The organism is Bythopirellula goksoeyrii (assembly GCF_008065115.1).
Lineage (GTDB): Bacteria > Planctomycetota > Planctomycetia > Pirellulales > Lacipirellulaceae > Bythopirellula > Bythopirellula goksoeyrii.
In genome coordinates this window covers 3,087,170-3,144,840 of the sequence record NZ_CP042913.1, presented here as the reverse complement: position 1 = coordinate 3,144,840, position 57,671 = coordinate 3,087,170, and the positions used below count along the sequence as shown (strand labels likewise).

General features: G+C 52.4%; 48 protein-coding genes and 1 tRNA gene (2 of these 49 running past the window's edge). 25 read left to right on the top strand and 24 right to left on the bottom strand.

The genetic code is table 11. The annotated features are described in order from the left end of the window. Positions 1–565 carry the final stretch of a glutamate-1-semialdehyde 2,1-aminomutase gene (hemL, locus tag Pr1d_RS12525; RefSeq protein ID WP_148073846.1) on the top strand. Its footprint begins 734 nt before the window's first position, so 565 of the gene's 1,299 nt are visible here — the last part of the coding sequence; its start codon lies off the left edge, out of view; its stop codon occupies positions 563–565. 53 nt (positions 566–618) lie between these two features. Here hemL and tsaB read toward each other — a convergent pair whose 3' ends face one another. After that, entirely contained in the window at positions 619–1,308 is a 690-nt protein-coding gene (gene tsaB / locus Pr1d_RS12520; RefSeq protein WP_168205205.1) for a tRNA (adenosine(37)-N6)-threonylcarbamoyltransferase complex dimerization subunit type 1 TsaB, read from the bottom strand. Positions 1,309–1,634: 326 nt separating this feature from the next. On the opposite strand from tsaB, the gene Pr1d_RS12515 reads away from it, so the two are divergent. The 4 genes from Pr1d_RS12515 to Pr1d_RS12500 all read left to right on the top strand — a co-directional run bounded on the left by Pr1d_RS12515 (position 1,635) and on the right by Pr1d_RS12500 (position 8,169). Next, complete coding sequence (locus Pr1d_RS12515; protein ID WP_148073844.1) at positions 1,635–2,387, top strand: metallophosphoesterase family protein; 753 nt, start codon at positions 1,635–1,637, stop codon at positions 2,385–2,387. 185 nt (positions 2,388–2,572) lie between these two features. Further along, a complete protein-coding gene (locus Pr1d_RS12510; RefSeq protein ID WP_148073843.1) occupies positions 2,573–4,897 on the top strand; it encodes a YidC/Oxa1 family insertase periplasmic-domain containing protein in 2,325 nt (774 codons plus the stop codon). 143 nt (positions 4,898–5,040) lie between these two features. Beyond that, positions 5,041–6,450: a tRNA modification GTPase gene (locus Pr1d_RS12505; protein ID WP_148073842.1), complete on the top strand. Its 1,410-nt coding sequence runs from the start codon at positions 5,041–5,043 to the stop codon at positions 6,448–6,450. A gap of 153 nt (positions 6,451–6,603) precedes the next feature. After that, positions 6,604–8,169, top strand: a complete 1,566-nt coding sequence (locus Pr1d_RS12500) for a M20/M25/M40 family metallo-hydrolase (RefSeq protein ID WP_148073841.1) — start codon at positions 6,604–6,606, stop codon at positions 8,167–8,169. A gap of 104 nt (positions 8,170–8,273) precedes the next feature. Here the strand turns inward: Pr1d_RS12500 and Pr1d_RS12495 are convergent, their stop codons facing one another. Then, positions 8,274–8,579, bottom strand: coding sequence for a DUF971 domain-containing protein (locus Pr1d_RS12495; protein ID WP_148073840.1), 306 nt, complete (start codon positions 8,577–8,579; stop codon positions 8,274–8,276). A gap of 103 nt (positions 8,580–8,682) precedes the next feature. Here Pr1d_RS12495 and Pr1d_RS12490 point away from each other — a divergent pair. Both Pr1d_RS12490 and Pr1d_RS12485 read left to right on the top strand, forming a co-directional pair. Next, positions 8,683–8,764: transfer RNA gene (locus tag Pr1d_RS12490), tRNA-Leu, on the top strand. A gap of 125 nt (positions 8,765–8,889) precedes the next feature. Continuing rightward, complete coding sequence (locus Pr1d_RS12485; protein WP_148073839.1) at positions 8,890–9,144, top strand: TfoX/Sxy family protein; 255 nt, start codon at positions 8,890–8,892, stop codon at positions 9,142–9,144. 90 nt (positions 9,145–9,234) lie between these two features. On the opposite strand, the gene lepA is transcribed toward Pr1d_RS12485, so the two are convergent. The 3 genes from lepA to Pr1d_RS26480 form a co-directional block, all read right to left on the bottom strand. Next, positions 9,235–11,052 carry a translation elongation factor 4 gene (gene lepA / locus Pr1d_RS12480; RefSeq protein WP_148073838.1) on the bottom strand — a complete coding sequence of 606 codons (1,818 nt, stop codon included), beginning with the start codon at positions 11,050–11,052 and terminating at the stop codon, positions 9,235–9,237. Positions 11,053–11,108: 56 nt separating this feature from the next. Then, positions 11,109–11,534: an ROK family protein gene (locus Pr1d_RS26485; protein ID WP_261343817.1), complete on the bottom strand. Its 426-nt coding sequence runs from the start codon at positions 11,532–11,534 to the stop codon at positions 11,109–11,111. An 80-nt stretch (positions 11,535–11,614) separates the two neighbouring features. Continuing rightward, complete coding sequence (locus tag Pr1d_RS26480) at positions 11,615–12,157, bottom strand: ROK family protein (protein ID WP_261343816.1); 543 nt, start codon at positions 12,155–12,157, stop codon at positions 11,615–11,617. Positions 12,158–12,797: 640 nt separating this feature from the next. Here Pr1d_RS26480 and Pr1d_RS12470 point away from each other — a divergent pair. After that, positions 12,798–13,550: a hypothetical protein gene (locus tag Pr1d_RS12470; RefSeq protein WP_148073837.1), complete on the top strand. Its 753-nt coding sequence runs from the start codon at positions 12,798–12,800 to the stop codon at positions 13,548–13,550. A gap of 85 nt (positions 13,551–13,635) precedes the next feature. On the opposite strand, the gene mgrA is transcribed toward Pr1d_RS12470, so the two are convergent. The 3 genes from mgrA to Pr1d_RS12455 all read right to left on the bottom strand — a co-directional run bounded on the left by mgrA (position 13,636) and on the right by Pr1d_RS12455 (position 16,035). Further along, on the bottom strand, positions 13,636–14,631 hold the full coding sequence (gene mgrA, locus Pr1d_RS12465) for an L-glyceraldehyde 3-phosphate reductase (RefSeq protein ID WP_148073836.1): 996 nt from the start codon (positions 14,629–14,631) through the stop codon (positions 13,636–13,638). 76 nt (positions 14,632–14,707) lie between these two features. After that, positions 14,708–15,475 carry a sulfite exporter TauE/SafE family protein gene (locus Pr1d_RS12460; RefSeq protein ID WP_148073835.1) on the bottom strand — a complete coding sequence of 256 codons (768 nt, stop codon included), beginning with the start codon at positions 15,473–15,475 and terminating at the stop codon, positions 14,708–14,710. A gap of 131 nt (positions 15,476–15,606) precedes the next feature. Further along, positions 15,607–16,035 (bottom strand): hypothetical protein, encoded by a 429-nt coding sequence (locus Pr1d_RS12455; protein ID WP_148073834.1) that lies wholly within the window; start codon positions 16,033–16,035, stop codon positions 15,607–15,609. Between the two features lie 130 nt (positions 16,036–16,165). Here Pr1d_RS12455 and hemB point away from each other — a divergent pair, with 130 nt between their 5' ends. Both hemB and Pr1d_RS12445 read left to right on the top strand, forming a co-directional pair. Continuing rightward, entirely contained in the window at positions 16,166–17,182 is a 1,017-nt protein-coding gene (hemB, locus tag Pr1d_RS12450; RefSeq protein WP_210417969.1) for a porphobilinogen synthase, read from the top strand. An 82-nt stretch (positions 17,183–17,264) separates the two neighbouring features. Then, a complete protein-coding gene (locus tag Pr1d_RS12445) occupies positions 17,265–17,828 on the top strand; it encodes a GNAT family N-acetyltransferase (RefSeq protein WP_148073833.1) in 564 nt (187 codons plus the stop codon). Positions 17,829–17,895: 67 nt separating this feature from the next. On the opposite strand, the gene Pr1d_RS12440 is transcribed toward Pr1d_RS12445, so the two are convergent. Then, positions 17,896–18,459 carry an RNA polymerase sigma factor gene (locus Pr1d_RS12440; RefSeq protein WP_148073832.1) on the bottom strand — a complete coding sequence of 188 codons (564 nt, stop codon included), beginning with the start codon at positions 18,457–18,459 and terminating at the stop codon, positions 17,896–17,898. Between the two features lie 536 nt (positions 18,460–18,995). On the opposite strand from Pr1d_RS12440, the gene Pr1d_RS12435 reads away from it, so the two are divergent. Then, entirely contained in the window at positions 18,996–19,274 is a 279-nt protein-coding gene (locus tag Pr1d_RS12435; RefSeq protein ID WP_146451665.1) for a ferredoxin family protein, read from the top strand. A 502-nt stretch (positions 19,275–19,776) separates the two neighbouring features. Continuing rightward, complete coding sequence (locus tag Pr1d_RS12430) at positions 19,777–21,228, top strand: hypothetical protein (RefSeq protein WP_148073831.1); 1,452 nt, start codon at positions 19,777–19,779, stop codon at positions 21,226–21,228. 339 nt (positions 21,229–21,567) lie between these two features. Here the strand turns inward: Pr1d_RS12430 and Pr1d_RS12425 are convergent, their stop codons facing one another. The 4 genes from Pr1d_RS12425 to Pr1d_RS12410 all read right to left on the bottom strand — a co-directional run bounded on the left by Pr1d_RS12425 (position 21,568) and on the right by Pr1d_RS12410 (position 26,241). After that, complete coding sequence (locus Pr1d_RS12425) at positions 21,568–22,392, bottom strand: carbohydrate ABC transporter permease (protein ID WP_148073830.1); 825 nt, start codon at positions 22,390–22,392, stop codon at positions 21,568–21,570. After that, positions 22,385–23,704, bottom strand: a complete 1,320-nt coding sequence (locus tag Pr1d_RS12420; protein WP_148073829.1) for an extracellular solute-binding protein — start codon at positions 23,702–23,704, stop codon at positions 22,385–22,387. The genes Pr1d_RS12425 and Pr1d_RS12420 overlap by 8 nt, the downstream gene beginning before the upstream one ends. Next, on the bottom strand, positions 23,705–24,658 hold the full coding sequence (locus Pr1d_RS12415; protein WP_238476696.1) for a carbohydrate ABC transporter permease: 954 nt from the start codon (positions 24,656–24,658) through the stop codon (positions 23,705–23,707). It abuts the gene before it with no gap. 800 nt (positions 24,659–25,458) lie between these two features. Then, entirely contained in the window at positions 25,459–26,241 is a 783-nt protein-coding gene (locus Pr1d_RS12410; protein ID WP_168205203.1) for a sugar phosphate isomerase/epimerase family protein, read from the bottom strand. A gap of 76 nt (positions 26,242–26,317) precedes the next feature. Here Pr1d_RS12410 and Pr1d_RS12405 point away from each other — a divergent pair, with 76 nt between their 5' ends. The 4 genes from Pr1d_RS12405 to Pr1d_RS12390 all read left to right on the top strand — a co-directional run bounded on the left by Pr1d_RS12405 (position 26,318) and on the right by Pr1d_RS12390 (position 32,525). After that, positions 26,318–28,951, top strand: a complete 2,634-nt coding sequence (locus Pr1d_RS12405) for a hypothetical protein (protein ID WP_148073827.1) — start codon at positions 26,318–26,320, stop codon at positions 28,949–28,951. A gap of 161 nt (positions 28,952–29,112) precedes the next feature. After that, on the top strand, positions 29,113–29,904 hold the full coding sequence (locus tag Pr1d_RS12400; RefSeq protein ID WP_148073826.1) for a Nif3-like dinuclear metal center hexameric protein: 792 nt from the start codon (positions 29,113–29,115) through the stop codon (positions 29,902–29,904). A gap of 231 nt (positions 29,905–30,135) precedes the next feature. Then, the gene (locus Pr1d_RS12395; protein ID WP_148073825.1) at positions 30,136–30,930 is read left to right on the top strand and encodes a glycosyltransferase family 2 protein; all 795 of its coding nucleotides are present in this window, start codon (positions 30,136–30,138) and stop codon (positions 30,928–30,930) included. Further along, positions 30,927–32,525, top strand: coding sequence for a hypothetical protein (locus tag Pr1d_RS12390; protein ID WP_148073824.1), 1,599 nt, complete (start codon positions 30,927–30,929; stop codon positions 32,523–32,525). The genes Pr1d_RS12395 and Pr1d_RS12390 overlap by 4 nt, the downstream gene beginning before the upstream one ends. Positions 32,526–32,537: 12 nt before the next feature. On the opposite strand, the gene Pr1d_RS12385 is transcribed toward Pr1d_RS12390, so the two are convergent. Further along, positions 32,538–33,170, bottom strand: coding sequence for an HNH endonuclease (locus Pr1d_RS12385; protein WP_148073823.1), 633 nt, complete (start codon positions 33,168–33,170; stop codon positions 32,538–32,540). Positions 33,171–33,743: 573 nt separating this feature from the next. Between Pr1d_RS12385 and Pr1d_RS12380 the strand changes: the two genes are divergently transcribed. Together Pr1d_RS12380 and Pr1d_RS12375 are read left to right on the top strand one after the other, a co-directional pair. Further along, positions 33,744–34,049: a hypothetical protein gene (locus Pr1d_RS12380; protein WP_148073822.1), complete on the top strand. Its 306-nt coding sequence runs from the start codon at positions 33,744–33,746 to the stop codon at positions 34,047–34,049. Between the two features lie 46 nt (positions 34,050–34,095). Beyond that, positions 34,096–34,629: a thermonuclease family protein gene (locus Pr1d_RS12375; protein WP_148073821.1), complete on the top strand. Its 534-nt coding sequence runs from the start codon at positions 34,096–34,098 to the stop codon at positions 34,627–34,629. An 11-nt stretch (positions 34,630–34,640) separates the two neighbouring features. On the opposite strand, the gene Pr1d_RS12370 is transcribed toward Pr1d_RS12375, so the two are convergent. Then, entirely contained in the window at positions 34,641–35,816 is a 1,176-nt protein-coding gene (locus Pr1d_RS12370; RefSeq protein WP_148073820.1) for a hypothetical protein, read from the bottom strand. Positions 35,817–35,828: 12 nt separating this feature from the next. After that, positions 35,829–36,359, bottom strand: coding sequence for a hypothetical protein (locus Pr1d_RS12365; protein WP_148073819.1), 531 nt, complete (start codon positions 36,357–36,359; stop codon positions 35,829–35,831). A 265-nt stretch (positions 36,360–36,624) separates the two neighbouring features. Here Pr1d_RS12365 and Pr1d_RS12360 point away from each other — a divergent pair, with 265 nt between their 5' ends. Further along, a complete protein-coding gene (locus tag Pr1d_RS12360) occupies positions 36,625–38,181 on the top strand; it encodes a YifB family Mg chelatase-like AAA ATPase (protein WP_148073818.1) in 1,557 nt (518 codons plus the stop codon). Between the two features lie 48 nt (positions 38,182–38,229). On the opposite strand, the gene Pr1d_RS12355 is transcribed toward Pr1d_RS12360, so the two are convergent. After that, positions 38,230–40,218 (bottom strand): ATP-dependent helicase, encoded by a 1,989-nt coding sequence (locus Pr1d_RS12355; protein ID WP_148073817.1) that lies wholly within the window; start codon positions 40,216–40,218, stop codon positions 38,230–38,232. A gap of 233 nt (positions 40,219–40,451) precedes the next feature. On the opposite strand from Pr1d_RS12355, the gene Pr1d_RS12350 reads away from it, so the two are divergent. The 3 genes from Pr1d_RS12350 (at position 40,452) to mscL (ending at position 42,902) form a co-directional block, all read left to right on the top strand. Further along, positions 40,452–41,336 carry a YfgM family protein gene (locus Pr1d_RS12350; protein WP_148073816.1) on the top strand — a complete coding sequence of 295 codons (885 nt, stop codon included), beginning with the start codon at positions 40,452–40,454 and terminating at the stop codon, positions 41,334–41,336. Continuing rightward, entirely contained in the window at positions 41,333–42,409 is a 1,077-nt protein-coding gene (locus tag Pr1d_RS12345) for an RluA family pseudouridine synthase (protein ID WP_148073815.1), read from the top strand. The genes Pr1d_RS12350 and Pr1d_RS12345 overlap by 4 nt, the downstream gene beginning before the upstream one ends. Positions 42,410–42,485: 76 nt before the next feature. After that, positions 42,486–42,902, top strand: coding sequence for a large conductance mechanosensitive channel protein MscL (gene mscL, locus Pr1d_RS12340; RefSeq protein WP_148073814.1), 417 nt, complete (start codon positions 42,486–42,488; stop codon positions 42,900–42,902). A gap of 8 nt (positions 42,903–42,910) precedes the next feature. On the opposite strand, the gene Pr1d_RS12335 is transcribed toward mscL, so the two are convergent. The 5 genes from Pr1d_RS12335 to Pr1d_RS12315 form a co-directional block, all read right to left on the bottom strand. Continuing rightward, entirely contained in the window at positions 42,911–43,642 is a 732-nt protein-coding gene (locus tag Pr1d_RS12335) for a PIG-L family deacetylase (RefSeq protein WP_148073813.1), read from the bottom strand. Then, on the bottom strand, positions 43,629–44,333 hold the full coding sequence (locus Pr1d_RS12330) for a class II aldolase/adducin family protein (protein ID WP_148073812.1): 705 nt from the start codon (positions 44,331–44,333) through the stop codon (positions 43,629–43,631). The genes Pr1d_RS12335 and Pr1d_RS12330 overlap by 14 nt, the downstream gene beginning before the upstream one ends. Before the next feature lie 7 nt (positions 44,334–44,340). After that, a complete protein-coding gene (gene purN / locus Pr1d_RS12325; RefSeq protein ID WP_210417968.1) occupies positions 44,341–44,982 on the bottom strand; it encodes a phosphoribosylglycinamide formyltransferase in 642 nt (213 codons plus the stop codon). After that, entirely contained in the window at positions 44,979–48,536 is a 3,558-nt protein-coding gene (gene ileS / locus Pr1d_RS12320) for an isoleucine--tRNA ligase (protein WP_148073810.1), read from the bottom strand. The genes purN and ileS overlap by 4 nt, the downstream gene beginning before the upstream one ends. A gap of 113 nt (positions 48,537–48,649) precedes the next feature. Then, positions 48,650–48,922, bottom strand: coding sequence for a hypothetical protein (locus tag Pr1d_RS12315; protein WP_148073809.1), 273 nt, complete (start codon positions 48,920–48,922; stop codon positions 48,650–48,652). A gap of 281 nt (positions 48,923–49,203) precedes the next feature. On the opposite strand from Pr1d_RS12315, the gene Pr1d_RS12310 reads away from it, so the two are divergent. Together Pr1d_RS12310 and Pr1d_RS12305 are read left to right on the top strand one after the other, a co-directional pair. Next, the gene (locus tag Pr1d_RS12310) at positions 49,204–50,496 is read left to right on the top strand and encodes a metallophosphoesterase family protein (protein ID WP_168205202.1); all 1,293 of its coding nucleotides are present in this window, start codon (positions 49,204–49,206) and stop codon (positions 50,494–50,496) included. Positions 50,497–50,553: 57 nt separating this feature from the next. Beyond that, entirely contained in the window at positions 50,554–54,009 is a 3,456-nt protein-coding gene (locus Pr1d_RS12305; protein WP_148073807.1) for an AAA family ATPase, read from the top strand. 7 nt (positions 54,010–54,016) lie between these two features. On the opposite strand, the gene glpK is transcribed toward Pr1d_RS12305, so the two are convergent. Together glpK and Pr1d_RS12295 are read right to left on the bottom strand one after the other, a co-directional pair. Further along, on the bottom strand, positions 54,017–55,519 hold the full coding sequence (gene glpK / locus Pr1d_RS12300; protein ID WP_148073806.1) for a glycerol kinase GlpK: 1,503 nt from the start codon (positions 55,517–55,519) through the stop codon (positions 54,017–54,019). A gap of 140 nt (positions 55,520–55,659) precedes the next feature. Next, entirely contained in the window at positions 55,660–56,562 is a 903-nt protein-coding gene (locus tag Pr1d_RS12295; protein WP_148073805.1) for a glycerophosphodiester phosphodiesterase, read from the bottom strand. Between the two features lie 161 nt (positions 56,563–56,723). On the opposite strand from Pr1d_RS12295, the gene Pr1d_RS12290 reads away from it, so the two are divergent. After that, positions 56,724–57,671, top strand: the 5' portion of a protein-coding gene (locus tag Pr1d_RS12290; protein ID WP_148073804.1) for a glycerol-3-phosphate dehydrogenase/oxidase. It continues 516 nt past the right edge of the window; the window shows 948 of its 1,464 coding nt (coding positions 1–948); the start codon lies at positions 56,724–56,726; its stop codon lies off the right edge, out of view.

Here is a 57,671-nt window from a genome sequence, read left to right as displayed (position 1 = left end):
AGTGATGAGCGGTTTTCGTGTAGCGTTTGGCGGGGCCCAGCAACTCCTGGGACTGGAGCCCGATCTCACGACATTAGGAAAAATAGTCGGAGGTGGACTGCCGGTTGGCGCTTACGGTGGCCGTGAGGAGGTAATGAAGCACATTCTTCCTGCTGGAAAGGTTTTTCAGGCCGGCACACTGAGCGGGAACCCACTGGCCACAGCAGCCGGGTGCGCAACGCTAAAGATTCTTAAGGAGCAGCCACTTTACGATCGCTTGGAACAGCTTGCTTCTCGTTTAGAATTGGGGCTTCACTGCGCCGCCGCAGAGGCCAATATACCACACACTATCGCTCGAGTGGGAAGTATGATGACCTTATTCTTCCATGGCAACGCGATCACCAGCTGGGAACAAGCAAGCCTCTGCGACACCGAGCGATATGCCCAGTTCTTCTGGGGCATGATGGATCGCGGAGTGTACCTCCCATGCAGCCAATACGAGGCGCTGTTCGTTTCATCCGCTCATACAGAAGATGATATAGATCGCACCATCGCTGCGTCAGAGGAAGTGCTGAATGTGGGGTAGCCATCTTGGCTGACATTTCTTCCCAGCCTTGAAGCCTGCTCTATGGGGGAACATCACTCATGTGTTGCCGCGTCCGCTTTTTCCTCCGCGGCACTCTTGCGAAAATAGCTGGGAATCAACTGCATCGGATCAACTGTACTTCCTGCCGAATACATTTCATACCCAAGTCTCCCCACAAGCGACGCTTGGGGGTGCCATAAACTCTTATCTACGAGAGTGACGTCAGACGGCAATCGATCCTTTAGAATACCAAGCGGAGGTCCCATTACTGAGTCGCCTGCTTTCAATTCCGCCAGCCACTCATCACTACTCAAAACTCGAGTATCCGGGTATTGCGGAATATCAGCTCCTTTGAAGCATGCCGCGAAAAGCTCGTGGCGCTGGGCGTCGAGGATTGCCCACAATTTTCCACCAGCATGTGGCACGCTCCCTGCCAATGAGGCAAGCGTATGGACACCAACGAGTTTCGCCCCCACTGCGAAGGCAAGTGCCTTGGCAGCGGTCACGCCAATTCGCAACCCGGTGAAAGACCCAGGACCGGTTGTCACACAAATCAACTCGATCTGGCTGGGTTGCCAGTCGCTCTCACTGCATAACTGGGAAAGTGTAGGAAGAAGGGATTGTGCAGACCGCTGGTCACTGGGAAGCAGCCTCTCGGCAACCAGAGTTACTGGGGAGTGGGAAGCATCCAGCGTCGCCAAAGAACCCTGTCTTAAACTGGTTTCAATAGCAAGAATTCGCAAGTTAATTTCACTTCCCAAAGCCAAATAAGGAGGTCCAAACCTTTGAAAGTAGCATCAAGGCTGCCCCCTTCCAAGGGTGGTACGCCGCATGACCCCACCTTCGGAGAAAAGCTTGGAACCCCCTAGGAAAGAGCGCCGATTCTGTGGGAACAGTGTATGGGATGCCTTGATTGCGTCCTTGACCCTCTTCCAAGGGGTCCTTAGACTGGCAGTTTGGCAATAGCACCGCGATGCTGGCTCTTAGGGGCCCGTGTCCGTGAGGGGGGTACTCTCTCGCTAGTCCAGCAATTTTTGTTCACGCTAGTTGATGTGAGGTCGTCTCTCCGGTGAAACGTGCGGTAATCAGCGATATTCACGGCAATCTCGAAGCACTCGAAGCAGTGCTCGCCCATATTGCCAGCCAGGGAATTGATGAGGTCTTCTGCCTCGGTGACATCATCGGTTACGGGCCCAATCCGTGCGAGTGCCTTGATAAAGTGATCGAGAAGACTGGCATCTGCCTTTTAGGCAATCATGACCAAGGAGCCATGTTTGACCCTGAAGGGTTTAACAGTGGGGCAGAGAGAGCGATCTTCTGGACGCGCAGCCAACTTGAGAACGCCACTGGGCCACGCGATCAAATTGACCGCCGCTGGGATTTCCTAGGTACCCTCCCTCGGGTCCATCGCGATGACCCTTGGCTCTATGTGCATGGTTCTCCTCGAAATCCGGTAAATGAGTATGTGTTCCCCGAAGATATCTACAATCAAAAAAAGATGGAAAAACTCTTCGGACTAATAAATAAGGCAAGTTTTCAGGGTCACACGCATGTTCCAGGCGTGTTTTTAGAGAGTTTGGAATTCATCACGCCCGAGCAAACCAACCATGTGTTTGAATACCGTGACGAGAAGTTCATGGTAAACGTGGGCTCAGTGGGGCAACCGCGCGACGGTGATCCTCGTTCCTGTTATATTGTGCAGGAAGATGACAAGTTGACTTTCCACCGTGTGGAATACGACAACGCCAAGACCGCCGAGAAAATCTATCAGACTCCCGATCTGGATAACTTTCTCGGCGACCGCATCAAGGAAGGCCGGTAATTAGTATTTCGCCTCGCAATTTTCGCAGGCTGGTCTTCCGGGTGAGTAAATATCGCGGCAATAGTGCCGTTTTGATAGGTTCTATCGCCCACACAGTGATTTTGAACATGGCAGGCTGGTTTTAGCGGTAGCCTTCACGACCGCGGCATGTATTAATCGTCTATCATACCTAAGGATCTTTGTTAGTGGATCAACGCCGCATAGTATTGTTTCTGGCTCTTTCGTTTGGCGTGCTGGTTCTCAACAGCATGTTTCTGGCTCCTGCCCGGAATGCGAAGAAACCAGATGAAAAACCGGGGGTTCCGGCAGCAGAGCTTGCTGGCGAGAACGACGTTGCTAATCCCTTGCCAGAGGAAGTGGTCGAAGATCCCGCCAAAGAGGACTCTGACGTTCCGGCAGACTTCCCCGTGGCAAAAGATTCTCCTCTGAGTTATTTGACACTCGGATCAATAGACTCGGATTCGCCCTTCCGTTTGCTCTGCACTTTTACGAATCATGGCGGCTCACTCCGACGAGTGGAATTGGCGAGTTCCCGCTTCCGAGATCTCCACGACCGTGGTGGCTATCTGGGGCAACTGGAACTAGTAGTCTCCCCTAAAGGAGGCCTACTCGTCCAAGTCGTAGGAACAGGCACACCCGCCGCAAAGGCAGGTATCGAAGTCGGGGATCGGCTCCTCTCGGTGGAAGACAAAAAAGGAATCGCCAATCTTGAAACGATCCAAGATTTGCACCAGGTTCTTTCTCGCCGTAGGCCCGAATCCAAGATTCAACTGAACTGTGCGAGAGGTGATGGACAGCCATTCAAGGCTGATGTGACCCTTAGGTGGAGGCCCTTGGAGGTAATTCGTCCAGAGAGCGAGAATATTCTCCTCCGTACAGGTGATCTGCCGGAGGACTTTCCTGCTCCCCCATCCTACCAATTGACTATGGAAAAAATTGGTTTGGAGAAGATTGCTGAAGGAGAAGCAGAAATAGCTGGGCTCCATCTGCTCGATAGTAACTGGGAAATTGTCGACTCTAATTCGGAGAGTATCTCTTTCCGCCAATTGATACCGCATCAGAGTTTAGAAGTCATCAAAACGTTCCGCATGGAACCGATCCCACCCGACCAGCAGGACAACATTAATTATCCAGGTTATTCGCTGACTCTCGATATCGAGATTCGCAATTTGGGGGAGCAGGCTACCGAAGTGGCGTACCGACTCGATGGCCCCAATGGTTTACCAATCGAAGGTTGGTGGTATGCCCGCAAGTTTGGTCGCCTTTGGGGAGCAGCCGGACTGCGCGACGTAGTAGGCCGCTACTTTGGAGGCGATACGGCTGAACAGTCTCCAACAACGATCGCCAAAGGTGATGGCACCAATTTTGAAGGAGGCTCAATGGCCTTCATGGGGGTTGATGCCCAGTACTTTGCCTCCGTCTTGTTGCCGCTAAAGCAATCCCCTGATGAAGTGTGGCTGGAAGTGGTACAGCCTATCCTGTTGAGTCCTCCACCGAAGCCACGTTCCAATGACGGGATGTTTGCCAACGTCACATGCCGGTTGATAAGCAAAGCGAACGTGATCCAGCCGGGGGCATCACTTCAGCAATCTTACACGATCTTCGCCGGACCCAAGCGCCCAGATCTCTTGGCAAACTATTTGGCGGTGAACAGCCCCCAGTATTCCCTCAGTGACCTGATCTACTACGGCTGGTTCGCCCCCGTCGCCAAGGGGATGTTGGCGATTCTGCACTTCTTCTATGGTATCGTCCATAATTACGGTATAGCGATCGTATTGCTCACAGTGTTAGTGAGAAGCTGCATGTTCCCCATCAGCCGCAAGCAGATGCAAAGCATGGCTAAAATGCAGCAGCTCAAGCCAGAATTGGACAAGCTCAAAGAGAAGTACAAGAACGACACACCCAAGCAGTCGCAAGCTATGCAGGAATTGTATCGCAAGCATAAGATCAATCCTCTTGCAGGCTGTCTCCCGATGTTTATCCAGCTGCCCGTATTCATTGGTCTGTATAGATCGCTGGCCGTGGACGTGGAATTGCGGCAGGCACCTCTCTTCGGCGACGCGATACGATGGTGCTCGAATCTGGCGGCCCCGGATATGCTCTGGAACTGGTCAAAGTACATGCCTGACTTCATTAATAGCGGTGAAGGGTTTTTTGGCCTGGGTCCCTACTTGAATATCTTGCCACTAGTGACGTGCGGTTTATTTATTCTGCAACAGAAGCTGGTGATGCCAGAGCCTGCAAACGAGCAAGCGGCACTGCAGCAGAAGATGATGAAATATATGATGGTTTTCATGGGGCTCTTGTTCTATAAGGTTGCTGCCGGATTGTGTATTTACTTCATCGCTTCAAGTTTATGGGGCATCGCCGAACGAAAACTGATCCCGGCTCCCGTTGCGCCGAGTCTCGATTTTGCGACATCGCCTGAGAGCCCTCGCTCAATCAATCGCAGTTCCAAGAATGGCGCAGCGACTAGCAAACAGGCAAAACGGCCGAAGAAAAAACGGTAGTCTTGGCAAGATGTCATTCCCGTGCAGGTCGGAACCCAGATATATCGTGTTGATTTCTGTGTCCTCGCCTTCGTGAGAATGATGGTTCTAACGGTCAAGTCGGATGCTTTATCGAGTTTTCCGAGGCATTAACACTTACTCCTATGGTCCCAAATATCACTGACACGATTGCTGCAATCGGCACCGCCCCAGGAGTATCGGCGAGGGGGATGATTCGCCTGAGCGGACCAGCAATGCTCACTTGCTTGAACGAATGCTTTGAACAGGTAGAACAAGAATTACAGCTTGAAGCAGTCAATTCAGCACAAGCGGTCGTCGGCAATCTGCGATTAAATAATGCCGCCTCATTGCCGTGTGACATGTTTCTCTGGCCCAGTGAGCGGAGTTATACTTGCCAACCAAGCGTTGAGCTACACACTATAGGCTCGCCCCCTCTATTGGACTTCGCCTTGGAGACGTTGTGTCGCTTCGGGGCGCGGATTGCCGAACCGGGGGAATTCACCCTTCGCGCTTTCCTCGCAGGCCGCCTAGACCTAACTCAGGCAGAAGCCGTGCTTGGGCTCATTAACGCCACCGGAGACGACGATTTTCAGTCCGCCTTAGTGCAGCTTGCCGGTGGACTGTCTGAGCCACTCGCTCAACTTCGTGAACAGCTGCTCATGTTGTTGGCCCACTTGGAGGCCGGGCTTGATTTTGTGGAAGAAGACATCGAATTCATTTCTGCTGAGGATCTCAAGTCGCAACTAGTCGAGGCTGTGAATAGGGTCCAAGCTGTCCTCGATCAGTTGGCTAATCGCAACCAACACTTGACCTCTCCCCGCGTCGTCTTGGTGGGGAAACCGAATGCGGGAAAAAGTAGTCTGTTCAACGCCCTTGCCGACAGGTTTGGTGTGATTTCAGAAGGCCGGAGAGCATTGGTATCGGAGGTAGCCGGCACGACACGCGACTTCTTGTCGACTACGATCAATCTGGGTGGACAATGTTGTGAAGTCATTGACACGGCTGGAACCGAAACAGTGGGTCGTGTTGAATCGATCATGAGCATCGCCCAGGAAATGACGGAGACCCAACGAAAGCAGGCAGACTGCTGCGTGCTATGTGTGGACTCAAGGGACGAGGATTTCGAGGACGAAATAGCTAACTTCCTAGTTTCGTCACACAATACAGCTTCCAATTGCCTGGCGATTACTAAGAGCGATCTGTTAGAAGGATGCGAATCCGTCAACCGTCCTCATCCTCATGTGGTATTTTGCAGCAGTCTTACGGGAAAAGGCCTACCTGTGTTGCAACTGACAATTACGAAGTTGTTAGGTAGTTCGGAGAAGTTAGCCTCTTCAGGAGTTGCTGCGACTGCCGCCCGCTGCAGCGAGAGCCTGCGAAATGCCCGTGACTCTCTAAAAAACGCCTTGGAGACACTCTCCGCCCGAGGTGGGGAGGAACTGGTGGCCGCTGACTTGCGTGCAGCCCTCTCGGACCTGGGCCGTGTAGTGGGTGCCGTCTATACCGACGACGTGTTGGACCGTATCTTTAGTCAATTCTGTATTGGCAAATAAAGTTTTCGGGCCCTCGGGGGCAGCTGCCACAAATGGAAGTTGCCACCGCTACGAGCGGACTTTGAACAAACTGAGACTAGTCTTCCAGAGGGGTAGACGATAGTTAATTCAGACATACGAATTCGTATTATTTGCTCCAATTCAGGACACTCAATGACCCGCCTCTGTCTGAATCTTCGATATCGCTTCTTGTGTGCCTTTTTGGTGAGCTTTCTGGCGGCAATCTCGTTGCTAGCTGATGCAGCTGAAAACGCCTGGTATGACATCGCGCGCGCCTCGATCACGACCGCCGAAATTCAGGGACACGTCGATTATCTGGCAGCGGATATGCTTGAAGGACGTGAGGCCGGCTCGCGTGGAGGCCACGCGGCCGCCAAGTACATTCTGGAATTGGTTCAACAAACAAGTCTCGAACCTGCCGGTACAAATGGAACTTTCCAACAACATTTCCAAGGGCATTCGCAAAACCTTCTAGCACTGCTACCTGGTTCTGACCCCGATCTCAAACACGAAACTATCATCGTAGGTGCCCATTACGATCACGTCGGATATGGCAACCGCCGCAATAGCTTCGGTCCTTTTGGCTACGTCCATAATGGAGCAGATGACAATGCCAGTGGGGTATCGGCCGTGTTGGAATTGATAGATGCCCTCACCCGCACCGAGCAACGCCCCAGGCGATCAATTTTGTTCGCCTTCTGGGATGGCGAAGAAAAAGGGCTGCTGGGTTCCTCTTATTGGGTACGCAAGCCGACGGTGCCTCTTAGTAGTGTGAAGCTCGCAATAAACGTCGATATGGTCGGTCGTCTGACTGATGGCAGAATCGAAGTGGGGGGGACGCGGAGCGGCAGCGGATTCCGTCGGCTTATGAGTACCCCCAATCTCAACGAAGCGTGGCTCGATTTTAATTGGGAATACAAGAACAACAGCGATCACTGGACTTTCTTCCAAAAGCAGATTCCTTCACTCTACATCCATACCGGACTCCATGATGACTATCACCGTCCGTCGGATGACGTAGAGAAAATCAACATCCCGGGTATTCGAATGGTCACCAGCTATATGCTAGAGCAAGTCGTGGAGCTTGCCGACGCGGACTACTTACCTGAATATCGAAGTGCAGCGAGGTTGGATAACCCATTCAACCAGACGCGACTCGAGAAACCGCTCCCCCCTATGGCGTCACGACTTAGTTTCACATGGGAGAAAGCGGCGGATGGTTCCTTAGAAGTGAAAGATGGCCTTGAGACAAATAGCACCGTCCAACGCGGCGATAAGATTGTCTCGGTCAACAATTTGCCACTATCTGACGGCATCATGCTGGAGTCTCTCGCTTTGCAAAGTGATTCGCCACTCCAAATGAGCATCAAGCGAGCGGGAATCGACGAGCAACTGGACGTGTCCGTCCCTCTCTCTGGAAATCCAGTACAACTGGGGCTCTCGTGGCGTGATGACCCAGCGGAACCTCAATCGGTTTATGTCACCCGTGTGGTGCCACATTCCCCTGCAGATCGTGCAGGATTCCAAGTCAATGACCGCATCTATGCAGCCGATGATAAGGACTTTGCTGACCGCAATGAACTCTTGCAGCATGTCCAATCACAGATCGCTAACGAGGCTTCCATGATTCGCTTTGAGGTGGAGAGCCGTGGCGTGATTCATCCCCTGGAAGTTCACATGAATGTATTGCATGGCAATACGAGCGATGCATCTTTGTAGAAGCGTAGCACGACTCTCCGAGTCGCATCATATTGTGCAGGTCCGTTTCGGGTGATTGATATTGCGACTACTTCGAGTGAAAACATAAACTCGGGGAGACTCGGCTATGAATTCAGCAACCTGCACAATTCTCGCAGTCGCTCCCAGGTGAAAAGCCCAGCATTGTGCCCATCCGTCCAATGGATGCGAACCGCATAGCTCCCCACAAGCTCCATGCTTTCAATGGAAATATCTTCGGGCACCGACGCAGGATCAAGAATCTGCTCACCGGTCCATTCATTTACACAATGGGCACACTGGCACTGTCTGCGGAGAAAGGCGAACGGGAAATCAATCTGCGAGTCGCCCCAGGCCACATGCAGTTGACCGGACTCCCGATTGGCCTTCAGATCAAGGGGGACATTGCTCATGATTTGCCTTGTTTGCAGGAATTTTCCCAATAACCGTTTCCGAAAATCGGCTAGCCGTAGTACCAGCCGCCGACTATACTTTGATGCTCAGCACGACGTAAGAGGGGATGTGGCGAAATTGGCAGACGCGCTGGATTTAGGTTCCAGTTCCTTCGGGAGTGCAGGTTCAACTCCTGTCATCCCCACTCTTGCGTTAAGTTTAAATCCTCACTTCTAATTCCAAGCACACTCCGTGACTGAAGTTGACGAAATCCTAGTCGCCCGGATTCGGCCAATACTGTAACGCCACAAAGTTGATTCTGAAAAGAAGATGTTTGGCGGCGTCTGTTTTATGGCTAACGGCAACATGTGCGTAGGAGCCTGGAAGGGCTCGCTTGTCGTTCGGCTGGCCAGAAAGAAGCACGACGAGACACAATCCGAGACCCATGTACGACCAATGGACATCACCGGCAAAGTGATGCGAGGCTGGGCACTGGTCGAATCGGCAGGCATCAAGTCTGGTTCTGTTTTGAAGTCATGGGTGCATCGCGCAGCCAAGTTCGCCGAGTTGCTACCGGCGAAGTGACTTACCGATTGGCCGCCATGAGTTCAGGGTTCTGCAATCTGTGTGCAATCCACTTGAAACAGGCAGTTTCTGAGCGTAAGTGAGAAACGCCTACTTCTTCTTCCCCTCTTCTTCCCCAGTCTCCAGCACCGCCAGGAATGCCTTCTGTGGAATGTCGACCGACCCAATGGACTTCATCCGTTTTTTGCCTTCCTTCTGCTTCTCCCACAGTTTGCGTTTGCGGGAAATGTCGCCGCCGTAGCACTTGGCGGTCACGTTCTTGCGCATCGCGGAGATATTTTCTCGAGCTATCACGCGCGTGCCTATGGCGGCTTGCAAAGGAACTTCGAACATATGGCGAGGAATTTCCTCTTTGAGCTTCTTAATCACTGCCCGTCCGCGCACATCCGCATCGCGACGATCGCAAACTATCGACAGGGCATCAATGCGCTCGCCTTTTACGAGGATGTCCATCCGCACTAGTTCCCCCGGCTCGTAGCCCAAGAGCTCATAATCCATAGTACCGTAGCCGCGGGTGGTACTTTTGAGTTTGTCGTGCATATCGTAGATTACGTCGGCCAAAGCCAAGTCGTAAACCAACATTGCACGTGTGGGCGAGAGATACTCGGTCCGCACATAAGTCCCCCGGCGATCGGTGCAGAGTTTCATGATGCCGCCGATGTACTCAGTCGGTAGCACGAAACTGACACGTACAATCGGCTGACGGAATTCCTCGATATCGCCCTGATCTGGCACATCCTGCGGTGTGTGAACCTCCATGGTCTCACCGGTCTTCGTGACGATTTCGTAGGTAACGTTGGGAGCGGTCTGCACGAGATCGATGTCGGCTTCCTGTTCCAACCTCTGCTGGATAATCTCCATGTGCAACAAGCCAAGAAATCCGCAGCGAAACCCGAACCCCAACGCGTCGCTTGTCTCGGGCGAAAACTCAAAGCTCGGATCGTTAATCACAAGTTTGTCGAGTGCTTCGCGAAGTTGCTTGAAATCCTGACCATCGGAGGGATAGAGCCCGCAAAAAACCATTCTTTTTGGCTCCCGATAGCCGGGCAGCTTGAGGGCTGGTTCACCAGTTGCGACGCTCACAGTATCGCCGATGTTAACCTTGTCTAGTGTCTTGATGTTGCAGATCAGGTATCCCACCTGACCTGCAGCTAATGAATTGGTCGCTTTTCGCCGGGGTGTAAAATGACCCAGCTCGATAACTTCGTGCGTTGTTCCTTGCTGCAGAAACTTGATTTTCTGTCCTTTGCGAACGGTTCCATTCATCACTCGGATGTAAGTGATCGCACCTCGAAATTCATCGTACACCGCATCAAAGATCATCGCCTGCAAAGTCGCATGGGGATCGCCTTGAGGAGCAGGAACTCGTTCGATCACCGCCTCCAGGACCTCCTTGCAGCCCATGCCGGTCTTGGCACTACAACCCAAGACTTCTTCGGCATGGATGGCCAAGGTGTGTTCCATTTCCTCACGGACTTCGTCAGGACGAGCGTGCGTCAGATCGACTTTGTTCATTACGGGAACAATCATCAGATCATGCTCCATAGCCGCGTAGGCATTGGCGACCGTCTGGGCCTCGACACCCTGAAATGCATCAACAAGGAGCACGGCTCCCTCGCAGCACGTCAGCGACCGAGACACTTCGTACTGAAAGTCCACATGCCCAGGAGTATCAATCAGGTTGAGTTCAAATTTGTGCCCTTGGTACTGGTAGTGCATCGTCACCGCATGGGACTTGATAGTGATGCCCCTTTGGCGTTCAAGTGCCATATCATCGAGTAACTGCTCTTTCATCTCCCTGAAACTTACTGTTCCAGTGATTTCCATCAGTCGATCGGCGAGAGTACTCTTACCGTGGTCGATATGGGCAACGATGGAGAAATTGCGAATATATTGGGGCGAGGTCATGTGGCGAGGACAATGGAGGGATGGTCTTTGAATCGAATATCAAGTCGACATGCGGCCTAGGGGACTAAAACATCGCATTGTTTGAGATGCTCCAGTCTGGCCAATCCAGCTGCGCCGATGTAGCCCGCATCGCCGCCAAGTTTAGCGAACTCGACTTGCAGTAGCTTGCGAAGCGGGGGTAAGAGGCGAGGTCGCAGTTCATCGCGAACTTTCTGGAGAAACTGCTCTCCAAGAGGGTGCCCTGCACCGCCAAAATTCATTGCCCCGCCAAGAACGACGCACCCCGGATCAACAATGTGGATCAAGGTCCCAATCCCCAGAGCAAGATAGCGAGCCGTTTCCAGGACTATTTCCAATGCCAACGAATCACCCGCCTCGGCTGCTTGTGCAATGGCCAACGGAGTAAGCGATTCGGTTGAGCTAAGTGTCTCTGACAATGTGCTTTCGCGACCTCCTGCCAAGGCATCCGACGCTCTTCCCACGACCCCATAGGAGCCACAATAGGCCTCTAGCGTACCGGAAAGTTTAAGGGAATCGCGCCGAGCATCGGGTCGAGGGTCAATTAGGATGAAACCACATTCCGCTCCACAGCTATGTGCCCCTCCACCAACAAGTCTCGGATAACAACACCGCCACCAATACCCGTTCCCAGGGTAAGCAGCGCCATGCTATGGGTATCGGCTGCTGCTCCCTGCCAGTACTCACCGTAGGCCGCGGCATTTGCGTCGTTGGCAAATCGGACAGGAAGTCCGCATTTCGCAGCGACTCGTTCGCGAATGGGAAAGTCCCACCAACCGGGGAGATTCCCTGGTGTGAGTAAGAGTCCCGCCTCTAGATCCATCGGTCCTGGGGTCGCCAGACCAATTCGAACAACATCTGATTTAGTGACGAGTGCCTCTTCAAGCAAATGTGCTACACCACTTGCGATCCGCTCCACTGCCTGATCAGGCCCTTGCTCTACGTTTGTTGGGACAGAATGATACTCGATTGTTTGGCCACTATCGTCCACTAGTCCCAACTTGATGTTTGTCCCGCCCAAATCAATGCCTACAAACAAAGGGAATTTAGCGTCTACAAGAGGGAGGTGGGCTTCGGGAGCGGACATTTGAGTGTGGCGAGATTCTAGGGACGTGACAGCGGAATTGGACCGCAGTATAGGGATGGGAGATCGAAACCGCAATTCGAGGAGTATTCTATTCCGCTGCGAACATTTTAGAACGACGAGCAATCCCGAACCAACAAGGCACTACGTATGCTTGGGGATACAGCAGAAGAGTTCGGTTGCCGATTCTATTGGGAACTCAGTCGGTTATTGGATATAACTGCCATAGTGCAGGGCACTTGACCTATCCAGGCTTCTGTAATTCTCGCCAAACTAAGCCAAAAGGCTTAGTCTCTTGAGAAGTCGGAAAGGTCGAGAAAAATAAGAAACCACGAATTATCATATGCCTTAAATTAATATTTCCAAGTCCCCCCTCGGAGTACTGCTTACTCCTTGTAAACATAAAGCTGCCCTTCTGAAGCAGGTCCACTTCTCAAGATTGAACAAATTCATGAGTTTAAGGAAAATTATGAAAAAAACTCTTGCAAGGACTAGAAACCCGAGTATAGTACGTGATGTAGAGCGCAGAATCTGCGCAGACGCTATAGTGGCTTATCTAAAGAAACTTGGCTTCTACCTCGCGTCGCAAGGATGTTAGCGACATGGTAAACACTAGATTATTCAACTTGGCAGGAACTGACTAATGAAGACCACATCACGATCTTTTTTCTCGTCGTTGCTGGCGCTTGCGCTTCTCTTTGCAACTGCGGTGGTTTCCGATGCCGCGCCCATTAACTACGGCGATTTCTCTGGAACTTCGGTCATGTATCTCGACGTGACTGAAACGGCAAACTCTCCTGGCGACGACGAGCCACTTTATGGTCCCCCTACCATTTCAGGTAACAAACTCGATTTTGATCCATCTGGTTTTGCCGCTACTGCTGTGCCTGGGACCCCCGACGTTACGGACGGTCAGCTGAATTTCACACTGATGGCCGCTCCCGGCGCAACGTTGAAAACGATTAATATATCTGAAGGAGGCGATTTTACGCTTTTTGGATCCGGCACCACGAGTACGCAGGTTGGTTATGGCATAGCGCTTGGTAGTGTGGTGGTTACTGAGATTAATGGCTCAGCGATAGCGCCAGTAGCCCTCAATGGTGCTTCAGCTTTCGGCAGCAAGAACCTTGTCGCGGACGGTCCAGTGATCGGAGCTTCCTGGGGTCTTACACTGTCCTATGACGTAGATGCAGCGTTGACTGCTGCCAATCTTCCTTTAGGCGCCACTAAACTAGAAATCGCTATCAATGACACGCTACTCGCAATCAGCGAACCGTCCTCTGTGGCATTTATTGCTAAGAAAGATTTCATGATCGACACGACAATCCCCGAGCCTACCTCTATGGCTCTTGCATTGCTTAGCATGGTTGCCCTGGCGTCGAGCCGTCGCCGATAGTTCGGCTTGAAGCTTGTTGAATAATTAAAACAAGGCCGCCCTGGATGGGCTGGCCTTGTTTTTTTGCGCCCTGCCTCGTTTTCGCTTACCTCTGGGCCAAAATATTTTCTATCGAGGACAGTTCGCTCGAATTGAAATCTCGGTTGGCCAGACAACCAACATTTTGTTCTAGCTGAGCGACTGAACTAGCGCCGATCAGAACCGTAGTAATGCGAGGATCTCGCAGTACCCAGGCGAGAGCCATTTGGGCTAGAGTTTGCTCTCTTGAGCTTGCAATCTCGGCGAGTTGTCGGATTTGCTTCAGCCTCGCGGAGGTAATATCAGCTTGTTGGAGAAAGCCATGAGATTTGGCTGCACGGCTATCGCTCGGTATGCCTTCAAGATAGCGGTCTGTGAGCATTCCTTGGGCGAGAGGGGAAAAGGGTATGCAGCCGACCCCCTCTCGTTCGAGCACGTCTAATAGGCCGTCAGATTCTACCCAGCGATCAAACATCGAATACCGTGGTTGATGAATGAGACAAGGAGTACCCATCTCACGGAGGAGCCTACAGGCTTCGACAGCCATATCCGCTCGATAATTCGAAATACCGACGTATAGTGCCTTTCCTTGGGCCACAGCAGAAGCGAGAGCCCCCATGGTTTCTTCCAGGGGAGTATCTGGATCTGGCCGATGCGAATAAAAGATATCGACGTACTCGACGCCCATTCTTTGGAGGCTTTGGTCAAGGCTACTCAGCAAATACTTTCGGGAACCCCATTCTCCATAAGGGCCGTCCCACATCAAGTAGCCTGCCTTCGTTGAGATTATTAACTCATCGCGATACTTCGCGAGATCATCACGCAGAATCTGACCAAAATTCTCTTCCGCCGAGCCGGGAGGAGGGCCGTAATTATTGGCCAGATCGAAGTGAGTGACACCGAGATCAAAAGCACGAAGCCCTATGGCACGATAGTTCTCAAACGAGTCAACTCTGCCAAAGTTGTGCCAAAGCCCCAAAGAAACCGCAGGGAGCTTTAAGCCGCTCCGACCGCAACGCTGGAAGGTCATATTCTCGTATCGTGCTTCGTCGGCATGGTACATCGCGATCTCCTTGGGATACTCAGTACAATTGGGAAATAATTGGCCTCTAGACAAACTGTATTCAAAGCAACTCTTCTCAAGCATTATAAAAATACGGAGAGATAATTGCAGCAAGAGCAGTGAGTGTAATCAGTCCCAAAGTGATGTTACGAAACACGGGCTGTGAGAGACGGGCACCCAAAGGGAGTCCCACCCAGAGCCCTGCTAGAATTGCTGGAAGAACCACAAGCGTTGAACAAACTGGAGTCCAGAATTGTTCACCAAACTGCTGCCAGAAAAACCACATGGCAAGAGGCTGGCCAACGGCCGAGCAAAAAAACAAAAAAGCGCGGGACCTATTGACTCCCCATGTGAGCGAGTTCACATAAATAACTATCGGAGCTCCTCCGATCGAAGCAAAACCCAATAGGAATCCTGACGAGAAAAAAGCCAGTGTTTGCCAGAAGAGATTAAGTTTCTCCCGCCGCTTGACTCTAAAACACCATAGTAGTGAAACCACCGCTAGTAAGATGCCGCCGACCACTTGCTTACTCTGCGAAGCTGTAATCCTTTCAGCAAGCCAGGAAACTGACGCCGTCCCCAAAGGGATTGCCAGTAAGCGAATCAGCGTAGGATAGATCAGATCGCGAATGTCTAGATAGTCTCGAAGTTTCCAAGCCCCTGTTAGATTTTGAATGCTAGTCGAGATGAGGTTAATAATCGCTGCCTCCGGGAGAGAGAAACCACAGATCACCAGAAGAGGTACGCCTAGCAAGCCAGACGCGAATCCCACAGCCCCTTGCACAACGCTCCCGAATGTCATCACCAGAGCAATCAGCAGGATATCGTGAAGAGAGTAGAACATGGCGAATGGGTAAGTCGGGGGGGCATGGACCACCCGATGTGTTGTATAAGTTCAGAACAAGATTCGTGAGTGAGGCCCCAACCTACTCCAAAACCAATTAGCGGCAAGTGCCATCGTGAGATAACCGTGAGCTAGTCCTTCGCCGATTTGACAAACTCTCGTACCTTCTTGAGAAGATCGTCACTGTTCCAGCCTTCTCGAATCGCCTCGGCGAGCATGCGACGCTGATGTTCGTGTGTAAGTCGGGCAACCGCTGCATGCGCAGACCAAGACAGATCTGGATGTCGGTTCTGAGGTGGTACCCGACGTGCCACCGAGGCATAGCGGCTGACCATCTCGGTGGAGAGAGTCTCACCACAAACTTCCCCAAACTCTTCGCCAAAAAGATCTTCACCTCGATTGATCAAATCTCCGATCCACCATGGACTGGCACGTTGGCACCAAATGGCAAAATGAAGCGGCCCTTTCCAGTCGTTTAATTCAGGTTTGCCGCGGACTTTTACATTGGCAGGACGAAATTCAAACGGCCCGAGATTCATTTTGGGGTCTTGAGCAGGCATAAACTGTGGAACTCATCTAGATAAAAGTATGCGAGCATCGAATTCTGCCCATGGATTTTACGGACGACTCCTTGGATAATGGAAGTCTGAATACTAAATCACTAGGCGTCACTCCAGTAATCGCTTCATTATGCCTGATTTTCACCTGAATATGGGGTCTTATCCAGAGACGCGACTCCGGAGAACCCGGCGAAATGACTGGTCGCGGCGTTTGATGCAGGAAAACCGGCTCTCGGTGAACGATTTAATCTGGCCCCTCTTCGTATGTGAAGGGGCTAACATTCGAGAGCCCATCTCCTCACTGCCTGGTGTCGAGCGTTTGGGGATTTCGCAAATTGTCGAAGCAGTCGGAGAAGCAGTCGAACTCGGCATACCTGCCGTAGCGATCTTTCCGGCTACCCCACCAGATAAGAAAACGCCCGAATGCGAGGAAGCAATCAATGCCAAGAACCTGATTTGCCGGGCCGTACGCGCCGTGAAGAAGGCCCACGGTGATCGGATCGGGGTAATTTGTGACGTGGCGCTCGACCCTTATTCAAGCCACGGTCAAGATGGATTGGTCCGAGAAGGCTATGTCGTCAACGACGAAACAGTCGCCATGCTCTGCCGCCAGGCGATTGTTCAAGCGGAAGCAGGCTGCGACATTATCGCCCCTTCAGACATGATGGATGGGCGGGTGGGAGCGATTCGCCGAGCGCTCGACGTGGCGGGTTATCTCGACATACAAATCATGGCCTATGCCGCCAAGTATGCATCGGCCTTTTATGGACCGTTCCGCGATGCGGTCGGTTCGGCGGCCAATCTCGGTGCCGGCGACAAACGGACCTATCAGATGGATGTAGCTAACAGCGACGAAGCGTTGCGCGAAGTGGCACTCGACATTTCTGAAGGGGCCGACAGTGTGATGGTCAAGCCAGGTATGCCCTATCTCGATATAGTACGTCGCGTCAAAGATTCTTTTGGAGTGCCAACATTTGCCTACCAAGTGAGCGGAGAATACGCGATGTTGTGCGCGGCCGCAGAGCGTGGATGGTTAGACAGAGAGAAAGTAATGCTCGAGAGTTTGCTCGCCTTTAAGCGAGCGGGAGCCGACGGTATTCTCACCTATTTCGCGCGGGATACGGCGAAGCTACTGTCCCAGGCTTAAAACGGCTGTGGCATCCGGTCTCATTTTTATCCTATACTTTTGGATAAAAGCTACTGACGCGTCCAAGTGATCGGAAATTCGCGTGAAGGTCGAAATTTTAGAATCCCGTCAACTCACTGCCGAAGATGCCCTGGCCATCGGCCAGTTGATCTTCAAGGTTTGGCCCAAGCCGGGCAAAGACGCCGTTTTTCGACAACGTCAAATGCTGACCCTCGGCCATTGCTACCAGGGCCCCGAAAAGCAAGCTCCCCGCTCTTTTGTGATTCGCGAGCAAGATCGTGTGATCGCCCACGCGGCGGTCATTCCACGGTCAATCAACACTTCGCATGGGGAAATGACCATTGCAGGGCTTTGCAAGGTTTGCAGCGATCCAGATCTACGTGGACACGGCCTCGGCGAAATGGTCGTTCGAGCGGTTTTTGATCTAGTGGACGCCGGCGTGTACGACTTCGCACTTTTTCAGACGACACGACCTGTCAAGAAGTTCTACGAAGGATTGGGGGCCTGCGAAGTGGACAACCGGTTCGTTAACTCCTTGGATCCGAATCCAGATAAATGCCCCTTTTGGGACGAGATTCGTATGCGGTATCCCACAAATCGAGACTGGCCCACAGGTACTATAGATCTACTAGGACCAGGATACTAACGTATCGTGAGCAGATTGGCTCTAGACACCGTTTGACTTGAATTGCCGGCGCCTAGCGCCGATCTACTCAACTCTGTTGTGGCATGCTCCGCAATTTGTTGCGAACACGACTGAGCATGGGGCCAACACTGTTGGACGACATCCCAGTAGTGCGGCAAATCTCCTGGTAAGTCTTGCCTTCCAAGTGATACATGCGGACTACTTGGGCTTCCGTCCCATCAAGCGACTGGAGCAATCGATCTACTTCTTCCCGGTCTTCAATTCGCTGCTCAAAAGGAGCATCGTTCGTGTGAGGCTCGCCGGAGAGCGAACCCAGCGAAGCAGCTTGATGACGCTCGATGAGTTTCTTCACGACAACTCGGCGCGCAATCACAGTCAAATAGGTTGCCAGGCTGCTTTGACCACGGAAATGCCGCAGAACGGCAAAATCGTTGTCTACGATGCTTAGCATGACTTCTCCCACCAAATCGTCGCGATCCGTAGAGGCAAGCAGCACGCTCCGACAATGGGCCGTGTGATTTATGACATGAATCACCAATCCCATAAAGCGGTCAACAAAATCCTCCCATGCGCGGGGCTTTTTTGCCAAACAGCGTTCTAGCAGACTTCGATCAATTTCAGATAAAGCCACGTATCGGGTGCCTCAATCACATTCTTTCAGGGGAAAGAAACGTAGCAACTGCCTGTTGGTAAGAACAGGTCAATCGGGTGTTCCACCGAGCGAAGAGCAGCTTCGGGTGCCCCAAACTGCCAAACTAATGGCTTCCTCGGTGAAAACTAGTGGAACAATCTGCTGGACCGCGTATACTCCAATTCTAAATAGCCAGAAATCTAGGAGCAAGTCGAAGGTGACTCGAACTGGGGCAAACTTGGCAAAACTAGTGATATTTTGGCAAACTATCCGCTTGACAGAGGATTTCCCAGGTGGGTAAATAGCAGTCGAGTGCTTTGCAATTGCCAAAAATGAGGAGAATCAGAGCATGAGATTGTGGTAAAAGTGCTGTGAAATAAGTTCCTGGATTAACACTTGCCTTACTTTTGCCGATATTTGTATCATTCCTCTCAGTTTGGAGTGCTTTTTCGTTGTATTGCGAGGGAGCCTGCACTGGGAATCCAACCGGTACCGCGACCACGTTGGTTTGAGCGACGAAAAGGAGAATATCTGAGATGACGCATGTAGTTTGCGAACCTTGCTTTGCCTGCAAGTACACCGACTGTGTCGTGGTTTGCCCCGTTGAATGCTTCTACGAGGGTGAGCAGATCCTGTACATTCACCCCGACGAATGCATCGACTGCGAGGCATGCGTCCCCGAGTGCCCCGTCGAAGCTATCTTCCATGAAGATAACGTCCCCGAAGAATGGGCCGCCTTCACAGAGCTCAACGCCGAGATGGCACCCCAGTGCCCGGTCATCACCGAAAAGAAAGAGCCTCTGGCCGACAGTTGAGCGGCGATATTGGTTTGCCGCGACGGTACTGTAAGCTGCGATGCGGAGCGACTCCATAGTGGAGCGCTTTCCGCCACGCTCTTTGCTCGTGTCGCTATCGCTCAGGGGTCGACAACTACTCTGACTCGCGTTCGGTCATTTCAATACGGGGCCACGCTTCGATGAGCCCCTATGGCTCGCGTGCTCGCAACAAGCGCATCCATTCCTATACGAGACACATCACCTACCTCCTCTACAGAGATCAGTAGGTCATCTCGCACCTCATTTCTTTCTTTCCTCGTGTGTCTCACATCTGCTCTGCGACGAGGGAAATCTAGCTGCGCCGAACACTGGGCATTCAATGCTATCACTCTCAAAGAGTCGCCAATATCACCCCCTGCTTTCGCTGCTGGCTTGTCTAGGAGATTTTTCTGGATTGGGTTAGAATGCGAAGCGAAGTCGGAAGGACTCGTTTAGGTAGCGTGTTATCCACCGCCTTAATTTTTGGGGAAAGGATTCAGTCATGGTCGCAGGGTTGGGGTTGTTGCTCGCGTCGGGGTTGGGGATTGTTTGCGGTTGGCAACCGATGCCAGATGGGGATGCCAGTTACGAATGCGTTATTCAACTCGAACCTGAATTGGTGGGCACGCTCAAGGATGGGGGTTCGATTCCGCTTTCCGTAGACATTCCTGAACATGTGCGACCTATCAAGCGAGTGAGAATTATCGTCGGCTCTGGACAGGTTCCCCAGCAAAGCCTGTTGACCAATCTTAAGCCGTGGCCGGGCGAAGGGGAGAAGCAGTCCCGTGAGGGTGTCGTCGAAGCGCAATACCGGCTTCCCAATAATTCCGGCGATGACCGCTATCATACTTCGCAACAGGCTTCGCAGCCCGTTTTGCCTCCAGGCGGAAGTTCCCTGAGTTCACCAGAAGCCTTTGCCCAATCGCTGCAGAACGGTGGCGAAGCGGCCAACCAAATGTCGCAAGATGTTTTGCCACCTGATCCGGGACGCAGCATTTCTGATGCAGTTGATCGCACGAGCCAACAAATGAGTAGCGAAATCAGAAACGTTGGCGACTCAGTCAATTCTAATATCCGTCAATTGTTTGGTGGCGAACCCACCAGCGTCGTCGCGCCACCTCAGAGTACCAATCGTCAAAACTCTCAAGTGCTACCTCCAGGCAGTTCTCCCCTCACAGCTACTGAAAACCGCAACACTCTGGCAAACAACGGACAAACAATCCTGCCCCCTGATGGTAACACTACGGTAGATTCCCGACCTGTGGAGCCCCCTGTGAGCACTAATCAAGGGCGAGATTGGCAATCAAGTGGCAGTCCTCCAGGTTTTGCTGCGAGCAATTCGAGTTTTGGCGCTGGTCAGTCTAGCAGTCGAACAATGCAACCAGGTGCTACGCCTTCTACCTTCAGTACTGGAAAATCGAGTGTGCTCCCACAGAACGAACGCTATGGTAATTCGATTCAACCGCCGCAAAGTAGCGGTTTTGATGTTGCTGACAACCGAAACGATGTTTCGGCAAGCATTCGACCGACTGAATCTGGACCAGGTTTTCCCGACTTCAAGCCTACATCCGACAACAACCTTGGATTAGCGAGTCCAACTACTCCTGCTTCTCGAGGTCAGTCGAACGTGCCAGAGATCAACCGAGGGATGCTTGCTCGCCCTGCCAACGCCGAGTTGCAAGGAGCGAACGGCCAATCGATCACCCTGCAGAATTCTATTTCTTCACCAACTGCGGGCAGTCAGACTACCCAACCGCCAGCCCAGCAATCGGTAGCTCAGGCGGCTGCCAATCCTACAGCCATGTTCCCACTCTTGTTATCGTGGGTTCTCTTGAGCGGATCGGGAGCGGGGAATCTCTATCTGTTCTGGAGCTATCTGGACATTCGCAACAAATATCGCGATGTGCTCTATGATGCTTCTCGGAAGCTCACCGGCCGCGGTAGTCGGGACTAGCTATACACTGTCTTTCCCTTGCAGGCTAGGAACTAGGAGTTCTGGGTTCCCGCCTGCGCGGGATTGACGTGTCAAGGCACTTGCCGTCGAAGGCCAATCCAGTCTAAAATGGGTGTTTCGCCCATTGGTTGGGTGTTCGGCTGAGTCCATCATTTGATTCGGAGGTATTGTGGGAACGAAGAAATCTGGAAAAGGGCGGCGTAAGCAAGGCCGCAAGAAACGTCGCATGCGAGCCAAAATTCGGCATCGCAAGAAATAATCTCTCGCTTGGGATCTTTCGGATCGCCAGCATTCTCCTATTGCGGTCGGTATTCGCAGAAGAAGTGTGAGCCGGTTGCTCTACCCCTTCAGACCAGTTGTGGCGATGCCGTCGAGGAATGCGCGCTGCAAGAGGGCGAACAGCATTACAATCGGCAAGGTGAATAACACGGCTGCAGCGAGTAGTAGGTTCAATTCGCTTGAATGCGAACTGATAAACTGCTCCAGCCCATAGGCAAGCGGAAATCGATCGGGATCATTCAGGTACATCAGCGGCCCTCCGTAGTCGTTCCAGGTGGCGACAAATTCTAGCAAGCCGACTGTCAACAGGGCTGGGCGGCACAGCGGCAACATCACACGGAACAAAATTCCCAGTTCGCTGCAACCATCCAAACGAGCCGCATCGATCAAGGATTGGGGGACGGTCAGGAAGAACTGTCGCAGCAGAAAAATGTAAAACGCTTCTCCCAAGAATTTGGGCACGATCAAAGCTCCCAGCGAATCATACAAACCTAGTTCCCGGATCACTAGGAATCGCGGCACCATGGTCACTTGCCACGGAAGTAGTAACGTGGCGATCAACACGGCGAACAACACATCACGCCCTGGCCAGCGCAAGCGAGCAAAGGCATACGCCACCACACTGCAGGAAATGAGCGTCCCCGTCACATTGCCTAGACACAATAGAAGCGTATTCGCTAGATAGCGGAAAAACGGAATCGCATTGACCGCGTCGTGGTAATTCTGCCAGCGAAAGGGTCGCGGCCACCAGGACAACGGCTCCGAGGCCAACTGTTCGGGTGCCTTGAGCGAAGTGAGCACCAACCACACCAATGGCGCAGCCATGAGCGCGGAGACCGTCAATAAACTGACATAGGCCCACCAGCCAGGAGTTCGACTATTCATCCAACACCTCCTGCAGTCGCCGCTGAACACGCCCGGTAGCTTCCTTCAATTCTGTGTGGGGGTCAGCTCCGCGATACATCACCTGCTGTGCCGCGTTCACAACTTCTTGATAGTAAAACGAACTAACGGGTAGCGAGGGAACCGGACGTTCATTCGCACTGGCTGCCAAGACGACGAATTCACGTAGGAGTGGCTGTTCTTCCAGGGCCCTCTGGTACGGAGCCTGCTCAACAATCTCTTGTGAGGGTGGAATCCAACCTGCGTCAGCACAGGCTTTCGCGGCGGCGTCGACGTTGCCCGAAAAACCAGTCCAATATTTCATGAACTCCCAGGCTCCTTGCTTCTGTCGGGCACTCTGGGGTACGACGAAGAAATTACCATTCACCCAGCCAGCATTGGCAACGCCTCCCGATGGTGGGGGAAGCGGAACGACGGCGATTTCGTCGGCTTTCTCGCCATTCTGCTTTGCTGCGGCTGCCGCCTCAGATAGATCGCGGAGACGCCACTGGCCATCCATGACCACGGCGTAGCGACGATTCGCCAAGAGCGGAAAGGCGGCCCCCGTAAGAGCCTGCTCTCCTGAGCGAAACGCGGCAACCTCGCTGGGGCCATAACGCTCGCTGAAACCTGCCATCCAAGTGAGGGCGGCGACGATTTTAGGATCATCAGCTGTGATTGATCCCGTCGAATCGACGAATCGTCCGCCAAAGACGACTCCCCATGCCCAAAGTCTTCTCGGATCAGGGAGATAGCCCATCTGGTGGCGGCCCACGGACCCTGACGCCGGTGCAATCGTTTCGGCAATTTGGTCCAAATCTTCGATTGTCTCCGGCAATCGGATACCATGCTCGGCAAGCAACGTCTGATTACAATACAAGGCACGAATGTCGAGCCCATTGCACAGTGCATAGAGTTGGCCCTGAGCGGTACCCAGTTCACGCGCTGCTGGAAAGAGCCATGTCTTCAAGCGTTTGATTTCGTTGGACGCGGCCAATTCGTCGAGCGGCGTGAGGACTCCCCGATAGGCCCAATCACCGACCACGGGATCGTCGTGATTCAGCAGGTCCGGCGGATCGCCCCCTGCGACGCTCAGGAAAAACTTGAGATCTAGATTCGACCCCGGCATGGCAATCGCACGCACCCGGTAGCGATCCTGAGATTCGTTGAAGCCGGCAACAATTCGCTCGACGATGGGCCGATCGCGTCCGCCCCAGAAATGCCAGAAGACGATTTCAGCAGGTTCTGTGGCATCGGCCACACTGAGAGCACCTGTCGCGATTATGGCAAAAGTGAGAACAAATCGGGAAATCATTCACGCGGCTCCTTGGTGATGCACCCAGCGATGCGAGGTACGAAAGAGCCAAATAGTGATCAGGAGAATAACCACGAACAACATCCAAGCCACTGCCGAAGCGTATCCCATATCGAGTTCCTTGAATGCCGCGAGGAACAAATGGAGCGACAGCGTCAGCGTGGCTCCTGCAGGGTCGCCCTGGCCATCGCTTACCAGATAGATTTGGGTAAACGCTTGTACGGAGTGAATCAAGCCCACGACCACATTGAAGAAAATTACTGGTGAAAGCATGGGAAGTGTCACATGCCAGAATTGCCGCCAGTGGCCTGCACCATCCAACTCGGCCGCCTCGTAAAGCTGGCGAGGAATTTCGGTGATGGCGGCCAGATAGATTACGAGCAAGTTTCCTACGCCCCAAACGCCCATCAGCACTAGCCCGTCTTTCGAGCCAAAAATTCGTCCAGCGTGATCGACAGGCCAAGCCGGGGGCCAGAGGGCTGAGCTCGTGCTCTGAAACCATCCCTGTGCAGGAATCCCCAACTGCGCCAGGATGCCATTGATGAGACCCTGCTGCGGATCAAGCAGCGCCATCCACAACACCGCGGCAGCTACAATTGGCACGACAGATGGTAAATAGCAGAGTGTGCGAAAGATGGCCCTGCCTCGAACCTCCCAAGAGAGCATGACTGCCAACAAGACGCCCAGGATTACTGAGAAGCCAACGCTTAGGACAGCGTAGTAAACGGTGTTGCCAATCGCCTGTGCCAAAGTACCGCCCGAGAGAACTTCTCCCGAGATGCGGCGATAGTTGGCAAGTCCCACCCATTTCGGTTCGCTGAGCAAGTCGTAGCGGCAAAAGCTCCAATAGAACGAAGCGAGAAATGGATAGAGCGTGAGGACGGCAAACCCAACGATCCAAGGGCTAACCATCGCCAGCCCTGCGCGAACTTCACTCTGGGAGATACCAGTCATGTTCTTGTTCGATGGTCTCTTCTTCCTCACGATTATGCTTTCACTTCCATGTTTACTAACTAGGTTCTCGCAGAGTTGCGGAGATGCAGATAAAGGATTTAATTCTTCTCTGTGTCTCCACGTCTCTGCGAGAGGAATCTATGGTTTAGGCCGCACGTCGGGACGGGCACTATTCCAATATCAAGGAATGTTCAGGCTCTAATACGAACCCATTATCGCGGAAGGAGTGGTTGGCTTCCACAACGATTTTTGGGCCAGCTCGAGGAATCGCTTCCCTTTCGCCTCGTGAGGCTCGGCAGCGGGGCGCGGCTGAACGGGGATGGTGGAAAGCTCATGATTCTATTTCGATCCTGCGCACCGACGGAGGATGCTTGCCCCCTCACATTCTGTCGAAAACTTTTCTTACAAAACAAAACCCCCTGTTTTGTTGCGGATTGAGTATGCTGCAACTCGTTTACCTGCTAAGACTTACGCGAATCACCACGACTCGGGCGGGGAAGGGTTTTGAAAACAAAACCCTCGACCAATCAGCCTTTCCCAATCCCTGGACCTACACTGCGCCGACCCGATTCAGTGAACAAACTCGGCTGTTCGGATCAGCAAACATGTGCAAGTCGAGCTAGCGAACTTGCCTGGCAGGTGGCAAGCTCCATTATCGAGATGCACAGGAGAAATGCCACAACGATTTTTGGGCCATCGACGAGCTCCGCTCGCGCCTCGTGAAAATCGGCAGGCGCGTGGCGGCTAACAAATTCGCTAGATGCTGACGAATTGGGAAACGCTTGCTAGGCGGGGCGGGGCTAAACGGTGCGGAGGAATTTTACTGCGTTGGCGAAGTCTTCGACCGTTTGTGCGGAGCCGTTCCGTTCGATGGTTATCCAACCGCGATATTCGTATTCCTCGAGTCCGCCGAGCAGGGCGGGAAAGTCTACGGATCCGCGGCCGAGTTCAACTTCCAGATGTCGGTTGGCAGAGAAATCTCGCACGGAGTCGACGGCGTGAACATGGGCGACATACTGGCCAAGCGTACTTACAAATTCAGCAGGTGAGTGACCTGCCGCCATCAAGCTCGCAGGATGCAAATCCAGAAACAGGGTCCCTTCTGAAAAGGAACCAACGAAATCGGCAAGCTGCACACAACTGACAAAACCTGCCCTGGCAGCTAACTGGACTCCCAGTCGCATTCCGTGCGTGGTCAGGGTATTGATCACATCGGAGAGCGTCGCCCACTCTGAACTTGCTGGATCGTCTGGTATGCGACCTAGATTGCAGACCAGAACTCTGGCCTGAACTTGCGAGGCGAGTCGCATCGCATCCAAGGTGGCTGCCACTCGGCGATCCAGATCGGCGGGTTCCGAATATCCACGTCGTGTGGGGAAGGAGAGCGAACCAACCCGCAGATTCAGATCATCAAGCATTTTCCGCAACTGGCGCAGTCCGGTGTCCGAAATATCCGATGGCTGAAGCTCGTTTCGGGCATCAAATTGCACTCCTTCGCACCCAATAGACGCCGCAGTATGCAATGCTTTCTTGAACGGTTGCGCAAAGCATCGGGTTTGTGCCGCGATTCGAAATATTGTCACAGATAGGTACCTTTCCAGATTGACGACTGGTTTCTCTTACTTGGTGAAGTGTCAGCCCTGACTTGATTGAAGCCCCATGATAAACGCCACTGCTTGGTTTCTGCTATGCACTGCCCTCGTTGCTCCGACCTCCGAGCAGCGGCACATCGATGCTGTGCAGATATTCTACTGTGATTTCTCGGAGAACGACGTTAATTTCGACAAATGGCCCGATGAATGGAGACGTACCTATGGCCCGAATATGCCACATTATGTCGAAGTCGAAATGCAAGACGATGAAACGGCGATTAAAGGGCGTTGCCTGACGGCTAAGCTCAATGGTGGTGGAGCACTTATAAGTAGCCCTTCCGTTGCCATCTCCGACAATTTTGGCTACGTGGTAGAAGCTCGGATTCGAGGGCAAGGAAGTCAGCATTCCCGGGCTCAGGTGAGAATCGAATTTTGCGACGAGAATCGCAATGTTCTCGAATCGACCAGCAGCGACTGGTATCAGAATACTGATGGTTGGCAAAAAATCCATATCGGCCCAGTCAATGTTACTCATCCGGATGTGCGAGTAGCGATCGTTACGATGGCTGTCGAGGAAGGAGGGCATGTCGACCTTCAGGGATCGTTCTCACTGGACGATATTTGGCTAGCACGTCTTCCACGGATGTATGTGCATACGAATAGTCCTTTCAATGTTTACGACGATCCCAAGAATGTTGTGGTTACTTGTGAACTCTCCGGGATTCGAGAACAAGATCCATTCATTCATTTCGAACTACTCGACGCTAGCAGCCACAAACTCGACGGGAACACCATCCAACTAGCAGGTAAACTGATCCATGAAAAACTGAGCAAGTCTTCTGAATTCATCGATTCAAGTGTGGAAAGACCTGCAGGTTACGCAGGCGCCACGAGTTGGCAACCTCCGATCAAGCAGTATGGCTTTTACCGTGTCAAAGTCTCAATGCAAACTGCCCGTGGAACTCTAAAGGATCATATGATCTCAATCGCGGTGGTCCCCCCTATGCAGACTGCCTCGCGGGGTGAATTTGGTTGGTCACTGGCGGGCGACGACATTCCGCTGAGTTTCGAACAGCTCAATCTTTTGTTACCACGAACAGGGATCAGCTGGGTTAAGCTTCCCGTTTGGTATGGGGAGTCAGAAGCGGAACGGGGTGAACAGCTGGTACTTTTTACCGAGCAATTGGCAGCAAAGGATATCGATGTTGTTGGGGTACTCGATCATCCCCCGGAGGATCTTGATTTCTTTGGCAAGGAGATTCCAGCCGATGCGAGTATTGCCGACCTACTATCAAATGTTGACTCCTCGGTTTGGCTCCCATCGCTTGATGGAGTTCTAACCAGGTTATCGCTACGGGTCCGTTGGTGGCAATTAGGAGTCGATAGCGACACTAGTTATGCGCATTTTCCCAATGCTGAGAAAGAGGTGCGAGAGTTGCGGGAAAAACTGTTTCGCTTTGGACAAGATGTTAGTCTGGGGCTCGGCTGGCCTTGGCTCGAAGCAGTCCCAACCGAACGTCGGGCAACCTGGGATTTCCAGCAGCTTTCTGCCTCTCCTCCACTTACTGGAGATGAACTTGCAACATATCTGGACCTTCCCCCACGTAAAGGAGTCGCGCGCTGGACACTCGTCGAACCGCTGCCGCGGAGTGACTACGATCTAGAAACCCGTACACACGACCTCATGCAACAAATGATATCTGCGAAGATTCATGGAGCCACGACGATCTTTGCTGCCAAACCGTTCGATGACGAAGTTGGGTTAATGTCTGACACGGGAACCCCGAGCGATTTACTGCTCCCATGGAGAACTGCAGCCTCCTTGCTCAGCGGTACACGATACATCGGCAGCTTACAGTTGCCTGGCGGAAGTGAGAATCGGCTTTTTGAAGACAAGCATGGTACCGTGCTGATGGTCGTCTGGAATCGCCAGCCACGCCAAGAAACACTCAATCTTGGAGACAACATCCAAGTCGTAGATGTCTGGGGACGTTCGACAACGCCTTTGATCAAGAACAATCGGCATGTACTTGATGTCACATCTCTTCCCAAATTCGTCACAGGTATGAATGCAGCCATTACCAAGATGAGATTGGGATCACGATTCATAGAGACGAATATTCCAAGCGTCTTTGAGATGTCCCATCCAAATTCTATCGAACTCTACAATGCCTTCGAGCAAGGTATCGGCGGCACGGCAAGAATAGTCGGTCCTGAAGGTTGGCAGATCGTTCCTGACCGAATTGACTTCAAACTTGCTGCAGGAGAGAAGGCCAAAAGGCCCTTCCACATTACATTGCCGTTTGATGCCATCAGCGGCGAAACTCCCTTACGCGTCGACTTTGAGGTCAACGCTGAGAAACCCTACCATTTCAGTGTCTATCGAACTTTGAATGTGGGAGACAAAGACATCGAGTTGGAACTGACAACGCGACTCTCCGACGACGGGATCCTAGTTGTCGAACAGCGGATGCTCAATCGCGACTCAAAACCGGTAGATTTCAAGTGTTTTCTCTATGCGCCAGGTTCCGAACGGCGACGACAACGGATGCAGGTCTTTCAGTTGACAAACAATTGGGATATTAAAACCTACAACTATTCTCATGGCGAAGACCTGCTTGGAGAAGAACTACTGCTGAGAGTGGAAGAACTTGGTGGAGAACGGCGAGTCTTGAATCACCGAGCTATTGTTGAGGAGTAATCGCCCGGCGAAGTTGAGGCAACGTCTGCCTTGAAGTTGGACAGATGTTCGACTACGATGCAACACAATAGGCACACTCTGAGTGCCCTATCTGTATCCATGAAAGCATTTCCTGCGCCGGCTACGGCATACGAAGTGTGCCTACTACCCTGGTGTGTTGAATGTCTACCGTTGGCAAAGTAATCGAATACCTTGAGCAGATAGCTCCCCTCTCCCTCGCAGAGGACTGGGATAATGTTGGCCTACTAGTAGGAGATCGTGTTTGGTCGGTGGATCGATTAATGACCTGTCTTACCATCACTCCTGCCGTGGTCGCCGAAGCAATCGAAGCCCGCGCGAATCTGATTGTGACCCACCATCCTCTTCCCTTTCATTCCTTGAAAAGTATCACTGCGGATTCTACTGCAGGTCGACTGCTCTTGAACCTTATCGCTGCCCGAATCGCGGTTTATAGTGCTCATTCTGCATTCGATTCTGCGCGGGCTGGCATTAATCAACATCTTGCGATTGGGCTTGGACTGCAAGAAATCGTCCCACTATTTCCTAGAGATGTCGATGATGCCGACATTGGTGCAGGTCGTTGCGGAATACTCGGCGAAGAGGTGTCGCTCTTGGATATGGCAGAGCGACTAAAAAACTTCCTTGGTTTAGAAAAGCTCCAAGTGGTCGGAGAAAATGAGCAAGTGGTCACTCGGATCGCCATAGCCTGTGGAAGCGGAGGCTCGTTTCTCGATCGCGCGATCGAGCTAGATTGTGATTGCTTGATTACTGGGGAAACAAATTTCCACACTTGCCTGGAAGCCGAAGCTCGCGGGGTCGCGTTGATTCTTCCCGGTCACTTTGCCAGCGAACGTTTCGGGCTTATCTCCCTGGCTGACTATTTGAGTGATCTCGTCCCAGAAGTCACCGTCTGGGCCAGTAAGAGCGAGCAAGACCCGCTGCGCTCCATTTAAGCTACTTACCAGCTATTTGTAAGGCGTCTTTCGGTAACAAAACTCTTTATTTGCGTGGCCGACACTTCTCGTAAGTTGACCCTCCTGCTGACCCATCTAGAATGTGTGAGATGGAGAAATGTCCTATTTGAAAACGCCATCTAAATCCTGCCAATCACCTCACCTCAGTCACTGTTACTCTCGTTCGACCAGTTGAACTAATTAGGGCGTAACAGGGCAGAACGGTCCAATATGATTCAGATTGCCGATAGCCACTCAGTCAACTGCACCTCTTGCCGATTTCTTACTGCCTTGCCGGTCTTCAATGAAGCGAACCACGTAACAGCTGTACTTGATGAAGTTGTCAAGTATGCCACCGATGTGCTGGTCGTCGACGATGGCTCAACGGATGGTACTCGTGAGATTCTACAGGACAGGGATGATATTCAACTCCTAGTTCATCGCGAAAACCAAGGATATGGTGCAGCCCTCAAGTCCGCCTTCGACTATGCCATTCACCATCGGTACGATTTTGTTGTCACCATTGATTGCGATGGGCAACACGAACCTCAACGTATCACTCAAATTGCGGCCGCTTGTCGAAATGCCGACATCGTTTCGGGAAGTCGGTACTTGGAGTCCACTACATCAACGGATCAGGTGCCAAGTGACAGGCTATTGATCAATCGCACAATCACAAAAGAGTTGAACCAACAGTTGGGCCTCAATCTAACTGACGCCTTCTGTGGTTTTAAGGCCTATCGAACCCGCGCTCTCGCTAACTTAGAGCTAACCGAAACAGGTTATGCTATGCCGCTCGAGCTTTGGGTTCAGGCTGCCTGGCATGGGCTAAGAATCACAGAGGTTCCCGTGCCACTCATCTATTTAGATGAAGAACGAAGTTTTGGTGGTCCGCTCGATGCAGCTGAAACTCGTTTGAATTATTATCGCGAAGTGATCGCCCAGGCTAAGGACACTGCTACTGCCTCGGGTTCGAATGCTACGGCCAAACAAGCCAAGCCCTGTATCTTGCAGAAATGTTCATGACCTCCGAGAAGCGTTACCGTCGGTTTCGCGCTCCTGTTGCTAACGGGCATGTATTGTGTGAGCCGGCTTGGGAAACTCTCGTTGAAGCGGTGAAATGCCGCCGTAAGACTGCTGAACTTGATGAAATAAGGTTGTTCGGCATACCCCTCTCAAAGCTATCTGTCAAAGCCAGGAAGTCTATCCTCTCTGCGGCTCAGGCATACACAGGTCAGTATTTTGACGCGGAAACTAGCTTGTCTCTTGATGGGCCATTGATCGTCACAGGACATCAGCCAGAGCTATTTCACCCCGGAGTGTGGTACAAGAAATTTTCTGCATCTCGACTAGCTGACGCATGTGGGGGGACAGCAATCAGCCTCATAATAGATAGCGATATTTGCCGCTCTTCAGATATTCGAGTTCCTACTGGGGAAGCAGAAAATCCTATGATCGAGTCTGTGGCTTTCGACAAGCTTGCCTCCCAAGTGCCTTACGAAGAACGACTGGTATTGGACCGACAAGCGTGGGAGACCTTTGGAGAACGCGTTACTGACACAATCTCGCCTTTGGTAGGGAATCCGCTGATTCGTGAGTGGTGGCCGACAGTAGTAGCTTCCAATTCAAAACCAAACGTGGGAATAGCCTTCTCTCAGGCACGCCATCGCTTGGAGCATACTTGGGGGGCGCACTCTTGGGAACTTCCTCAAAGCAAACTCTGCCAAACGGAAACATTCCGTCTGTTCGCCTTGCATCTGTTCGCCCACGCCGCAGACTTTCGCACCGCTTACAATTGTGCACTTAAAGAATATCGAACCAGTCATCGCCTGCGCAACCGTGCTCATCCTGTCCCTGATCTTCATAGCAAGGAGGATTGGGTTGAATCTCCATTTTGGATTTGGAATACTGCTGATCCTGTGAGACGCTCGCTGTTTGTCCGAAGTTCTGCTCGTGGATGTCAATTAACAGATCGGCATGCTTTCCATGAAACGCTCCCGATGAGTCTAGACTCCGATCCCAATCTAGCATCTTCCATGATGGCGGAGTGGGAGTCGCGTGGAATCAAACTCCGCACACGAGCGCTTACAACAACTCTATTCGTTCGATTGCTCTTGGCAGATGTATTTATCCATGGCATTGGCGGAGCAAAATACGATCAGGTGACGGACGAACTTTGTCGAGATTTCTTCGGTCTCTCGCTACCTCACTATGCCACGGTCTCAGGCACTTTGCGTTTGCCTGTCGAACGCACTAATCACGACCTTCCTTCAGCACCTGAAATACGGCAAAAAATACGCAATCTGACATATCATCCTGAACGACAGTTGGAGCACATGCAATTTGGTCCTGAAGACCAATCTCGAATCAAGCGGCTCGTAGACACGAAAAACAAATGGGTGAGAACGGCTAAGACCCCAATGAATGCTGCAACAAGGCACGAAGAGATAACTGCCGTAAACTATCAACTGCAAGAATGGCTCATAGAACGCAAACAGCATCTCGAGCAAGAAATTGCTCAATCTAAGCAAGAAAGTAGCATTGCCCAAATACTCGATTCAAGAGAGTACAGCTATTGCCTCTTCCCCGGTGAGCAACTGAAAGAATTCCTACTGAGATAGGTGAAGCTGCCACTACTCCAAGTCAACCGACCAATAGGCGGAGTCAACAAAGGTCTTCCAACTAGAGTACTTTGGGTTGCCCAGTTTGATCGTGAGCATCGGACTTCGTCGTGGCATAACCGGCTTGCGAATCAACTTCATTCCTGCATTTTTAGGAGTTCTTCCTCCTTTGCGGACATTGCACTTCACGCAAGCACAAACCAGATTTTCCCAACTGCTGCCACCACCCAAACAAGTGGGTAGAATGTGGTCGAGGCTCAGCTCATTAGTAGGAAATCGCTTTCCGCAATACTGGCAGACATTCGCGTCGCGAGCGAAGATATTGCGGCGGTTTAGTCGCACACGCTGTTTGGGAAGCCGATCGTAATGCAACAATCGCACCACACGAGGGACGCACACTTCAAAATTGACACTGCGAATCCAGTCGTCGTGGGGTTCCTTGAAGTCTGCTTTCAGTTCGCTGATCTCACGCCAGGAATGAAAATCGTAGTTGGCGTACTGACCATCCTCGACGTGGATTACTTCAGCCAATTGATTTAGAAGCAGGCCGAATGCCCTTCGCACACCGACCACATGGACCGCCATATACTGGCGGTTTAGAACAAGAACACTCGCGTTGAGTCCCGTAGGTGAAACCGTCGACATTGACACTACCTTCCGGTTTGTATTTGAATTGCCAACCGGACGCAAGAGCTTCCGGATATCTCTCTAAGTGAATCTATATTTCTTCCTTGGCAATTTCCCTCGATCGGGGGAGTCATGGACAAGAGTAGACACGCTACTCTCGACATTAGTTCTATGGAAGTCGCCACAAATCATCGGGGAGACAACCGTTGTGCCCCACGCTCCCAGAGACCGCGATCCCAGAGGGGTGGTCGACTCTCCACTCCGGGCGGATCGCCTGTCTTCGCTATGCAGGGCACCTCGATGAGCGAGGAAAAATCCCTGCCATCTTGTGTCTATTGTACTTTCAAGGGCTCACAGATTCCAGTCAAGGTTGGTGCATCACCAGTCAGATTAAGCAAAACTTCATAGGCACGCGATTTGCTACCCAGTAATTACCGATCCAAACTGGCAATGTGTCCAGAACAACTTCTGAGGAGAAATAACGAGAAGATTTGTCTTGCCCTCGGCGAGAACTTGTCGTTAGTATGAATTTACAGGGAAGGTTCCGTTAACGACGAGCGGTAGGATTTATTGCTAAGAGGAGCAAAGCACATGATTCATTACACTTGCGATTGTTGTCAACAACGTATCGATGCCGAGATCGATCTTCGATATGTCGTTCGCATGGAAGTGTACGCGGCTCTTGACAGCGCCGAGGAAGAGTCTGACAACGATCGCGACCATCTCCAGGAGATTCAAGACATTCTCGAATCTCTCGATGATGCGCAGGATGGGCAAATCGATGAGGAAGTCTATCGAAATGTCCGATTTGATCTCTGTAGCGAATGTCGAAATCGTTTCATCAAGAATCCCCTCGGTCGGGCGATCTCGCAGCAATTGGATTTCAGTCAGAACTAAGACTTCGTGATCTGAATTGCTACCTTTCTAGTATAGAAAGCTTGCCATGCCAGGCCGCATTCGCCGCGACCCTCGCCTTCAGCTACTATGGATTGCTCTACTGGTTGCATTGGCATTGTTGAGCAAGTGGCTCGAACCTTACTTGCTGCCTTCAGCCTCGTCGGAACCTAACAACGAGGGTGAGCAAGAGATTCTACGCGTCGTGGATGGCGATACTCTCTTGCTCAAGAGAAATCGAGTACGCGTAAGACTGCAAGGTATTGATACTCCCGAAACCGTCAAAGACAACACACCGGTACAAGCGTGGGGCCCCGAGGCGACTGCCTACACGAAACGGTTTGTTGAGGAAGCAGGCGGCAAACTCTTCTTCACTATCGATGGTGAGAGAGAAGACCAATATGGGAGGAAACTACGATTCGTTTGGCATGACGAACGCTTGCTCAATGAGGAGTTGGTAGCTGCTGGATTGGCAAAAGCCAAACTAGCATATGACTATAGCCAACCCATGAAAGATCGACTAAGAGAGGCTCAGAATCGCGCTCGACGAGCACGAATAGGGATCTGGAGTACTTCTCACTAGACACTTGGGCATTAATAAGGCAATCCAAGTGGAATCCCGCCGGAAGGGAGTTGCTGCTGAATTGAGTGCGCCGCAGGCTGCACCACAGTTGAGGCAGGCTCTACGAACTGTGTTTGACTGTACGGCAAAAGGGGACTCGTGGAGCCGGTTGTAGCCTGTGTTGGCAAAGCACTATTAGCAGGCGTAGGGGTGATTCCGTACTGAGAGGGAACAACCTCTGAAGGACGCCCAATTCCAAAGATTTCGGGCGACGCAAGCGTATTGATGTCATTGCTGCCAGGGGCTCCCATTGCCGACACAGCTCCCGGAGGTGCAGTGCCCAAATCGATTTGTCGATAGCCTGCCAAAGCTGGCAGTTGCCATAGATCAGGATTCAGTGGTCCTTGATTGATCGCCACGGTTCCAACATCGATGGACAGGGCCAATTGGGCTGTAGGCAAGGAAATATCCACTTTCTGGGGAAGCGAGACATTCGCTGTCGGATAATATTGATGTGATCTTGCGATCGCACTGGCTAGCAAGGTTCCCTGGGCGTCGTAGACATGCTGAGCCATTACCCAAGCTCGCTGAGCGTCCACCACGGTACTTTTCGTGAGGGTGCCAATCCGAGTCTGAATGACAGAACGGATTTCCAAAGTACCATTGCCATGGGGTACAGGCCCTTCATGGAAATCGTTAGGATCAAATTGAGCGAATCCCAGAGCATCCAATAGCCAACTCGGTTCGATGGGCATCACCTGCTGGGCGGCACTTCCGACATATTGGCTATGCCGTGCAAAATACAAATCGGGTGGCTCATTCCTTTTTACCCAAAACCAAAACAAGTCTTCATTGCTACCCAAGTCGACTTCTTCCCCAGATATTGCTGTCGAAGCCTTCAGGCGAAGCTTATCGGGGCGTTCAGCGGCGATATTACCTCGCAGCTGTGGCAACATCGTCATACCAGGGACAGTGATTGAGGCATTGTTCGTTTGATAACTTTGGATCCGTGAGGCATTCTGATTCACGGCAGCGATCACCTGATCCAGTGCCGCACCTGGGACCAATACTTCGGGTGCTGGCGGTCCCACTGAAGCGAATGGACTGCGAAAGGAACGTGAACAGGTTGCCCCTGAACAACAGAAAATCAGCAGCAACCCGACGAGTCCGATCGCCGCTTGAGATCTGAGATAAGAAACTAGTCGCATGATACTACCGCCTCACTCGGTTCGTTGCTGGGAAGCGGGTACTGCCGGTGTGACTTCGCGAGTGCCGTAAAGCAGATCAAACATTTGCTGTTGAAGCTTCATAGCCTGTTCGGGCGAGGGTTCGGAGACGATCAACTCATAGTCCTTTTCACGTCGCGAACAATGGAGGACCAGCACTTCTCGTCCCTTATCATCCTGGATCGAGTCCTCACGGCGCAATGACTTACGGCGGAGCAACAAGAGGCCGAGCAAGTAGCGAAACTCTGTTTCGGCGGGAACTTCCTCGAGGGCTTCAAATAAGTTGAGCATGACGTCAATCGGAGCCATGACGGGCTGCGAATCATCCTTCGCAGGCACTCGCGACCGCCACCAGCCCACGCACTCGTCTGGTGCCCCTTGCCAGGCCTCGGCACTAAAGTCTTTACGAATCATCTCATTAGCTTCCAACTGCAATAGTGAAAAGTAGACATCACCAGGCTGCAAAGGCCGATCTGTGGCGGCACAGACCCTGCTACATGAGGTGATATCAATTTCTAATTGCATGGGCGCACAATCCGTCGTCTGGCCAGAGCATCGGGCATGACTGATGAGGTAGAAAGCGGGGAGATCCTAGAAAAAACCTCTCGAACGGGCAATATGACCCGCTTGATCGCTAGCTGAGGTCCGTACCTCCTGAGGTTGGATAAGTGGGGTCTTTCTCGAAGATTTTACCCAATTCAATGAAAAAGACTTGCGATAAAACCCATATCCCACCAAAATAGTGAACATTAGTTCATGTGTCAATAAGGGATACCAAAGGAGGTCTTCGATGCTAGCTAAACTGCATACCCTGTCTTTGCTCGGAATTGATGCCTTGCCTGTCGAGGTGGAGGTCGACGTCTCCCCGGCGGCGATGCCTAAGATTATTCTCGTTGGCCTTCCTGAGGCAGCTGTCAAGGAAAGCACCCATCGGATTGAACGAGCTTTGGTCAACAGTGGCTATGTGCGACCGCAGAACAGAGTTGTAATAAATCTCGCCCCAGCAGAATTGCCAAAACAGGCTGCGTCGTTCGATTTACCAATCGCTTTGGGGCTCTTAGCAGCAAGCGGCCAACTCGACTCAGATCTATTCGAGCAATACGCCGTCGCCGGAGAATTGGCACTGGACGGACAGACTCGCCCCATCAAGGGAGCACTCTCGATGGCGATGTCCGCTTCAGCGGATATGGACCTCAACAACCGTCGCAAACTCCGCGGCATTGTCGTTCCCTCTGCCAACGCTGCCGAGGCTGCTGTTGTGGAAAACATCGAAGTCGTCGCCGTCGATACTCTTGCACAAGCTGCTGCCTTTTTCGCTGGCCAACTTCCCATCGAGCCTACTCCATCGCGACTCGAAGAATTATTTCAGGAGTTGGGTGGCTACGATGTCGACTTCGCTGATGTTCGCGGACAGGAGATGGCCAAGCGCGCCATCACCCTGGCCGCCGCTGGCAACCACAATCTCCTAATGGTAGGTCCTCCTGGATCAGGAAAGACCATGCTCGCTAAACGAGTCCCAAGCATCTTGCCAGGATTGAGTGCGGAGGAGTCCATCGAGACCACACGCATTTACAGCGCCTTGGGAAAACTGCCGAATGGCAAGCCCCTATTGGCGCGGCGCCCCTATCGCGCACCGCATCACACGATTAGCAACGCCGGGCTTGTTGGAGGAGGTTCGATCCCTACACCGGGTGAAATCAGTTTGGCTCACAATGGGGTCCTCTTTCTCGACGAGCTTCCTGAATTTCATCGCCAAACACTTGAAGTCCTCCGCCAGCCGCTTGAGGATGGCCGGGTCTCAATCAGCCGAGCACTTAGTTCGAATGAGTTTCCAGCGAATTTCATGCTGGTCGCATCCCTGAATCCCTGTCCGTGTGGATATCGCAATGACCGCCGCCGTGAATGCCACTGCACGATACCACAAATAGAAAGATACATGTCTAAGATCAGCGGCCCACTGCTGGACCGCATCGACCTGCATATCGAAGTGCCAGCCGTGCCTTATGGTGAGTTGGCGGCTTCAGCCCACGGTACCGACAGTGGATCGATGAAACAAGCGGTGGTCAATGCTCGTGAGCGTCAGTTACATCGGTTTACCGGATCGGCAACCCGCACGAATGCTCAAATGACATCACGGCAGTTGCGAGATGTGTGTCCCCTCGATGCAACCTGTCAAAAGCTATTGGAGCAGAGTGTCGACCAGCTTGGCCTGTCGGCTCGCGCGCACGACAAAGTACTTCGAGTGGCTCGCACGATAGCCGACGTCGATGGTGTTGATCACATCGGTGTTGAGCACATCAGCGAAGCAATCAACTATCGAATGCTCGATCGGCAGTTTTGGAGCTGAAGGAGTATTGAGGCCTGCGGGTCTGTAGCACGGCTGATAAGTGCTGCGTCACACGGCGTTTCGACTTCTCGGGCGTCTCGATCCTGGTTTGCGAATATTCTCTGCTTTGCCGGTCATCTCGTAGAGAAATCGGCTGGGGACTGTATCTCGAAGTTTTCCCCATTTTCGTCTCGCGAGAGCGAAAGAGAGGGTCAAACTCTCTTGTGCGCGGGTCACTCCTACGTAGCAGAGCCGCCGTTCCTCGTCGATCGCGTCTCCCTCTACCTCGACCGATCGCTTATGAGGCAAGATGCCTTCTTCCATTCCGACCATATAAACAAATGGAAACTCGAGCCCCTTTGCCGAATGGAGGGTCATCAATGCAATGGCGTTGTTCTGGAGTTGATTCTCTTTGTCATCGCTACTATCACGAGTTCCCAGGGCGATTTCATCCAGAAACTCTTCGAGTCGTGTTTGCTTTTTCTTGCGTCCGTCAAAGGCTGCGGCTGCATTGATGATTTCTTCCACTGACGCAGAGCGAGCTTCCCGATCGTTGGGGTCTGGATACTGACGATCTAATTCCGAGTGATAACCGGTGCGAGAAATTACCTCTTCGACGAGATTGGCCAGCGTAGTCTTTTGGGAAACGTCTTGCAGCGACAAGATCAGTTGTCGAAACTTGGTTACGGCTGCGGCAGCATTTGAGGGCAAGATTCCTAGCGGACCAGCTTCAGGCAATACGTCCCATACCGTGCACCCTTTGGCGGTTGCCGCTGCCAGGAGCTGTTTCACCGTCGAGGCGCCGATATTCCTTGTTGGAGTGTTGATGATCCGTAGCAGTGAAGATTCATCCTGCGGATTATCGACAACCTTTAGATAGGAGAGAATATCTTTGACTTCTTTGCGATCGAAAAAGCTCATCCCCCCGAGTAGTACGTATGGCAACTTCGCGCGACGCAGTTCGGTTTCGAAGGCCCGCGGTTGCTCGTTGGTACGGCAAAGGATCGCAAAATCTTTTGCCCGCACTCCCGGCTCGGACAGCAGACGCTGGATATCGAATACAATCTTTTCAGCTTCGTCGTTCTCATCTCGAAGTTGCATCACACGTGGGATCTGGCCATTAGGGCGGGCGGCAATCAACACCTTCTCATGTCGCACTCGATTGAAGGCAATAAGTGTATTCGCATATTTCAGAATTGAGGCTGTCGAGCGATAGTTCTCTTCCAGGCGGACGACTTTTGCTTCAGGCCAATCGTTTTTGAAGCCAAGAATATGTTGCACTTCAGCCCCCCGCCAACCATAGATTGATTGGTCGTCGTCCCCCACCACACATAGGTTGCGGTGTCCAGCCGCCAAGCCTTTCACAATCTGGTATTGGCTCTGATTGGTATCTTGATACTCATCAATGAGGACGTGATCAAACAGAGCCGCTTCCTCACGACGAACGGCTGGATGCTTAGCGAACAATTGTTGCGTCAATAGCAGCAGGTCATCAAAGTCGACCATACCTTTTGTTTTAAGAGTACTCTGATAGCGGCGGTAGGCGGCGGCAGCGAGGTGTTCTTTGTCCGAATCAGCCGCTGATGCGGCTCGCCCAGGCTCGAAGGAACGACTCTTCCATTGACTGATTATTGATAGCAGATCAGCCGGCTTGAGCGATTGATCCGGACAGCGAATCTCCCTTAAGGCGGATCGAGCCTCAGCCTGCTGATCCGAGCGGTCGCAGATAGTAAATTTCCGCGGATAACCCAGCCGCTCGATATGCCGCCGGAGAACTTTCACACAGAGCGAATGAAAAGTGGAGATAACGGGGCGCGTTTCAGGTTTTCTCTTCTTGGTTTGAAGCAATAGGGTTGCCCGCTCGAGCATCTCTCCAGCAGCTTTGCGTGTGAACGTGACAGCCAGAATGCGTTCCGGCGGAGTTCCATGTCGAATGAGTTCGGCGATGCGGTGGGTAACCACCCGAGTTTTGCCTGTACCCGCCCCAGCAAGCACCAGAAGTGGTCCCGAAAGGGTTCGTACAGCTTCTCGTTGAGGTGAATTGAGGCCGTCTGACATTATCTTTTGAAGGACATTCCAAACTGTCTTAAGCTACTGGAAAACGGGGAACCAAGGATAGTAAAGCACTGACGCAGGCTAGGAAAGTCCTTGACGAGAAGGCTATTAACTGCATGAAATTCGATACAGAGAGCGAACCGCCTTGACTCTAAGTGATGACTGTTTCTACACTTCGGAGATAGAAAAGGCGATTTCGCCAAAATTTTTCCGTTTTTCTCACTCTATGAAATGCCATGAAATCTGAACGACGCCACGACTTGGAAACCAATGATCTTGCCATCCGCATGAAAGATGCGATTGAAACATCCAAGCCCTATCTGTTTCAATTGCTGGTAGGTGTCGCGGTTGTCGCCTTGCTTTTCGCTTTTTGGGGATTCTGGGGTAGGAGTTCGTCCGTAACGGAGCAGCAAGCATGGGATAAATTCATGCTGGCTAGTTACTCCAGCGATCCCGAAATGCTGGAAATGAAGCGACTAGCAGAGAACTCCGAATACTCCGGTACATCCGTTCCTGAATGGGCCTATCTGATGTGGTGCGACCGCCAACTACAGATTGCATCGCAGACGTACCTTGTAGACCGCGAAGCAACTACCAGTCGATTGAAGCAAATCCAAGGAATCTTCGAAGGATTAACCTCCAGTGCAAGTGTCCCTCAGATCAGAGACCGAGCACGCTATGGACTGGCACAAGTTTATGAAATGCAGGCCAAAGTGGACGAGGCTGAAGCAAAATATTCCGAAGTGAAAGGGGACCTCTCTTCACTTGCCAGTGGTCGCGCGGAACAACTTGAATTGAAGGAGGTTAAGGAAGCCTGCAACTGGCTAGCCAGCGCCGAACTTCCCAAACGAAAAGCGGCATCGACTAACACAAGCGGCTCAGGAAGTCGGCCAAGTTTTGAGGCAGAAGTCCCTGGATCCGTCGCTGCACCCTCTGCCATCCAAGACAGCCGCTCTCTTGAGGAGATCCTGACTGGATCGGCAGGTACCGGGAGTGATGAGGATCGCTACCAAGAAACAGACAGTGAGAATGACAATGAGACGGTCGGGGATGCTCCTGCAGAAGAACCATCGGATGCCGATAGCGAAGAGTCCGATGAAAAACCAGCGGACGGACAATGAGCCCCGCCGCTGAGTCTGCCGGGGACGATTACGATTCGAACCATGAATCAAACGTTCCCCCTTCAGAATTTGAAACCACTCAGTTTCATTTCGCCGTACCGGACGATACTGCCAATCAACGGCTTGATGTATTTCTAACTGGTCAACTCACCGGAGTGAGCCGGACTCGAGTTCGTCGTTCGATTGACACAGGAGGGGCTAAAATCGATGGAGTGGAGCAAAGAGCGGCCTATCGCCTAACAGCGGGCGAACAGATCGATTTCCTCCTTTCCCCACCTCCTGCCACGGGACCCGAGCCTGAACCGATTCCGCTGGACATCCTCTACGAGGACGAAGTACTCGCGGTGGTTAACAAACCGCCAAGAATGGTGGTCCATCCAGCCCGGGGGCATTGGTCGGGTACCCTAGCTAGTGCGTTGGTACATCACTTTGGCCAACTGAGCCAACAGGGAGGTGCAACACGCCCCGGAATCGTCCATCGCCTCGACCGCGATACAAGCGGAGTGATGATTGTCGCTAAAACTGACGATGTCCATCAAAATCTATCGGAGCAATTTCAGAACCGGACCGTAGAGAAAGAATATCTGGCCATCACCTCAGGCTGCCCCGATCGGGATCGAGATCTCATTGACCGAGCCGTCGCCGACCATCCTTCACAACGCGAGAAGATGGCACTGCTGCCCGACCACCCGACCAGTCGCACTGCGCAAACTTTTTACGAGGTCGAGGAGCGATTTCGCGGTTTTACTCTCATTCGGGCCTATCCGAAAACTGGTCGCACTCACCAAATTCGGTTGCATCTCAATTCAATTCGCTGTCCCGTACTGTGTGACAAGCTTTACGGCGGGCGGGCACGGCTAACTCTTGGAGAATTACGGAGTATCACTCGCTCCAAGGAGTTGAAACCTGATCAGGCTCCTGAAGAAGTCATTCTCAATCGTCAGGCCCTCCATGCCGAGGTACTCCGGATAGTACACCCCATCACCGGGGAACCAATGGAATTCCGCGCCGAGTTTCCTCCGGACCTCTCACGTGTCTTGCTGCTATTGCAGCAAACTAACTTGTCGCGATAGAACAGGCTATCACAAACACTACCGAACAATTCTCGGTAGGCCTCTTTTCGTTCCTCACCAAGCCGGAGAAAGTGTCATGGGATTAGTCAAGGAATTCAAAGAATTTGCCATGAAGGGCAATGTCGTCGACTTGGCAGTAGGCATTATCATTGGCGGGGCCTTTGGCAAGATTGTTAGCTCTTTGGTTGGTGATGTGATCATGCCTATGGTCAGTGCATTGACGGGGGGAACAAGTTTCACCGATAAATTCCTCTGGTTGGGCAAAGGGCCGAAGCCTGACACCTTAGCGGTAGCTAAGGAAATGGGGGGAGCCTATCTAGGTTGGGGATCCTTTCTACAAAACGTCCTAGATTTCGTAATCGTGGCAGCAGCTATCTTTGCCATGATCAAAGTGATGAACTCGCTGAAGAAAAAGGAAGAGGCCGCACCTTCAGTTACGCCAGAAGACGTTGTTCTCTTACGTGAGATTCGCGACTCTCTCGCAAAACGTTGAGCGTCCGTTCAATCAAAAAGCGTCTTCATCAAGTCGCGAGTTCCCAAGGTCCGAGGGCTCACCAGCAACTCACCTGCGAGGTAACCGGCCGCATGTCCCAATTGATTGGCAATTGCCTCGATGCGGGGGAAGATGTATTGCTTCTCCGGAGGAAATTGTGACTTGTAACACCGAACCGATGCGAGTTTCGCGGCGAGAGTGTCCCCGATATCGACAACTATTTGACCTTCTCCGGCAAGTGGGTTCGCCCGATGTGACTCGAGGGTGTAGTACAAATGAGAGGAGATCGTGTGCGGCGGGATATTGGTGAAATCGATGTCCCATTTGGTTAGCCTGGAGTAGAACACGGCCGCGTCGGTTATCTGCATCGCCTGCCAGTGATCGGGCGAAGCGAGCGGGGTCTTCTCTCCCAATCCCAACACCAGCTTGGGACGGTATTTGCGAAACTCGATAGCCAGTTTGACTCGCGCTTCATAGCTATCGAATAGCTTTCGATTCGGCAGATCCATTGTAACGCGATGTTGGACCCCCAAAGCCTCAGCGGCGGCCTGTGCTTCTGCGAGACGCTCCTCAGGGCCCGACGACGAGGGGGTAGGTTCACCATCGGTGAGATCGATGATCCCCACCTGGTAGCCCTGCCGTACGAGTTGGGCCACGGTGCCTCCACAGCCGATTTCTACATCGTCTGGGTGGGCGCCCACGGCGATTACGTCAAGTTGAGGGTATTCAGATTGAGTCATCAGTAATTTCGTCAGAGGCATAAGGTTTGGGAGGTGCCACGCCGCTCTGGACTCTCAGTTGAGAAAGTTCCGCCTGCTGGTCAGCCGTGAGGGACTGTGCGGGTCCCAACCTCTCAGCCAACAACACGATCCGGCAATAGGCATCCAGCACTTCCATCAGATTGTAGGCATCGATGAGGCTCCCGCCATAGGTGACCGCCCCATGGTTGGCCAACAGGCATACATTCGAGCGATGAACATAAGGCAACACCGTGCGGGCGAACGTGGCTGTCCCCGGCAGCTCATAGGGAGCGATAGGGACTTCGCCAAGGAAGAATTCTGCCTCGGCAAGTAACCCAAGCGGCACTCGTCGACCACAAACAGCGAAAGCTGTGGCGTGGGGCGGATGGCTGTGGACGACGCTCCTCACATCGGGTCGAGCCTTGAGGATCTCAAGATGCAAGAGGATCTCGCTAGAGCGGCGTTTCTGGCCCGCCAACTGCTCTCCATGGAGGTTCACCAAGCAAATGTCTGCTGGCTCCAGAAATCCCTTAGAATGCAACGTGGGAGTGCAAAGGACTTCGTTCTCGGTCAATCGAACTGTAATGTTGCCATCGATCCCCGCTACGAGTTGGCGTTGCCAGAGCCGTCGCCCAATGTCGCAAATCTGCTCCTTGATTTGTTCAGCGTCGAGTTGGTCGATTTCGGACATGCTCAACTCATTGCCGTTCACCGAAAGTCACGCGCCGACCTTCCAGTTGAATTCGTCCTGCTGCAAGCAGCTTAAGCACATGGGGATACGACTCCTTTTCTGCTTCAAACACTCGAGCGGCAAGAGAATCCGCAGTGTCGTCGTCGAACACCGGGACCGGTTGTTGCCAGATGATTGGTCCACGGTCGTATTCATTGTCGACGAAATGGACTGTGCAGCCAGTTACCTTTGCCCCGTAGTCTAACACCGCCTGATGGACATGATGACCATACATGCCATGCCCACAAAATGACGGGATTAGTGCTGGGTGGATATTCAACACGCGGCCAGCAAAATCGTCCGGCACGGGTGCAAGTTTTAAGAATCCGGCCATGGCGACGTAATCCACCTCGGCCTCACGGCAAGCGTCGAATATAGTGGATCCATATGCCTCATCTGTAGCGAACTGCTTTCGCTCAAAGACAGCCGATGGAATACCTGCAGCTTTAGCATGTTGCAGTCCCCCTGCCCTCTCGGTACTCGAAATCACAAGCCGCACGTCGATGGGTAGCGTTCCCTCGGCTGCCAAATCGAGCAAGTTCTTGAGAGTTCGGCCACCACCGGAAATCAGAACTGCGAGCTTGAGAGGTTTGCTAGTTTGCCGATTCACGATGACACTCGTAGGTAGAGTTCCACATCGGCATCGCCAATCTTAGTTGCTATGGGTTCTACATCTTCCAATGGTTCAAAGACAATGCGAACTGAAAGTGTTTCTTGTCTGATACGGTCAAGAAATGTTTCAATGGCTGACTGAAGATCTGCGGAATCTGTTACTATTCCAATTTCAATTCTATCCGTAAACTCACAACCTATTTCTTTTCTTCGATCTTGCACAAGGCGAATGAAATCTTTGATCCAGCCTTCTGCCAAGAGTTCCGGAGTGACTTCGGTGGCCAGCACTACGACCACTCCCTTGTCGTTTGCCGAGGTCCAGCCCGGTTTGGCCTGAATACGAAACTCGACTTCCTCTGCCGTCAGCGCGATTGGTTGGCCATTGATCTCGATATTGATCTGCCCATTGTCTTGGATGTTGGCCAACAGCTCGCTGCCGCTCTGCTTGGCGAGAACTCCCTTAACTTTCGGCATCAATTTGCCGAGCTTCGGGCCCAAGAGCTTGAAGTTTGGCACGACTTCGTGATCGACGTATTTCTCGGGTTCATCGCTGAATTCAACAGCTTTCACGTTGAGTTCCTCGGCGATCACCCCCGCGTGATCCTCGAGCCATGCTTGGTGAGAGGTATCCGCCAAGATAACTTCCACCTTAGAAAGCGGCTGACGGACCTTGAGCTCTGCCGCGCTGCGGGCCTGTCGACCCAGCGATGAAATCAGGCGAACCAAGTCCATCTGTTCGGAGAGCGACTGGTCAACTGCTGAGGCATCTCCAACGGGGAAGTCACACAAATGCACACTTTCGACGACTGATTGATCTTCCAGTGCCTCTTTGAATGGAAACACAGCAAGGTCCTGCCACAATCGCTCGGCCAAAAATGGCACGAACGGTGCAGTTAACTTTGTTGTCGTAAGCAAACATTCATAAAGAGTCCAATAGGCGTCGAGTTTGTCAGTCGACCGCTTTTCTTTCGCCCAGAAACGATCACGACTCCGCCGGACATACCAGTTGGACAAACCATCGATAAAAGATGTGATCGCCTGACAGGCTCCGAAATTATCAAAAGCGTCCATTCGCTCGACCACGATGGCGCAGGCCGCGTTGAGTTCACTGAGAATCCAACGATCGAGTTCGCTCCGCTCTGCAATCGGTCGATAGGATTCGGCGTTGGAAAGAGTTTCCGCGTCCAGTTGAACTGGTCGCTCCGGTGACCATGTAGCGGCTGATTCACCTAACTCTTTTGCCGGATCAAACTCGTCGATATTTCCGTAGATCGTGAAAAAGCTATATACGTTCCACAGCCTCAGCAGAAACTCGGGGATGCTGTCCTTGATCGAATCTTCGCTGTAGCGAATCGAGGTCCATGGTGGCTGATTGGCAAACAAGTACCACCGGAGGGCATCGGCACCATACTTGTCGAAGATTTCATTCGGCTCGCGGTAGTTCCGCTTGCTCTTGGACATTTTCTGGCCGTCTTCGCCGAGCATGAGGCCAAGGACGATGCAGTTTTTGAAGGGATGGGGATACGGGGGACTGGGCACTGGGGACTGGGGAGAATCGACAGACTCACCCTTACCAAACATTAACGTCGAAATCGCTAGCTGGCTGTAGAACCAGCCGCGGGTTTGGTCGAGGGCTTCGCTGATGAAATCGGCGGGGAATTGAGATTCAAATTGTTCTTTTGCGGGGCCTGAATCCTGGCCCCGATATCCCCACTGGGCGAACGGCATCGCGCCGCTATCGTACCAGCAGTCGATCACCTCGGTGACCCGCCGCATGCGAGCACCTTTAGCAAAGGGAGATTCATAGATCACTGCATCGATGTAGGGCTTGTGAATCCGTAGATCATCAGGAAGATCGGGATTCTTTTGTTTCGCTTCTTCCCATACCTCGAACCCAGTCGCTTGCGGCTTGGCCAGCAACTCTTCATAGCTCTCCACCGCCTCCATCTTTCCTGTCTCGTCACAAACCCAGATCGGCAGCGGAGTTCCCCAATACCGTTCGCGGCTCAAGGCCCAATCGACGTTCGATTCGAGAAACTTCCCAAATCGACCCTCTTTGATGTGTTCGGGGAGCCAATTGATCTTCGCATTATTGGCGAGCATCTGGTCCTTGTATTCGGTCGTACGAACGAACCAACTCTCACGGGGATACTGAATAAGCGGATCTTCCTCGGCCCGCCAACAAAAGGGGTAATCGTGGAGATATTGTTCTTGGTGGAAGAGCAAACCACGTGTCTTGAGATAGCGGATGATGTCCTTGTCGCAATCTTTGACCCAGCGATTTCGCACGATCTCAGGCGCGTCTTCCAAAAACTTGCCATCGGCTCCGACACAGTTTATGAGTTGTGGCCTACTACCTGGATGAAATCGCTCTCTCTCGTTCAAAAGCACATCATAATCTACTTCACCAAATGCTGGAGCTTGATGAACGATGCCTGTTCCACTGTCCGTAGTGACAAAATCTGCCCCAACTACTCGCCAACTAGTGTGTTCGATGTTCTCACCCTTTAAATTCGGGTGGACCAAGCGACCTTGGTAATAGCCAAATCTTTGATCTCTATCTCCATGTAAAGTCTTTACGCCAACCCATTTCTTTTCATAAAAGCAATCAAATGGCGGCTTATACCTTCGACCAATCAGGTCTTTTCCTGGGAACACATTGTCGCCAACAAACACGGGCCCCTGCCCTTTTTCAACTGGTCCCGATTTTTTCTGCTTTAAGTTGTACTTGTCGATGACTGTAGCGACACAATCGAGAGCAACTATTAGTTTTCGTTCGACATCTGAATCAGGATCTTCTATTTCGGTGTATTCGATGTCAGGATGCACCGCTGTAAATTGATTACTTGGCAACGTCCAGGGGGTGGTGGTCCACACCAACAGCGAAGTATCCGTTTCTTTGCCGTCATCATCCAACAGCGGAAACTTCACATAAACACTCGGATCCGCCACCTCCCGGTACCCCTGTCCCACTTCCCCCGCCGAGAGCGCCGTGCCACCCTGTGCCCACCACCAGACTATTTTGTGCCCGCGATAAAGTAGTCCACGATCAAAAAGCGTCTTGAGGCTCCACCAGACGCTTTCGACGTAGCTCTGGTGATAGGTGACATACGCCTCATCAAGATCGACCCAGAAGCCGAGCCGCTCGGTCAGACGACGCCACTCTTGCATGTAGCGCCAGACACTTTGCTGACATTTCTGGATAAAGGGTTCGATGCCAAAGGCCTCGATCTCTTCTTTGGAGTGGATACCCATCTCCTTGCAGACTTCCACTTCGACCGGCAAGCCATGCGTGTCCCAACCCGCCTTGCGGTCGCAGCGATAGCCACGCATCGTCTTGTAGCGGGGAAACAGATCCTTGATGGCCCGAGTCAAGCAATGCCCGGGGTGCGGCATGCCGTTGGCTGTGGGCGGGCCTTCATAGAATACAAATGGTGGCGCACCCTCGCGGGCAGCGAGCGACTTGTGGTAGATGTCGTTCTCGCGCCAGAATTCTCCAACAGCCAACTCGCGAGCGGGAAAACTTTCATTCTTATCGATTGTGGGAAACATGGAACCCGATTGTCGTTCGTCAAGAGGCAAATGTATTCACAGCAAGAACCAAATGACCAATGACCAATCAATACGCTGGTCATTGGTCATTGAGAATTGGTCATTCACTTGTTTCAGTCATCATCGAAATCGGGGTCATCATTGAACGGAGCATCGCCGTCGTCATCGTCACTATCATCTTGACCAAAAGTATCTGGGAACTCGTTGTCCTCGGTCAGATCGTCTTCCCAGTCCTCTTCAAAGTCGTCATCAAAGTCATCGTCGAAATCGTCGTCGTCGAAATCGTCGAAAGGATCATCCATCTCTGCTAGGATATCCGTCGTCCTTCCTGCCAATTCCCATGATTCTTCGAAAATGGGCTCCGCCTGCTCGGGCAAAGCTAGCACTCCGCACTCCATCCGCTCACCTATCTCTAGAAATAAGTATCAAACTAGTTACAACCCAACGTAGGATGTACTCAGACAACATACCAATTGCTGGGCAGAATTCGACCTAAAACGTTTACTGCCAAGCAATTATTGTAGGCGCGGATTCTGACTCAAGACAGCAGGTCTTGTCAAGTTCGCACCATGAGGTGGAAATTCTCCACTTCCCTCGGCCTCTTCCAAGCTGAAGTTGGAGAAAAACGAGGTTCGGAGTAAACTCGGCGTCTGAAACCATGAAATCCATGACAACACAGCCTGCCGTAGGCGTTGTCTGCAAGTCGGTCGGCAAGGAGGCTCCGATGTCGTTTCCCCCGCTACGCTTCGTTCACGCCAGTGATTTTCACTTGGAACGCCCCTTGGGAGGGGTCGCAGAAGTTCCGCCAGACAAACGAGAATTATTCCTCGAAGCCCCGTTTTTGGCCGCCAGCCAGGTTTTTGAGACCGTTCTCGCCGAAGGGGCCGATGCCCTGCTGCTTTCCGGTGATTTGCTCGATCCCGAGTTGGCCGGTCCCCGGGCGGTGGTTTTCCTCCGAGATCATTTCCAGCGTCTTGCAGATCATAACATCCCCGTCTACTGGGCTTGTGGAGAAGTAGATGCCGGGGATACCTGGCCAGCCTCTGCAACGCTCCCCGAGAATGTCCATATTTTCCCCGTTGGCCACGTGGCTGATTTCGAACTACTTCGAGATGGTAAGCCAGTGGCGCGAATCCAGGGCATTAGCCGTACCCAAGGGGTCACTCCCGACGACAGCGGGTTCTTCTGCGATGCGACAGGGCTATTTACCGTCGGGGTCGCTCATGGGACCGCTGCCTCCCCCGGAACCGAGGGAGACCGAGTCGACTACATGGCCCTGGGTGGCCAGCATCATCGGCAAACGGTGGATCAATCTCCCGGAATCGCTCATTACTGCGGTTCGCCCCAAGGCCGCGATCCCAGTGAACCGGGGCCGCATGGTTGCACTCTCGTCTTGGTGGATGACGCGGGACATATAAAAACGAATTTTGTCGCCACGGATGCGATCCGCTGGATTACTGAAGTCGTGGATATTACGGCCGGTACCGACGAAGATGCTCTCATGTCGCAAATTGAGGATCGAATTGGCAAGCTGAAAACCAAGCACCATGGCAGCGAATTGCTCATTACTTGGCAGATTACTGGATGCGGCAGCGTCGTCAATCACATTCATGCGGGCGGCATAAGCGACAAAATGGTCGAAGTGCTGCGAAACCGCTATGCTGCCCATTCGCCGGGAATTTGGACCGTGGGCATCGAATGTAACGCCCCATTGGACGTACCTCAGGAATGGGTCGATGAAGAAACGATTATGGGGGATTTGCTGCGAGATTTTCGCAAGCTGGAAGAGGATCCTGACATATCACTTGATCTGGATGAATTCCTCCCAGCGGAATACCGCGAAGCCTCGTTGGCCGAAATAGCCAAAGTCGAACCCGAAGATCGCGCTGAACTACTCTGGGCAGCCTCCAAGCTGGGCGTCGATCTCATGGATGGCGAAGAGATACTAATCGGCGCATAACCGCGACTCTGCGAGTCGCAGGGAATCGAACTCACATAAAGAATTGAGCTAAGTAACATGAGAATCACGGAAGTTCACATCGATGGTTTCGGCGTGTGGCACGATCTCCAACTTGGCGGGATCTCTCCAAGCTTGACAGCCTTTTACGGTGCTAACGAAGCCGGCAAGACCACGCTGATGCAGTTTTTGCGCTCGGTGTTGTATGGAGTCTCCGCGACTCGGCGGAGTCGCTACCTCCCGCCGGTCAACGGAGGTCGACCTGGCGGCACTCTGCAACTCTCCGACAACCAGCAGGCTCTGACCGTCGCTCGTTATGCGGACCGAGACGTTGATGACCTGGGCCTTGTGACCATTATCGACGAGGAAGGCCACTCCACGGGAGATCGTCTGTTGCGCGATGCACTCGCGGGCATCGACGAAGTCACCTACGAAAACATCTTCGCATTGGGACTCGGCGAAATCCAACGGCTTGGCTCACTCACAGATACCCAGGCTGCGGAATGGCTCTATCGGCTCACTTCGGGACTTGACCGGGTAAGTCTCTACGACGTGATTCAAGGATTGCGCAAGACTCGTCAGAACCTTCTTTCCAGTGGGAAACAGAATTCCCTCATCACAGATCTACTCACTCAACGCGAAGTACTTCGTGGTGAGATCAGCCAACTTGCCCAGCAAAACCGGCGTTGGTCGCAGCTTGCCGTGCGGATCGAGGAACTTGACGCTGAAATTGTCGACCAGGAAACTGAAGTCACCGCTGCAGAGCATCAAGCGCGCACGGTAGAAATTGCCGTGGGTCTGAAAGAGAATTGGCGGCGGCGTGCAAAACTCACTTCGCAAATCAATCAATTCAGCGGCGCGATTCAGCTTCCTGAGGATGCGGCTTCGCGACTCGACTCGCTTAACGGAAAAATTGAGGAGCACCAACGAGAGGCTGACATTCTCGAAGGTCAGCGGCGCCAGTTGAAGGAAGAGACTGAACGGCTGGGAATCAATGAGCTTCTGGTAAAGCATGCCAGTCGAATTGAAGCGCTCGCCGAACAGCGAGACTGGCTCATATCGCTTGACCGCCAGATCGGGGATCTCAATGGTGAGTCTCAAGAGCTTCAGAAACGACTCACCACGGAACAGGAACGACTGGCAACGGCTCTGGGGATCACCAGGGCGGGACATCTCCAAGAGATCACCAATACAGAATTTGAGAGTCTTCACCCACTGCTGGACGAGGTTCAGGCAGCTCAAAAGAAAATCGATCATGAAACTAAGGAACTCGCGACTCTGACCGAGAATGAGCGGTCACTCAAATCCCGCATCGAATCGGCAATCGTTGCGGGCGAACATCATGGCCTGCCGATGGATCTGGAAGAGGCAAGCGACTTGGTCGCTCGTCTGCGGCGTCGGATGCAAGTCGAACAACGGCTCGAACAGGCTCGTAGCCATGAGCTGGATCTGGAGCAGCAGAGTCACGAGCTCTTGGAAGACCAGGTTTTGCCCTTGTGGATGTTCGGCTGGACGCTGGCGGCGGTAGTGCTGGGGATGTTGCTGGTGGGCCTGTGGCTGTGGGTTCCCAACAATCCTTTGGGGAGCCATGGCAGCCTGATCGCATTAGCTGGGCTAGCGTCTACGATTTTCATGTTTGTCTTGAAGTACTTCATCGAAGATAGCGCTGCCGACAAACTCGATGCGTGCCAGCGACAGATGGAATCGTTGGCTCGCCAAGTGGAAGAAGCCGAGCGAGACAAAAAGTTGCTCGACTCGGAATTGCCGATCACCGATGGCTCGGTAGTCTTGCGACTGCAAGCGGCCGAGAAGCATCTGGCAGAACTTGAGAACGTGCTACCGGTGGAAGCCCAACGAAAACGGGCTGGTCACGAGGTTTCCTCAGCAGAAGCTCGCCTCGTCCAAGCCAAGGCTCAATATGACAAAGCGCTCTCAACCTGGCAAACCAAGCTTGTGGGACTCGGATTCTCTGAGAAACTTGATCCTCGGCGGTTCGTGGCGGTCACCGAGCGTTTTTCTGCACTCGGCGATCTGGATGAGCGAGTCAAACTTCGCCAGGAAGAGATTGTTGCCCGCCAACGAGAGCATGCCACTATCACACGTCGGATTCACGACCTTGCTATAGAGGTCGACTGTGTGCAGTCCGACGACGAAGGCGAAGTTTCTACCATCGACCAATTGGAAACTCTCATTGCCGAACACAAGAAACAGCTTGCCGATATTGAGCGCCGCGAGCAACTCTATGAACGTGCTCAAGAACTCAAGGCCGAGGAAGGTGAACATCGCCAGACCATCGCTGGAATTCGCCGGCGCCGAGAGGCTCTTTTCCAGGCAGCCGATTGCGAAGACGAACCCGCCTATCGTCGCCTTATCGAGGAGCAAGAACAGTCCCAAAAGCTCCGCAGCCAGCGAAAACGAGTCACTCGCGAGATAGCTGCCGCTATTGGCACCCACGCTCCCGAGGAGACCTTTGCAGAGTTACTTGCAACCGAATGCATCGATCAGCTCGATACCCTTTGGGAACAGTATTCCAACAAGCTTGATGAGACGCAAACAGAGCTCAAGAATTTGATTGACCAACGAGGTGCCTTGCGACAGGAACAGCGGGCGCTGGTTGAAGATAGATCGCTTGCTGAAAGACAGCTCGAATTGAGTTGTCTCGAAAAGCAACTCGAAGACGCACGTCAAACTTGGCGAGAACATGCAACGGTCAGCCGGGTGCTGGAACGAGTTCGCCACCACTACGAAGCCAATCGCCAACCGGAAACCCTCTCCGAAGCAACTCGCTACATGTCGCAGCTTACTGGTGGAGAGTACCGACGTGTCTGGACACCGATTGCCGACGACATTTTGCTAGTGGAAAACGTAGCCGGTGAGTCGCTGACTGTCGACAAACTTAGTCGCGGCACCCGAGAGCAATTGTTCCTGAGTATTCGTTTGGCGGTTGTGTCTACATTTGCCAAACGGGGTGTACGCTTGCCGATGGTTCTCGATGACGTGCTTGTTAATTTCGACGCTATTCGTGCGCAGCGAGCCGCTGCAGTTATGAAAGATTTCGCCGAAGGGGGACACCAACTGCTGGTCTTTACATGTCACGAACACATGTGGCAAATGTTTAAAAATCTCGACGTTGATTGCCGCCGCTTACCGAGTCGCACGGGCATATCGCACGAGATTATCGAAGATCTGCCAATCGAGGAGCTTGCAGAAGAAATCGCCGAGGAAATGGAAGAACCAACACCACAGCCTAAGAAGTCGCGTAAGCGCCGACGCGTGAAAGTGCAGCAGGTCGTTGCGCCCGAACCTGTGGACTTCTACGATTATCCGTTTGTCGAACGGATTGAAGAGGAAGTGGTTCGGACTCCCATCGCTCAACCGAGTAGCCCAATTGTCGAATACACCGTTCCCGCCTCAGAAACCACTTACGAATGGCTAATTGACGCAGAAGAGGAATTGCACGAGGAGCGACTCTATGAGCACGCCTACCACGATCACCTTGAGCCACATCGTGCGTAAGTGCATTTCAGGCAGTTGGTTCGCCATTCACCCAGTTCTTAGTTCGCTCAATAGCATTACCCCAGCGGGATCGTAGTTCTGCTGCCTTCGAGGCAGCCATCTGTGGCTCAAACCGCCTATCGACTTCCCAGTGATGAGCAATATCATCCCGGCTGTTCCAAACACCACTTGCTAGGCCGGCCAGATAGGCGGCCCCAAGAGCAGTGGTCTCGGTAACCGTGGGGCGAACTACAGGAATCTGGAGTATATCCGCTTGAAACTGAAGCAGCGCATTGTTCACACTCGCCCCACCATCGACGCGTAGTTCTTTTAAACTAACTCCGGTATCACTTCGCATGGCATCCAATAGATCGGCCACTTGAAACACGATCGAATCCACAGCCGCTCGGGCAATATGCGCGGCAGTAGTTCCACCCGTGATGCCGATAATCGTTCCGCGGGCATAAGGATCCCAATGCGGTGCCCCCAGGCCGGCGAACGCGGGTACTAGGATCACACCTCCGCTATCGGACACGGAGTTGGCCAGGGATTCCACCTCGGAAGCCGATTTAATAATCCCTAGTCCATCGCGCAACCAACTCACAACAGCTCCTCCTACAAAGACACTCCCCTCAATTGCATATTCGATCTTGTCGTCGATCTTCCAAGCAACCGTGGTTAAGAGATTATTTTCCGACACGGCCGCTTCGGTCGAGGTATTCATCAGCATGAAGCAACCTGTGCCGTAGGTGTTCTTCGTTGCACCTTTCTCAAAGCATGTTTGGCCAAATAAGGCGGATTGCTGATCCCCCGCTATGCCTGCGATCTTGATACCTGCGAGCGGTTGTGAAGAGTCCACCTCACCATATACCTCGCTGGATGGCCGGATTTCAGGCAAGATACTTCGCGGAACTTGGAACAATTCTAAGAGTTCTTCGTCCCAATCCCCCGTGTGGATATTCATCAGCAATGTACGCGAGGCATTCGAAACATCCGTTATATGAAGTTGGCCACCTGTCAGCTTGGAAACGAGCCACGTGTCAATGGTTCCACAGGCGAGTTTGCCAGCCTCCGCCAATGTGCGTGCCTGCGGGACATGATCTAAGATCCAGGCGATCTTCGTGCCACTGAAATAGGGATCAAGCAGCAAGCCGGTCTTCTCACGAACCGTCGGCAGATGGCCCGCCAAACGCAATTCTTGACAAGTATCTGCCGTGCGCCGATCCTGCCACACAATGGCCGGATGAATCGGCTCGCCACTCGCGCGATCCCACACGACCGTGGTCTCGCGCTGATTTGTAATTCCAAGAGCAGCTATTTCAGAGGGATTCAACCCCGCAGTCTTGAGTACTTTCGCCGCCACTTCCAATTGTGTTATCCAAATCTCCTCGGGGTCATGCTCCACCCAACCTGGCTTGGGATAGAACTGCTTAAATTCCTTTTGCTCGACGGCTTTGATCTCGCCTGAGTCGGTAAATACGATTGCGCGCGAGGAGGTCGTACCTTGATCTAATGCGAGCAGAAAAGCCATCGAGATAACTCCCTTAATAATGCGCCGAATGGATTGAGATAGTTGAGGAAGAGACAAATGAATTCTGTTGCATTGAATTGATCATTGCAAGCAGCAATTCAAGAGTAATCGATTCATTGGCGAGATTAACGGTTAATAAGCTATTCTTTACCAATGGCCTGTGTCGTCGTAGAACGTTCCTCATCAGACGGAACCTCAACCGGAGATTGTTTAGCTTCGGTTTTCGAGACCACTAAGGCTTGTCGCAGGAATCCCGGACGATTGGTCGTCACTGAATCAAATCCAAATTCTATCAACTGCTCAGCTAACTTGGGGTCATCGACAGTCCATGCATGAAGGCCAAGGCCCGCGTCACGACAGCGTGCCACCACATCGGAATTGATGACTTCTAGCTCGGCCTTCAAGTCCAGACCGTCAGCGTTAATGCTTGCTGCAGTTTTGAGGACGTCATCGATAGTTGGCATCCATTTTCCTTGTTGCTTGTCTTTCTTGAAACCGACGACCCAAAAGGTTTCGATATCTGGCATAGTCTGTTTGGCTACTTTTACGACATCCTCATCAAAGGAGATAATCTTTAGTTGGGAAAGCGGGATCCCCGAGTCAAGGAGAATTGGCTTTAGAATGGGAAGGATCTCCGGGCCGCATTTTATCTCAATAAAAAAGGATTTCCCAAAGGGAATAGTAGCCAAGACATCTTGAATCGTAGGAATGCGCTCATTTGCGTACTGGCTGTCCTTCCAACTACCAACGTCGAGCTTCTGTAGCTGTTCAAGAGTTGAATTCGATACTTTCATATCGACATCACTGACTCGCTTGGTCGTTTCATCGTGAATGCATACGATCTGCTCATCCGAGGTGAGGTAAAAATCTCCCTCAATCGCATCTGCGTCTTCTTCCCACGCCAATTGAAAAGAACTGAGCGAATTCTCTGGTGCTTCGGCCGACGCACCACGATGTGCGACTAGCAATTGAGCATGAATCTGGGAATTGATGCCGATCGTGTGGCAGACAACTAGAACAAGAAACCAAATCGATTTATTCATGGCTGTCTCATCATTCAGTGATACTGAACCTAAGAGTGGAGACCGTTACTTAGGGGCAATTTAGACTCGACTCCCTCCTACTGGCTAGTGCTGCTAAACAAACTTCGATACGCTATAGGCACTTTGTGGAATCAAGGAGCCTGTTTTCGGGGAGAATACCCATGTCCACAGCATCCCATGATCCTAGCGTACCGGGGAAATTCGATGTTCTTGTGATTGGAGGCGGTATCGTGGGCTCCGGCATCGCTCGAGACGCCGCGATGCGAGGTTTGACGACCGCCTTGATCGACAAACAGGATTTCGCCGCTGGCACTAGCAGCCGATCAAGCCGACTGCTGCATGGAGGGATTCGCTATCTGGCTCAAGGAAAAATTGGCTTAGTCCGTGAGGCGAGCCGCGAAAAGATGGTTATCCACCAGATCGCCCCTCATCTGGCTGATCCTTTGCCTTTTATTTTTCCCACGCATAAACGATCGACGTGGTCACTATGGAAACTTGGGATTGGAGTGAAGATTTACGATCTCCTTTCTGGTGGGCGGAACTTAGGGAAGAGTAGTATCCTCACACGCAAACGAATCCTAGAACTGCTCCCTGGGCTACAAACTTCCAAGTTGACAGGTGCCGTGCGCTATTTCGACGGCTTGACGAATGATGCACGCTTGGTCTTGGACACGCTCCGGTCGGCAAGTCATCACGGAGCCTCCATCACGAACTATGTGCGATTCGTCGACGCCCATCCGGAGAATGGTCGCTGGCGGTGTGACCTGCAAAACACGCCGTCTCACAAGCATTATGAAATCTGTGCTAAGTGTGTTATCAATGCGACCGGACCTTGGTCACATGATCTTCCTCATTCTGAAACTACATTGCGGCTCACCAAGGGAGTTCACCTAGTCGTCGACCGATCACGCCTCCCCGTGCCGGATGCAGTAGTGTTTGCAGAAGGTTCTCGAATCCTATTCGCCATTCCCTGGGGCGAACGGGTAATCTTGGGGACCACTGATACGGACTACGACGAACCGATTGACTTCCCACACTGCGATCCCGAGGATCAAAAGTACGTGCTGGACGTAGTGAACGATGCGTTTCCAGCCGTAGCCTTAACAGAG

Coding starts and splice junctions, on each gene's coding strand:
- Pr1d_RS12505 (WP_148073842.1), top strand. CDS start 5,041: ATGGTCCCAAATATCACTGACACGATTGCTGCAATCGGCACCGCCCCA.
- Pr1d_RS12500 (WP_148073841.1), top strand. CDS start 6,604: ATGACCCGCCTCTGTCTGAATCTTCGATATCGCTTCTTGTGTGCCTTT.
- Pr1d_RS12495 (WP_148073840.1), bottom strand. CDS start 8,579: ATGAGCAATGTCCCCCTTGATCTGAAGGCCAATCGGGAGTCCGGTCAA.
- Pr1d_RS12485 (WP_148073839.1), top strand. CDS start 8,890: ATGTTTGGCGGCGTCTGTTTTATGGCTAACGGCAACATGTGCGTAGGA.
- lepA (WP_148073838.1), bottom strand. CDS start 11,052: ATGACCTCGCCCCAATATATTCGCAATTTCTCCATCGTTGCCCATATC.
- Pr1d_RS26480 (WP_261343816.1), bottom strand. CDS start 12,157: ATGTCCGCTCCCGAAGCCCACCTCCCTCTTGTAGACGCTAAATTCCCT.
- Pr1d_RS12470 (WP_148073837.1), top strand. CDS start 12,798: ATGAAGACCACATCACGATCTTTTTTCTCGTCGTTGCTGGCGCTTGCG.
- mgrA (WP_148073836.1), bottom strand. CDS start 14,631: ATGTACCATGCCGACGAAGCACGATACGAGAATATGACCTTCCAGCGT.
- Pr1d_RS12460 (WP_148073835.1), bottom strand. CDS start 15,475: ATGTTCTACTCTCTTCACGATATCCTGCTGATTGCTCTGGTGATGACA.
- Pr1d_RS12455 (WP_148073834.1), bottom strand. CDS start 16,035: ATGCCTGCTCAAGACCCCAAAATGAATCTCGGGCCGTTTGAATTTCGT.
- hemB (WP_210417969.1), top strand. CDS start 16,166: ATGCCTGATTTTCACCTGAATATGGGGTCTTATCCAGAGACGCGACTC.
- Pr1d_RS12435 (WP_146451665.1), top strand. CDS start 18,996: ATGACGCATGTAGTTTGCGAACCTTGCTTTGCCTGCAAGTACACCGAC.
- Pr1d_RS12430 (WP_148073831.1), top strand. CDS start 19,777: ATGGTCGCAGGGTTGGGGTTGTTGCTCGCGTCGGGGTTGGGGATTGTT.
- Pr1d_RS12425 (WP_148073830.1), bottom strand. CDS start 22,392: ATGAATAGTCGAACTCCTGGCTGGTGGGCCTATGTCAGTTTATTGACG.
- Pr1d_RS12420 (WP_148073829.1), bottom strand. CDS start 23,704: ATGATTTCCCGATTTGTTCTCACTTTTGCCATAATCGCGACAGGTGCT.
- Pr1d_RS12415 (WP_238476696.1), bottom strand. CDS start 24,658: ATGACTGGTATCTCCCAGAGTGAAGTTCGCGCAGGGCTGGCGATGGTT.
- Pr1d_RS12405 (WP_148073827.1), top strand. CDS start 26,318: ATGATAAACGCCACTGCTTGGTTTCTGCTATGCACTGCCCTCGTTGCT.
- Pr1d_RS12400 (WP_148073826.1), top strand. CDS start 29,113: ATGTCTACCGTTGGCAAAGTAATCGAATACCTTGAGCAGATAGCTCCC.
- Pr1d_RS12395 (WP_148073825.1), top strand. CDS start 30,136: ATGATTCAGATTGCCGATAGCCACTCAGTCAACTGCACCTCTTGCCGA.
- Pr1d_RS12390 (WP_148073824.1), top strand. CDS start 30,927: ATGACCTCCGAGAAGCGTTACCGTCGGTTTCGCGCTCCTGTTGCTAAC.
- Pr1d_RS12385 (WP_148073823.1), bottom strand. CDS start 33,170: ATGTCGACGGTTTCACCTACGGGACTCAACGCGAGTGTTCTTGTTCTA.
- Pr1d_RS12380 (WP_148073822.1), top strand. CDS start 33,744: ATGATTCATTACACTTGCGATTGTTGTCAACAACGTATCGATGCCGAG.
- Pr1d_RS12375 (WP_148073821.1), top strand. CDS start 34,096: ATGCCAGGCCGCATTCGCCGCGACCCTCGCCTTCAGCTACTATGGATT.
- Pr1d_RS12370 (WP_148073820.1), bottom strand. CDS start 35,816: ATGCGACTAGTTTCTTATCTCAGATCTCAAGCGGCGATCGGACTCGTC.
- Pr1d_RS12365 (WP_148073819.1), bottom strand. CDS start 36,359: ATGCAATTAGAAATTGATATCACCTCATGTAGCAGGGTCTGTGCCGCC.
- Pr1d_RS12360 (WP_148073818.1), top strand. CDS start 36,625: ATGCTAGCTAAACTGCATACCCTGTCTTTGCTCGGAATTGATGCCTTG.
- Pr1d_RS12355 (WP_148073817.1), bottom strand. CDS start 40,218: ATGTCAGACGGCCTCAATTCACCTCAACGAGAAGCTGTACGAACCCTT.
- Pr1d_RS12350 (WP_148073816.1), top strand. CDS start 40,452: ATGAAATCTGAACGACGCCACGACTTGGAAACCAATGATCTTGCCATC.
- Pr1d_RS12345 (WP_148073815.1), top strand. CDS start 41,333: ATGAGCCCCGCCGCTGAGTCTGCCGGGGACGATTACGATTCGAACCAT.
- mscL (WP_148073814.1), top strand. CDS start 42,486: ATGGGATTAGTCAAGGAATTCAAAGAATTTGCCATGAAGGGCAATGTC.
- Pr1d_RS12335 (WP_148073813.1), bottom strand. CDS start 43,642: ATGACTCAATCTGAATACCCTCAACTTGACGTAATCGCCGTGGGCGCC.
- Pr1d_RS12330 (WP_148073812.1), bottom strand. CDS start 44,333: ATGTCCGAAATCGACCAACTCGACGCTGAACAAATCAAGGAGCAGATT.
- ileS (WP_148073810.1), bottom strand. CDS start 48,536: ATGTTTCCCACAATCGATAAGAATGAAAGTTTTCCCGCTCGCGAGTTG.
- Pr1d_RS12310 (WP_168205202.1), top strand. CDS start 49,204: ATGACAACACAGCCTGCCGTAGGCGTTGTCTGCAAGTCGGTCGGCAAG.
- Pr1d_RS12305 (WP_148073807.1), top strand. CDS start 50,554: ATGAGAATCACGGAAGTTCACATCGATGGTTTCGGCGTGTGGCACGAT.
- glpK (WP_148073806.1), bottom strand. CDS start 55,519: ATGGCTTTTCTGCTCGCATTAGATCAAGGTACGACCTCCTCGCGCGCA.
- Pr1d_RS12295 (WP_148073805.1), bottom strand. CDS start 56,562: ATGAATAAATCGATTTGGTTTCTTGTTCTAGTTGTCTGCCACACGATC.